42 protein-coding genes and 1 tRNA gene (2 of these 43 cut by a window edge) are annotated in these 57671 nt (G+C 39.2%); 25 read left to right on the top strand and 18 right to left on the bottom strand.

All coding sequences use genetic code 11. From position 1 onward, the window contains the following. From M2448_RS08350 to M2448_RS08320, 7 genes are all read left to right on the top strand, one after another. A protein-coding gene (locus tag M2448_RS08350) for a DUF1801 domain-containing protein (protein ID WP_280645663.1) crosses the window boundary here: on the top strand, positions 1-109 show its 3' end. The gene continues 260 nt to the left of window position 1, outside the view; the window shows 109 of its 369 coding nt (coding positions 261-369); its start codon lies beyond the left edge, outside the window; its stop codon occupies positions 107-109. Positions 110-296: 187 nt separating this feature from the next. Further along, positions 297-2888: a DNA gyrase subunit A gene (gene gyrA, locus M2448_RS08345; RefSeq protein WP_280645664.1), complete on the top strand. Its 2592-nt coding sequence runs from the start codon at positions 297-299 to the stop codon at positions 2886-2888. Between the two features lie 25 nt (positions 2889-2913). Then, on the top strand, positions 2914-4200 hold the full coding sequence (locus tag M2448_RS08340) for a hypothetical protein (RefSeq protein WP_280645665.1): 1287 nt from the start codon (positions 2914-2916) through the stop codon (positions 4198-4200). Positions 4201-4453: 253 nt separating this feature from the next. Then, positions 4454-5548, top strand: coding sequence for a methylmalonyl Co-A mutase-associated GTPase MeaB (meaB, locus tag M2448_RS08335; protein ID WP_280645666.1), 1095 nt, complete (start codon positions 4454-4456; stop codon positions 5546-5548). Positions 5549-5672: 124 nt separating this feature from the next. Next, positions 5673-6635 (top strand): ROK family protein, encoded by a 963-nt coding sequence (locus M2448_RS08330; protein ID WP_280645667.1) that lies wholly within the window; start codon positions 5673-5675, stop codon positions 6633-6635. A gap of 138 nt (positions 6636-6773) precedes the next feature. Beyond that, positions 6774-7940, top strand: a complete 1167-nt coding sequence (locus M2448_RS08325) for an AIR synthase related protein (protein ID WP_280645668.1) — start codon at positions 6774-6776, stop codon at positions 7938-7940. A gap of 125 nt (positions 7941-8065) precedes the next feature. After that, positions 8066-8308 (top strand): hypothetical protein, encoded by a 243-nt coding sequence (locus M2448_RS08320; RefSeq protein WP_280645669.1) that lies wholly within the window; start codon positions 8066-8068, stop codon positions 8306-8308. A 61-nt stretch (positions 8309-8369) separates the two neighbouring features. Here the strand turns inward: M2448_RS08320 and gcvT are convergent, their stop codons facing one another. Together gcvT and pepT are read right to left on the bottom strand one after the other, a co-directional pair. Beyond that, on the bottom strand, positions 8370-9464 hold the full coding sequence (gene gcvT / locus M2448_RS08315) for a glycine cleavage system aminomethyltransferase GcvT (RefSeq protein ID WP_280645670.1): 1095 nt from the start codon (positions 9462-9464) through the stop codon (positions 8370-8372). Positions 9465-9787: 323 nt separating this feature from the next. Continuing rightward, positions 9788-11002, bottom strand: coding sequence for a peptidase T (gene pepT, locus M2448_RS08310; RefSeq protein WP_280645671.1), 1215 nt, complete (start codon positions 11000-11002; stop codon positions 9788-9790). 273 nt (positions 11003-11275) lie between these two features. Between pepT and M2448_RS08305 the strand changes: the two genes are divergently transcribed. The 10 genes from M2448_RS08305 to M2448_RS08260 all read left to right on the top strand — a co-directional run bounded on the left by M2448_RS08305 (position 11276) and on the right by M2448_RS08260 (position 25454). Next, positions 11276-11349 (top strand) — tRNA-Thr (locus M2448_RS08305). Between the two features lie 84 nt (positions 11350-11433). Beyond that, complete coding sequence (locus M2448_RS08300) at positions 11434-11823, top strand: hypothetical protein (RefSeq protein ID WP_280645672.1); 390 nt, start codon at positions 11434-11436, stop codon at positions 11821-11823. 493 nt (positions 11824-12316) lie between these two features. Next, complete coding sequence (locus M2448_RS08295; protein ID WP_280645673.1) at positions 12317-12838, top strand: RNA polymerase sigma-70 factor; 522 nt, start codon at positions 12317-12319, stop codon at positions 12836-12838. Between the two features lie 72 nt (positions 12839-12910). Continuing rightward, positions 12911-13912: a FecR domain-containing protein gene (locus M2448_RS08290; RefSeq protein ID WP_280645674.1), complete on the top strand. Its 1002-nt coding sequence runs from the start codon at positions 12911-12913 to the stop codon at positions 13910-13912. Positions 13913-14079: 167 nt separating this feature from the next. After that, positions 14080-17364 carry a SusC/RagA family TonB-linked outer membrane protein gene (locus M2448_RS08285; protein ID WP_348523102.1) on the top strand — a complete coding sequence of 1095 codons (3285 nt, stop codon included), beginning with the start codon at positions 14080-14082 and terminating at the stop codon, positions 17362-17364. 14 nt (positions 17365-17378) lie between these two features. Then, positions 17379-18962, top strand: coding sequence for a SusD/RagB family nutrient-binding outer membrane lipoprotein (locus M2448_RS08280; protein WP_280645676.1), 1584 nt, complete (start codon positions 17379-17381; stop codon positions 18960-18962). A gap of 24 nt (positions 18963-18986) precedes the next feature. Continuing rightward, positions 18987-20120, top strand: a complete 1134-nt coding sequence (locus M2448_RS08275; protein ID WP_280645677.1) for a glycoside hydrolase family 18 — start codon at positions 18987-18989, stop codon at positions 20118-20120. Positions 20121-20164: 44 nt separating this feature from the next. Further along, complete coding sequence (locus M2448_RS08270) at positions 20165-21307, top strand: DUF1735 and LamG domain-containing protein (RefSeq protein ID WP_280645678.1); 1143 nt, start codon at positions 20165-20167, stop codon at positions 21305-21307. Positions 21308-21714: 407 nt separating this feature from the next. Next, entirely contained in the window at positions 21715-23550 is a 1836-nt protein-coding gene (locus M2448_RS08265; protein WP_280645784.1) for an alpha-L-fucosidase, read from the top strand. Positions 23551-23780: 230 nt separating this feature from the next. Then, positions 23781-25454: a glycoside hydrolase domain-containing protein gene (locus M2448_RS08260; RefSeq protein ID WP_280645679.1), complete on the top strand. Its 1674-nt coding sequence runs from the start codon at positions 23781-23783 to the stop codon at positions 25452-25454. A gap of 257 nt (positions 25455-25711) precedes the next feature. Here the strand turns inward: M2448_RS08260 and M2448_RS08255 are convergent, their stop codons facing one another. Then, the gene (locus M2448_RS08255) at positions 25712-26635 is read right to left on the bottom strand and encodes a helix-turn-helix domain-containing protein (protein ID WP_280645680.1); all 924 of its coding nucleotides are present in this window, start codon (positions 26633-26635) and stop codon (positions 25712-25714) included. Between the two features lie 126 nt (positions 26636-26761). Here M2448_RS08255 and M2448_RS08250 point away from each other — a divergent pair, with 126 nt between their 5' ends. Then, complete coding sequence (locus M2448_RS08250) at positions 26762-27259, top strand: DUF4405 domain-containing protein (RefSeq protein ID WP_280645681.1); 498 nt, start codon at positions 26762-26764, stop codon at positions 27257-27259. A 2-nt stretch (positions 27260-27261) separates the two neighbouring features. Here the strand turns inward: M2448_RS08250 and M2448_RS08245 are convergent, their stop codons facing one another. After that, entirely contained in the window at positions 27262-28464 is a 1203-nt protein-coding gene (locus tag M2448_RS08245) for an FAD-dependent oxidoreductase (RefSeq protein ID WP_280645682.1), read from the bottom strand. Between the two features lie 281 nt (positions 28465-28745). Between M2448_RS08245 and M2448_RS08240 the strand changes: the two genes are divergently transcribed. The 3 genes from M2448_RS08240 (at position 28746) to hemN (ending at position 33592) form a co-directional block, all read left to right on the top strand. Beyond that, positions 28746-30839, top strand: coding sequence for a TonB-dependent receptor (locus M2448_RS08240; RefSeq protein ID WP_280645683.1), 2094 nt, complete (start codon positions 28746-28748; stop codon positions 30837-30839). Between the two features lie 2 nt (positions 30840-30841). Beyond that, positions 30842-32080: an MFS transporter gene (locus M2448_RS08235; RefSeq protein WP_280645684.1), complete on the top strand. Its 1239-nt coding sequence runs from the start codon at positions 30842-30844 to the stop codon at positions 32078-32080. A gap of 144 nt (positions 32081-32224) precedes the next feature. Continuing rightward, positions 32225-33592: an oxygen-independent coproporphyrinogen III oxidase gene (gene hemN, locus M2448_RS08230; RefSeq protein ID WP_280645685.1), complete on the top strand. Its 1368-nt coding sequence runs from the start codon at positions 32225-32227 to the stop codon at positions 33590-33592. A gap of 3 nt (positions 33593-33595) precedes the next feature. Here hemN and M2448_RS08225 read toward each other — a convergent pair whose 3' ends face one another. The 12 genes from M2448_RS08225 to M2448_RS08170 form a co-directional block, all read right to left on the bottom strand. Next, positions 33596-33967 (bottom strand): hypothetical protein, encoded by a 372-nt coding sequence (locus tag M2448_RS08225; RefSeq protein WP_280645686.1) that lies wholly within the window; start codon positions 33965-33967, stop codon positions 33596-33598. Between the two features lie 67 nt (positions 33968-34034). Continuing rightward, positions 34035-35201: a VWA domain-containing protein gene (locus M2448_RS08220; RefSeq protein WP_280645687.1), complete on the bottom strand. Its 1167-nt coding sequence runs from the start codon at positions 35199-35201 to the stop codon at positions 34035-34037. Positions 35202-35205: 4 nt separating this feature from the next. Beyond that, positions 35206-36177: a hypothetical protein gene (locus M2448_RS08215; RefSeq protein ID WP_280645688.1), complete on the bottom strand. Its 972-nt coding sequence runs from the start codon at positions 36175-36177 to the stop codon at positions 35206-35208. A gap of 300 nt (positions 36178-36477) precedes the next feature. Beyond that, the gene (locus M2448_RS08210) at positions 36478-38769 is read right to left on the bottom strand and encodes a DUF5682 family protein (protein ID WP_280645689.1); all 2292 of its coding nucleotides are present in this window, start codon (positions 38767-38769) and stop codon (positions 36478-36480) included. An 8-nt stretch (positions 38770-38777) separates the two neighbouring features. Then, the gene (locus tag M2448_RS08205; RefSeq protein WP_280645690.1) at positions 38778-39296 is read right to left on the bottom strand and encodes a DUF2314 domain-containing protein; all 519 of its coding nucleotides are present in this window, start codon (positions 39294-39296) and stop codon (positions 38778-38780) included. Positions 39297-39300: 4 nt separating this feature from the next. Beyond that, entirely contained in the window at positions 39301-40398 is a 1098-nt protein-coding gene (locus M2448_RS08200) for an AAA family ATPase (RefSeq protein WP_280645691.1), read from the bottom strand. A 17-nt stretch (positions 40399-40415) separates the two neighbouring features. Beyond that, positions 40416-42257, bottom strand: coding sequence for a HEAT repeat domain-containing protein (locus M2448_RS08195; RefSeq protein WP_280645692.1), 1842 nt, complete (start codon positions 42255-42257; stop codon positions 40416-40418). Positions 42258-42305: 48 nt separating this feature from the next. Continuing rightward, the gene (locus tag M2448_RS08190; protein ID WP_280645693.1) at positions 42306-43748 is read right to left on the bottom strand and encodes an SWIM zinc finger family protein; all 1443 of its coding nucleotides are present in this window, start codon (positions 43746-43748) and stop codon (positions 42306-42308) included. A gap of 152 nt (positions 43749-43900) precedes the next feature. Then, positions 43901-44869, bottom strand: a complete 969-nt coding sequence (locus M2448_RS08185) for an alpha/beta hydrolase (RefSeq protein WP_280645694.1) — start codon at positions 44867-44869, stop codon at positions 43901-43903. 9 nt (positions 44870-44878) lie between these two features. Continuing rightward, positions 44879-45487: a YIP1 family protein gene (locus M2448_RS08180; protein ID WP_280645695.1), complete on the bottom strand. Its 609-nt coding sequence runs from the start codon at positions 45485-45487 to the stop codon at positions 44879-44881. Further along, complete coding sequence (locus M2448_RS08175) at positions 45477-45740, bottom strand: DUF2089 family protein (protein WP_280645696.1); 264 nt, start codon at positions 45738-45740, stop codon at positions 45477-45479. Before M2448_RS08175 ends, M2448_RS08180 begins: the two co-directional genes overlap by 11 nt. 228 nt (positions 45741-45968) lie before the next feature. After that, complete coding sequence (locus M2448_RS08170; RefSeq protein ID WP_280645697.1) at positions 45969-47702, bottom strand: phosphoenolpyruvate carboxykinase; 1734 nt, start codon at positions 47700-47702, stop codon at positions 45969-45971. A 229-nt stretch (positions 47703-47931) separates the two neighbouring features. Here M2448_RS08170 and M2448_RS08165 point away from each other — a divergent pair, with 229 nt between their 5' ends. Together M2448_RS08165 and M2448_RS08160 are read left to right on the top strand one after the other, a co-directional pair. Further along, positions 47932-48990 (top strand): class I fructose-bisphosphate aldolase, encoded by a 1059-nt coding sequence (locus M2448_RS08165; protein WP_280645698.1) that lies wholly within the window; start codon positions 47932-47934, stop codon positions 48988-48990. A 541-nt stretch (positions 48991-49531) separates the two neighbouring features. Beyond that, on the top strand, positions 49532-50200 hold the full coding sequence (locus M2448_RS08160; RefSeq protein ID WP_280645699.1) for an HD domain-containing protein: 669 nt from the start codon (positions 49532-49534) through the stop codon (positions 50198-50200). Between the two features lie 2 nt (positions 50201-50202). On the opposite strand, the gene M2448_RS08155 is transcribed toward M2448_RS08160, so the two are convergent. Together M2448_RS08155 and panB are read right to left on the bottom strand one after the other, a co-directional pair. After that, a complete protein-coding gene (locus M2448_RS08155; protein ID WP_280645700.1) occupies positions 50203-52275 on the bottom strand; it encodes a DNA topoisomerase 3 in 2073 nt (690 codons plus the stop codon). A 358-nt stretch (positions 52276-52633) separates the two neighbouring features. Continuing rightward, complete coding sequence (panB, locus tag M2448_RS08150; protein ID WP_280645701.1) at positions 52634-53452, bottom strand: 3-methyl-2-oxobutanoate hydroxymethyltransferase; 819 nt, start codon at positions 53450-53452, stop codon at positions 52634-52636. 166 nt (positions 53453-53618) lie between these two features. Between panB and mfd the strand changes: the two genes are divergently transcribed. Both mfd and M2448_RS08140 read left to right on the top strand, forming a co-directional pair. Continuing rightward, positions 53619-56945 (top strand): transcription-repair coupling factor, encoded by a 3327-nt coding sequence (gene mfd, locus M2448_RS08145; RefSeq protein ID WP_280645702.1) that lies wholly within the window; start codon positions 53619-53621, stop codon positions 56943-56945. A gap of 76 nt (positions 56946-57021) precedes the next feature. Next, on the top strand, positions 57022-57671 hold the 5' portion of the coding sequence (locus tag M2448_RS08140) for a hypothetical protein (protein WP_280645703.1). The gene runs 157 nt beyond the window's last position; the window shows 650 of its 807 coding nt (coding positions 1-650); it begins with the start codon at positions 57022-57024; the stop codon falls past the right edge of the window.

Below are 57671 nucleotides of genomic sequence, written 5' to 3'. Positions count from 1 at the left end.
GAAAATTTTTAGGATTGATCCGATTGCAGATCTTCCACTCGAAATTATCAAGTCAATCCTGAATGATGCAATAAATCTATATAGAAAAGGAATCGTAAAATTGAAATAAGAAGATAATCTATTTTATAGATAATATTTTTCTGTAATCTCTCTTTGTATAGCCTCTTTTTGGCATATTATAATTTTCTTAATCGAAAGAAAATTTGTATCTTAGCATGTTTTTTGGGCGCTGAGAAAAAGCCTGTCAAAGCGGCTTTTGTGCAAATATTTGAGAATAAAAAATTTATCTTAAAATAATGGCAGATACAGAGGATAGAATTATTAAAATCAACATCGAGGATGAGATGAAATCGGCCTACATTGACTATTCAATGTCGGTAATCGTATCACGAGCATTACCCGATGTAAGGGACGGATTCAAACCCGTTCATCGCCGTATCTTATTTGGTATGAGCGAGCTAGGTAACACATCAAACAAACCACACAAAAAGTCAGCCAGAATTGTCGGAGAAGTATTGGGTAAATACCACCCGCACGGAGATTCATCGGTTTATTTTGCAATGGTACGTATGGCTCAGGAATGGAGTATGCGGTACCTGCTTGTAGATGGTCAGGGTAATATGGGTAGTGTCGACGGCGACAGTCCGGCAGCTATGCGTTATACCGAAGCCCGGTTAAGCCGTCTGGCAGAAGAGATGCTGAAAGATATCGACAAGGAAACTGTTGATTTTCAGCTCAACTTTGACGACACATTGAAAGAGCCTACAGTTCTTCCTACACGCATCCCTAACTTACTGATAAACGGAGGTTCGGGTATTGCTGTAGGTATGGCAACCAATATGGCTCCACACAATATGACGGAAGCCATCAATGCTACTATTGCTTATATTGATGATAAAAATATCGATATAGACGGCTTGATGGAATATATAAAAGCTCCGGATTTCCCGTCGGGAGGTTTCATATATGGATATCAGGGAGTAAGGGATGCTTTCGAGACCGGACGCGGACGTGTAATTATGCGTGGACGTGCCGAAATAGAAATAGAAGGCAACCACGAAAAGATAGTTATATCCGAAATTCCATATCTGGTAAATAAAGCAGAACTAATCAAACACATTGCCGACCTTGTAGGAGAGAAAAGGCTTGAAGGTATCAGTAATGTTAATGATGAATCAGACCGTCAGGGAATGCGTATAGTTGTAGATGTGAAGCGTGATGCAAACGCCAATGTCGTACTGAATAAACTATATAAACTGACTGCTTTGCAATCTTCTTTCAGCGTAAATAATATTGCGTTGGTAAAAGGCCGTCCGCGTATGCTGAACCTGAAAGATATGATATCCTTGTTTGTAGAGCATCGTATTGATGTTGTTACCCGCAGGGCTATATTCGATTTGCGCAAAGCCGAGGAACGAGCTCATATACTTGAAGGACTGATCATTGCATCCGACAATATAGACGAAGTTATCGCTATTATCCGTGCATCAAAATCGCCACAAGAAGCGATCGAGAACCTGATAGCAAAATTCTCTCTAACGGAGATTCAGGCTCGTGCTATTGTAGAAATGCGTCTGCGCCAGTTAACAGGACTGGAACAGGATAAACTGCGTAACGAATACGAAGAAGTACAGAAACTGATAGCTTATCTGAAAGAAATTCTGTCGAATGAAGAACTTCGTATGAAAGTAATTAAAGACGAATTGCTCGAAGTAAGAGATAAATACGGAGACGAGCGCAGAACCGAAATAGTTTACGCTTCGGAAGAACTTAATCCGGAAGATTTCTATGCCAACGATGAAATGATTATAACTGTGTCTCATCTTGGCTATATTAAGCGTACACCATTAAGTGAGTTCCGTTCTCAGAACAGGGGTGGAGTAGGGGCTAAAGGCTCTGAAACACGCGATGCAGATTTCATTGAGCATATCTATCCGGCTTCGATGCACAACTATATTCTGTTGTTTACACAGAAAGGTAAATGCTTCTGGCTGCGTGTGTTCGATATTCCGGAAGGAACGAAAAATTCGAAAGGACGTGCAATTCAGAATCTGCTGAATATAGCATCTGACGATAAAGTAACTGCATTTATCCGCGTCAGAGGATTCGGCGATACCGAATATATAAACAGTCACTACCTGATGTTCTGTACCAAAGAAGGAGTTGTGAAGAAAACAAGCCTTGAAGCATATTCTCGTCCACGTCAGAATGGTGTGAATGCCATTACCATACGTGAAGAGGACAGGGTTATTGAGGTACTTATGACTGATGGTGACAGTGAAATACTCATAGCTAACCGTAACGGGCGCGCCATCCGCTTCAACGAAAAAGATGTACGTATAATGGGACGTACGGCAACTGGTGTTCGCGGTATGCGTATAGACGAAGACGGAGAAGATGAAGTAATAGGAATGCTGGCAATGTCTAAAGAGGCACAGAAGACCGAAACTATCATGGTTGTATCTGAACAGGGGTACGGTAAACGCACTAACCTGAATGATAAAGACGAAGAAGGTAACGAAATACTCGATGAAAACGGAAATATTGTACCAGTGTATCGTATTACCAGCAGAGGTGGTAAAGGTGTGAAAACATTGAATGTAACAGATAAAACCGGTAAGCTGGTTTCTATAAATAGTGTTACAGACGACAACGATTTAATGATAATTAACAAATCTGGTATAACAATTCGTCTAAAAGTTTCAGATATTCGCGTTATGGGACGTGCAACCCAAGGGGTAAGACTTATCAATCTTGGTAAACGTAACGACGAAATAGCTTCCGTTTGTAAAGTAGAATCGGAACCAGAAACGGATGAAATAGAAGATATTGACATCTCAGAAGATGACACAAATAATACAACTGATACAACGAACACTATTGAGTAAGATAATTAATTAAAAAAAAGTAAATATGAAAAGGATATTATTATTTACATCACTGTGCGTGTTAGCAAGCTTTTCTTTTGCTCAAAAGAAAGCTGTGAAAGATGCCAAATCAGCAATGAAAAACATTTCTGAAGCTAGAGAATTAATCAAACCAGCATTGACAAACCCCGAAACAGCAAATGATCCGGAAACATGGAAACTGGCTGGTGATATCGAATACAAGGCATTCGATGATGAGCGTACACTGGAGATGCAAAAGGAAATAACCGGAAAAGGTGGGAACGAAGAAGCAATGTATGTGGGTTTATATAATATGTACGATCCATATATCAAAGCTGATGAATTAGGGCAAGTACCAAACGAAAAAGGACAAGTAAAAAATAAAGTAAGAAAAGATATCGTTAAAAATATGAATGATGGACACAGATTCTATATCAATGGAGGAGTGTTCTATAACGATAAAAAAGATTATAAGAGAGCTGCCGATTTCTTCGAAAGATATTGGGATCTTCCTTCATTAGCTATGTTTGAAGACAGTGATGTTAAATTTAACACACAGGATTCCACATACCAAACAATTAAATATTACGCTGTTATCAGTGCTATACAATCAGGAGATCATCCGCGTTCTATTAAGTTGCTGAACAGAATCATTGCTGAGCCTTATATTCCAAACAGCACATACAAAGAAAGCGATGTATATGAGTTATTAGCTAGTGAATATCAACAAACAGGAGATAGCGCTGCTTTTGCTAACGCTTTGCGTGAAGGAGCACAAAGATTCCCTAGCAACAAGTATTTTACACCGAACCTGATTAATGAATTTATCAGAGCCGGTAAAACTACTGAGGCTATTGCGTACCTCGATCAGGCTATAGCCAATGATCCTAGCAATACTTGCGACCTGTTAAGTGTTAAGGCATCTCTATATGCAGAACAAAAAGATTATGTAAAAGCAGAGCCTGCTTATGCTGGTGCTATTGCAGCGAATGCTAATTGCGAAAGAGCATTAGAAGGATTGGGCGTGCTATATGTATTACAAGCTCAGGATATGAAAGAAAAAGCTTCTCAGGTAACTAGCAGAAGAGAACAGGCTGAACTGGACAAAGAAACAGCCGATCTGTACCAGAAAGCGTTACCTTATCTTGAAAAATATCGTGACATATTGAAAGCCAGACCAAATCTTGATCCATACGATCTTAAACCGGCTTTAATGAAACTTCAAAACGTTTATTACAATCTAAGTCTGTTACAGGTTGATAAATCTGCAGAACTGGATGCGATTGATAAAGAATTGAATTCTATCAAATAAGATATAAAGTATAATTAAGGGGCCTGAGGAAATTTTTCTCAGGCCCTTTTTTTTAGAGTGTTAATAAACGCTTTTCTTAAGACTCAGATTTAAGTGGGTAATCTTATAATTTTAATTTATCAAATTGTTATATAATTACTATTATGTTTAATTATTGTTTTTTAATATACATGTATCCTTTATCAACTCTCCTTTTTTTGCTATATTTACATCACGAATTTATTACACAATTAATCCGTAAAAACAAACAAGCATGGAACATATTGAAAACGATGAACAGTTTCAAGGATTGCGAGTAAATAAAGGAACTACAGAACAGCCAACTGTAAATCCATATCTAGATAATTTTAAGAAATATAAAAGGAAGAATTATACGGCCTCAGAATATGTTGAAGGTATATTAAAAGGAAATATAACAATTCTGGGGCAAGCTGTAACACTTATAGAAAGCTCTAAACCAGAACATCAGTCTGTAGCACAGGAAGTTATTGAAAAATGTCTCCCTTATACCGGTAATTCGGTACGTATTGGAATAACAGGAGTTCCAGGAGCCGGAAAAAGTACTTCTATAGATGCTTTTGGGATGCATATACTGAAAGGCAACGACAAACTAGCTGTATTGGCAATAGATCCTTCCAGTGAAGTTACCAAAGGAAGCATACTTGGTGATAAAACCCGCATGGAAAAATTATCTGTAGAAAAAGATGCTTTTATTCGCCCCTCTCCTTCTGCCGGCTCTTTAGGCGGTGTTGCCCGTAAAACCAGGGAAACCATAATTCTCTGTGAAGCAGCAGGTTTCAACCGAATAATAGTAGAAACGGTTGGAGTAGGACAATCTGAAACAGCAGTACATTCAATGGTCGATTTTTTCCTACTTATACAACTGGCTGGAACCGGTGACGAATTGCAAGGAATAAAGCGTGGGATCATGGAAATGGCCGATGGTATTGTCATAAATAAAGCCGATGGTACTAACATTGAAAAAGCACGTCTGGCACAGTCTCATTTTCAAAATGCCCTACATCTGTTTCCTTTACCGGAATCGGGTTGGGCACCGCAGGTACTCACCTATTCGGGATACTATGAGATAGGCATTGATGAAGTACTGAAAATGGTTGATGACTATATTGCCTTCGTTAAACAAAATGGATACTTTGATCGCCGCAGGAACGAACAGTCGAGATATTGGATGTATGAAACAATAAATGAAAAGCTGAAAAGTAACTTCTACAATAACGAACAGGTACAAAAAGAATTAAAGGCTTGCGAAGAACAAGTATTGAATTCCCGTATAAGTTCGTTTGCTGCTGCGGGCAAGGTTCTTGATATGTATTTTAAGCAGATATGAAAATGTAAACAAATTGCTATATTATTATAGCCTCTTGAAATGCCGATTTTATCGCAGAATTAATTATATTTGTACACACTAATCTAAAAATAATTTTCATTGTTGAATTAACAGAAATAAGATCATGGAAAAACCATATGCTATTGGAATTGATATCGGTGGAACTAACTCGGTTTTCGGTGTCGTTGATAAAAGAGGACACATAATAAATCAGGGTTCCATCAAAACTGGCTCTTATAGGGAAATAAATGATTATGTAAATCACCTTTCGGCAGGTGTTCAGGAAATAATAGATCAGGTAGGCGGAACCGGTAATATAAAAGGAATCGGAGTTGGCGCACCTAACGGAAATTTCTTCACCGGCTGTATCGAGTTTGCCCCTAATCTTCCTTGGAAAGGCGTAATTCCTTTAGCTCAGATGCTTACCGATAAATTAAATATTCCGGTAGCCCTTACAAACGATGCTAATGCTGCTGCTATCGGTGAAATGACATACGGTGCCGCACGCGGTATGAAAGATTTTATCGTTATCACACTGGGTACAGGTGTAGGTAGCGGTATTGTTGTTAACGGACAGCTTGTTTACGGTCATGACGGATTTGCTGGAGAACTTGGACACACAACAGCTATTCGTGACGGACGTATGTGCGGTTGTGGCAAAAAAGGCTGTCTCGAAACATACAGTTCGGCAACAGGTGTAGCACGTACAGCCAGAGAATATTTGGAAAATAAGAAAGATCCTAGTTTATTGAGAGAGTTAGATCCTGCCGAAATAACATCGAAAGATGTATATGATGCAGCAATAAAAGGAGATAAACTAGCTAAAGAAATATTCGAATTCACAGGTCAGGTATTAGGAGAGTCGTTTGCAGATTTTGTAGCGTTCTCTAGTCCGGAAGCCATCATCTTGTTTGGTGGATTGATAAAATCGGGTAAATTCATATTCGATCCCGTACGTAAACATATGGAAGAGAGCATGCTTCCTATTTACCGTAACAAGATCAAACTTCTTATGTCGGAGCTTAAGGAGAGCGATGCAGCTGTACTTGGTGCTAGTGCATTAGGCTGGGAAGTGAAAGATTATTAATCAGAAGCCCATATTATAAATAACAGTCTGTAAACAATCATATTTACAGACTGTTTTGTTTTCATGTTAATTTTTATATCATTCCGAATTTATTAACTTTGTACACCTGAATAAAAAACTAAAAACCATCGTCAGAATATGAGTGATCAGCGCTACAACCAAAGAGGCGTGTCAGCATCAAAAGAAGATGTACACAATGCAATAAAAGATATTGATAAAGGTATTTTTCCGAAAGCCTTTTGTAAGATAATACCCGATATACTGGGTGGTGATTCCGAATATTGTAACATCATGCATGCCGACGGAGCCGGAACTAAATCATCTTTGGCTTATATGTATTGGAAAGAAACCGGAGACCTGTCTATATGGAAAGGTATCGCACAGGATGCTCTGATAATGAATATCGACGATCTGCTATGTGTTGGTGCAACTGATAACATTCTGCTTTCGTCTACTATCGGACGAAATAAAATGCTTATTCCGGGCGAAGTCATTTCAGCCATTATAAATGGAACTAACGACCTGTGCAAAGAACTGGCTGATCAGGGGGTAAACATATACCCTACCGGTGGAGAGACGGCCGATGTCGGCGACTTGGTTCGCACCATAATAGTAGACAGTACAGTTGCATGCCGGATGAAACGTTCGGATGTGATTTCTAACGACAATATACAGGGAGGTGATGTTATTGTAGGACTTTCATCTTACGGACAAGCCACTTATGAGAAAGAATATAATGGTGGCATGGGAAGTAATGGACTTACTTCTGCCCGTCACGATGTGTTTGCCAATTATCTGGCTGCCCAATATCCTGAGAGTTACGACTCTTCTATTCCGGCCAATCTGGTATATTCCGGTAATATGAGGCTTACCGATAAAATAGAAGGCTTAGACATAGATGCCGGAAAACTAGTTCTCTCCCCTACCCGCACCTACGCGCCTGTAATAAAGCAGATATTGGAAAAATTGCGTCCTGTGATTCATGGTATGGTTCACTGTTCAGGCGGTGCGCAGACAAAAGTATTACATTTCGTTGACAAAGTGAAGATTACGAAGAATAATCTTTTCCCTGTTCCTCCTCTCTTCAAACTGATACAGGAACAATCGGGTACAGACTGGAAAGAGATGTATAAAGTATTCAATATGGGACATCGTATGGAAATATACCTTGCTCCAGAGCATGCACAGACAGTAATTGACATATCGAAATCATTTGGGATCGATGCCCGCATAGTTGGATTTGTAGAGAAATCAGATAAGACTGAATTAGTTATTGAGAGTGAATTCAGACGGTTTGAGTACTGATTTATTTAGTCTAATTTTTTAGTCAACCGTATTTTTAACATTCATTAAATAGATTATAAGCGAATAGCAACTATATTTGCAAATAACCAAACAATTAATGTTTAACTATAAATAATAGATCAAATATGAAAAAACTTATATTGTCGGCAATTATGTGCGTGGCTCTTATGGCTTCAACTGCTGTAATGGCTCAGGATACTAAAACAGCAAAAGATAAAGAATGTTGCAAAGCGAAAACAGAATGTACAAAAGACGGCGAAAAGAAAGCTTGCTGTAAAGATAAAGCTGCTGACAAGAAAGCCTGTACAAAAGATGGTGACAAGAAAGCATGCTGCAAGGATAAAAAAGCTGCTGCCGACAAAAAATAATTTGTACACCCAAAAATACAAGAAAAGGACTTCACTCGAAGTCCTTTTTTCTTATCTATAACTACAATTTTCTGAAAGGTGGTTTCACTACTTCGGCTTTCAGCTTTTTATCCCGTACTTTTATAAAGATAGGTGTTCCTATAGCTGCATATTCGGGTTTTACATATCCCAGCCCTACTCCGATCTTAGCTGTCGGAGACATAGTTCCGGAGGTAACGACCCCTATTTTTTCATCTTTATCATTTACTATATCGTAGCCATGACGCGGAATACCTTTCTCCTGCATTTGGAAACCACACAATTTACGAGTAACGCCTTCCTTCTTTTGTTTTTCAAGGATAGTACGTGCTGTAAAGTCTTTTCCTTCCGGGAATTTTGTGATCCAGCCTAAGCCTGCTTCTATCGGTGTAGTAGTATCGTCCAGATCGTTTCCATACAGGCAGAATCCCATTTCGAGACGAAGCGTATCGCGTGCTCCCAAGCCAATCGGCTTTATGCCGAATTCTTTACCGGCTTCGAAGATTGCATCCCAGATAGCTACTCCATCCTGTGGATAGAAATAGATTTCAAATCCTCCGGCTCCTGTATATCCTGTATTCGAAATAATTACAGGATCGAGCCCTGCCCCTTCCATACTGCCGATCGCAAACGTATAATACGGAACCATTGTCAGGTCTATTTTTGTCAGCTTTTGCAAGGTTTCCAAAGCTTTAGGGCCTTGTATGGCCAGTTGGGCCATATTGTCGGAAGCATTTTCCAAATCTGCCATTTCTGTATTATGGTCTGTAAACCATTTCCAGTCTTTCTCTATATTGGATGCATTCACTACCAGCATATATTTTTCCGGCTCGTAATGATACACGATTATATCATCAATTATTCCTCCCTCATCATTAATGATGGCTGAATATTGTGCTCTTCCTATTTCGAGTGTAGTTATATCGTTACTCATCATTCGTTGTAGGAAAGCCTCAGCGCGTGGTCCTTTTACCCATATTTCGCCCATGTGTGAAACATCGAATACCCCTACCCCTGTGCAAACAGTCATGTGTTCGTCTATTATACCCGAATATTCGATAGGCATATTGTAGCCTGCAAATTCGTGCATCTTTGCCCCCAGAGCAATGTGAATGTCCGTAAATGGTGTTTTTTTCATAATTGCAATACTAAAAAATTTAAGTATAAGTTATATTATTTTGTGATTATCTATTTTAACTAAAAGCTGACAAAAGTTACAAGTTTGCTAGCCTTTAGTGTACTAGCTTGCTAGTTTAACCTTTTTTTCTAGGGGCTGTCCCTCATATCTGCCCGTTTACTCTCTTTTCGGACGAACACATGGACTCGCCCTTACGAGATTATCCACTACTTTTTAACTAAAACCTGACAAAGTTGACTCTTACAGGGATAGTATTTATTATTTTTCTGTTAATTGAAAAAACAGTCTGATCGCTATCAGTATTATATATAGATAAAATAAATTTATTTATTTGCAGCCAGCTCAGCTATTTTCACAATCACCTGTACTGCTTTTTCCATTGACTGGATAGGAACAAACTCGTAACGTCCATGAAAATTGTGTCCTCCTGCAAAGATGTTAGGGCAAGGCAGCCCCATGAATGAAAGACGTGCGCCATCGGTTCCACCTCTGATAGGTTTCACAATAGGGGTAACGCCGACAGCTGTCATCGCTTCGAATGCCAGATCGACAACGTGCATCACGGGTTCTACTTTTTCACGCATATTATAATACTGATCCTTCATTTCCAACGTTGTTGTACCAGGATATAATTTATTAATATAATCGACAGTATCCTGCATCAGTTTTTTACGTCCTTCGAATAACTCACGATTATGATCGCGGATGATATAACCTACCGAAGCAGTGTCTACAGTACCCGATACATTAGTCAGGTGGAAAAATCCTTCATAATGAGCCGTATGTTCAGGTCTTTCGTTCGCTGGAAGCAGGCTTATCAGTTTATTGGCTATTACCAGAGCATTCACCATCTTGTCTTTGGCATAACCCGGATGCACACTCCTACCCTGTATGTTTATTTTTACTCCGGCAGCATTGAAGTTTTCATATTCCAGTTCACCTATCGGCCCTCCGTCCATTGTGTAAGCCCATTGGCAGCCGAATTTCTCTACATCGAAGTAGTCAGCACCTGCGCCTATTTCTTCATCGGGAGTGAAACCAATACGGATTTTACCATGTTTTATTTCCGGATGATCTTTCAGGTATTGTATTGCAGTAAGTATTTCTGCTATTCCTGCTTTATCGTCGGCTCCAAGCAATGTCTTTCCGTCAGTTACTATAAGGTCTTGTCCCTTATAATCAACCATTTCTGGGAAATCGTTTGGTGACAATGTAAATTCATTGTTCAACGGAATATCTTTACCATCGTAATTCTTAACTATACGTGGGTTTACGTTCTTTCCTGTCAGATCGGGGCTTGTATCCATATGTGCTACAAATCCGATTGCAGGCACTTTTTTATCTGTATTGGCAGAAAGTGTTGCCATTATATATCCTTTGTCGTCTAATGAGACATCTTCCAATCCCATTTCGCGTAATTCTTTTTCTAGTTCTTTGGCTAAAACCATTTGTCCCGGAGTACTTGGTGTTACTCCTGTTTCGGTACTCGATTCGGTATCAAATTTCACATATTTGAGAAAACGATCTACTACTGTCATATTATTTATTCTTTTTGTATTATTTTTATTAAAAACCTTTCGATTTGTAACGCTTTGATAGTTAGCCTTTTCTTTTCTGGAAAGGACTTCCATACAAATGTAGTAAAATGATATCAAAGGAAAAAATCGAACACACATTTTGTGAATAAGAAAAATTTATCTACTTTTGTCGCGGGTAAGTCCTATACGGTCAGCTCCTGATTAATCCCCCAGGGTTTGATCGCAGCAAGGGCAGTCGGTTGTAGCGACGCGATATAGTAAGCTTGCCCACCTGCCTCTTTAGCTCAGTTGGCCAGAGCACGTGATTTGTAATCTCGGGGTCGTTGGTTCGAATCCGACAAGAGGCTCACAAATAAAGAAGTCAAAGGAATAGTATAAAATTTTTTATACTATTCCTTTGTGTTTAATAATAACTCAAACTACACAACATTATGAAAAATGTACTTTTACTACTGTTAATAACAACTCCCTTGTTTTTTATTTCATGTTCGGACGATGATGATGAAAAAAGTGATTATCTGGAAGGTACTACATGGATACGTGAGTTGAAAGCAAATGAATGGCTTATTCAAAATACAATAAAATTTAGTAAGTCAACCTGTTCAATAGATTGTTTTGAGGAAGGGTATGATTCAAAAGGTAACTTTTTATATGAATATTCAACGTCTGATGCTGCTAATTATACATATAAAAAGCCATATGTAACGATAACAGGAAAAAACTCTGGAGGCAAAGATTTTACTTATATTGGAGAGGTTACTAACAATACAATCGTATTCTACTTCGACGAAAATGAACAAACCATATTTGAAAAACAATAATTTCAGATAAATAGTATAAAACAAAAGGACTGAATTTCAATTCAGTCCTTTTGTTATTTTCTACTTTCCACTTTTGGTTTATCCTGCTAAACCTGCGAATAAAAAGAAAAAATATATTTGAAATAATAAAAAATAAGATTGCCAATCAAATTTAAACAGACTCAAAGTATATTTTAGATAAAATGATTCAAATTCTTTGGTGAATTCATCATATAAGTAAAAAATATCTGGTATCTTCACAAACACCTAGAGCCTGTTTAAATTTTATCCGTTCTGGTTTTCAGAACTATTTTGAGATAATAAAACATTTTAGTAAAATTTAAACAGTCTCTTAACGCAATAGTATTATTTTTGATTTAATTCCTTGTTTATAAGTGTTTTATAATCTATAAAGCTATTCTTGTTATGTTAGCTTTTAAGAGATTATCTTATTTCGAACTCACGTAATTATTATATACCTTTGAGGCTTCAACCTGCTAATACTTGATATATTATGCTTAATAAGGAGGATTTTGAACATATATTTAATTTTTATTATCGCTCTTTATGTAAATATCTGTTGTTATTTACAGACGATTATGAAATGATTGAGGATACGATTCAGTCCATATTTGTTAAACTATGGGAAGAAAAAGATACTATTTCTATCAATTATATAAAAACATATCTCTTTGCTTCAGCAAAAAACAGAATACTAAACTCTATACGTGATCAGCAAAAAAGAAAAGATCTCCTTCAAGACTACTTTATAAATGAATTGACAAAAGAACAGGCAGATGAGATTGTTAATATTGATGAATTCATTTCTTTAGTAGAAAAGTCGGTAGACGAACTTCCTCCCAAAACTAAAAGTGTATATTGCCTGAGCCGTTACAATAATATGTCTTATAAAGAAATTGCCAACCAAGAGGATATTTCCGTAAAAACGGTAGAAGCCCATATTTCAAAGGCCTTACAAAGAATTAAGAATCAGTTATCTATATATTACAAAAAGATGCTTAGCGTTTTTTTGTGAAATTTTCAAAAAGAGACTAGGGGTTTCCCCACCTTTGAGTGTCTATTATATAAAGGAAGATAATACCGCATAATGGAGAAAGAAGATATTCATACCCTAATTTCTAAATATTTTGATGGCAAATGCTCTCAAGAAGAGATTGTATCTATCTACGATTGGTGCAACTTGTCCGAAAAAAATAAAAAAGAGTTCATCCAGCTAAAAACAACATGGGTTATATCTGATAAAAAGAGTGAAGAAAATATACTTTCTTCACTTCCACATATCTGGAATAATATAATTTCAGAAATATCCCAAAAGGCACCGAAGATGTACACCCGGCGCTCTCTGGTATATTATACAGCTATTACTGCAGCAGCATCTATCTTATTAATATTCTGCCTGAACTTCTTTACAGATAATAAAATATGGAATAGCCATACAGAGTATACATACTTTTATATGGCTCGTGGAGAAAAGGGGCAGTTATTCCTACCCGATGGTACAAAAGTATGGTTGAATTCTGACTCGAAACTAAGGCTGGGGAGCGATTTCAATGCCAGAAACAGGGCTGTCTTCCTTGAAGGCGAAGCATTCTTCGATGTAGCGAAAAGTGATAAACATTCATTTATTGTACAGACAAACTCAGTAGATGTAAAGGTTCTTGGAACAGCTTTTAAAGTTACAGCTTATACGGGTTCGGACGATGTCGGAGTCTCTTTACAACGGGGTTCTGTAAGTATTTATAAGAGAGGAACAGAAGAAAAGTTGGCTACTTTAGTCCCTAGTCAACATGCATCAATAAAGAGAAAGTCATTCCTTACGGAGATAGATTGGTTTGATGATGAAGCTAATATAGCCTGGACATTCGAAGAACTGATATATGAGCACGCTCCGTTTAAGGAAGTCTTCGCCAAAATGGGGAACTGGTATGGCGTAGATATTTCGGTAGTATTACCCCCATCACAGCCCGATTTGAGATACCGTTTCAAAATAAAGAGTGAATCTTTGACCGAAATTCTGGAATTAATAAATAAAATGACACCAATAGATTATAAAATAAATGGAAAGGAGGTCATAATCAGATATAAATAACAACACACCATAAAAAAAGGTGTAAAGAAATGCCGTTCCTTACACCCTGTAATATTAGCAAACCACCTTCCCTCAGATTTACCACAATTAGTGTGTAATCTGATAGGTCATGCTATTTTACAAAAGTAATTAAATTTCAGCAGTTACAAATTTAAAAAATTAAATTAATGCTAAAGAAAATCACATTGCTTGCTTGTTGTGCTTTTTTAACAATATTTTCTATATCTATAAATGCACAACAGAAATTAAACTTGAATCTTAAAGACACCAGTTTAGAAAAAGTGATAAAAGAAATAGAAAAACAAACAAACTATTCTTTTATGTTTGATAGTTCATTAGACCTTTCCAAGGTAGTTAGCGTCGAATATAAAGATGAATCCATCAATACTATTCTAAATTCTCTATTTGCAGAAAAAGGCATCACTTACGAAATATCAGGAAATCAGATCGTATTGAAGAAAGTAGACCTTACTCAGGATATTCCTAAAAAAACAATTACAGGTACAATATTAGACGTGAATAACGAACCCCTAATCGGAGTTAGTGTAGTCGTAAAAGGAACGACCAATGGTACAATAACTGATATAGATGGTAAATATACCACTAGGGCGAGTGAGAAAGATATACTTGTATTTTCATATATGGGATATGTACAACAGGAGAGAACTGTAGGACGTAATACGACATTTGATCTTACCTTGCAGGAAGACAATGTTATGTTAGATGCGGTAGTTGTTACAGCATTAGGTATAAAACGTGCTGAAAAAGCATTGAGTTATAATGTACAACAAATAACAAACGAAGACCTGACCTCAGTAAAAAATGCAAACTTTATGAACTCCCTTGCCGGAAAAGTTGCCGGAGTACAGATCAACTCTAGTGCGTCAGGTCCGGGTTCGGCTGTTAAAGTAGTCATGCGTGGTTCAAAATCCATTACACTTAGTAATAATGCTTTGTATGTGATCGATGGAGTTCCAATGAATAATTATATGGGAAATACCTCAAATATGGATCAGGGTGCTTATTCGGCACAACCAAATACAGAAAGTGTTGCCGATATTAATCCAGACGATATAGAAAGCATGTCGGTACTTACAGGCCCATCAGCCGCCGCTCTTTATGGATATGAAGGAGCAAATGGAGTTATTCTGATCACCACCAAAAAAGGTCGTTCAGGAAAAGTTTCCGTATCATATAGCAACAGTACGACCTTCTCATCGGCAATGAAAATGCCAGATTTCCAGAATACCTATGGTAATATAGATGGAAACGTTATGAGCTGGGGCGATCCTACCAATTACCGGTTCGATCCGAAGAAATTCTTTAATACAGGAACAAATGTAGCCAATACAGTTTCACTTTCTGCCGGTAACGATCAGAGCCAAAGCTACTTCTCTATTTCGGCTAACAATGCTTCGGGAATATTGCCTAATAACGATTACGACCGTTATAATTTTACATATCGGAATACTACATCATTTCTTAATGATAAGTTTTTATTAGATGCCAGCGTAAACTATATTATACAAAAAAGTAAAAATATGGTTTCGCAAGGCCAGTATTTCAATCCATTACCTGCTCTTTACCTTTTCCCTCGTGGAGAAGATTTCAGCGAAGTGCAGTTATATGAACGTTATAATTCTTCAAGAGAGGTTAATACTCAGTTCTGGCCTTATGGAGACCAAGGGTTATCATTGCAAAATCCATACTGGATAATGAACAGGATGGATAGAACAGTGAGCAGGAAACGTTACATATTATCTGCCAGCCTGAAATATAATATCACCGATTGGCTGAATATAATAGGACGTGCGAATGTAGATAATTCCAATTTTCGTGATACGGACGAACGTCATGCAGGGACATTGGCTACTTTCGCAGGAAAGAAAGGACGTTATCGTTTCGGATTGCGTGACGAAAGACAAACTTATGCCGATGCAATTGCAAGTCTGGATAAAAGAATTGGAGATTTCTCTTTTAATGTGAATGTCGGGGGATCTATAAAAGACCGTCGCATGGAAAGTCATCTGGTGGAAGGTGACCTTGAAAAAGTGACAAACTGGTTTACTTCAGAAAATATGGGACGTGCCACAGGTGTTTTCAAACTCGATGATGATGGTTTCAAACGTCAGACTCAATCTGTTTTTGCAAATGCGGAGATTGGTTATGACAATTTCTTATACCTGACTCTCACCGGTCGTAACGACTGGGATTCGGCTTTGGCCTGGTCTCAATCGAAAGAAAGATCGTTCTTCTATCCTTCTGTCGGGCTTTCGGGGCTTGTCAGTGAAAAAGTTACTCTTCCCAGATGGTTCTCCTATCTGAAAGCACGCGTAGCTTTCACTTCGGTTGGTAATTCTTATGATCCGTATCTGACTCGGGAGTTCTATATTTACGATGAACAAACCGACTCTTATTCTCTATCCAGAATACGACCTAACTATAACCTGAAACCCGAGATTACCAATTCATTCGAAGCTGGGCTTAATATGAAATTTCTGAAAGGAACTCTGTCACTAGATGCAACATATTACTTATCTAATACCAAGAATCAAACACACCAGATTATAGAAGCTGGAGATACATATGATGGGAAACTCATACAGGCAGGAAATGTAAGGAATTCGGGTATAGAACTCGCTTTAGGTTATGATAATAAATGGGGTGATTTTTCATGGGCTTCTAATTATACTTTTACCTATAATAAAAATAAAATCACCCGTCTATTAGATAATTCTGATGAATATACAGGTATTACCAAGTTTGACAAGGCAACATTAGGAAGTACTGGTTCTCCGGTGGTACGAATTACAGAAGGTGGTACTATGGGAGATATTTATATGACAACCGACTTTAAACGCGATAATAACGGTTATATTTATCTCGACCATGCTACTTTATTACCATCGATGGTTAGCCTCAACCCCGATGAATATAAGAAAATAGGCTCCTTATTGCCTAAGTATCATATGGGATGGAGAAACTCATTCTCCTATAAAGGTGTGAGATTGAATATTCTGCTTAGCGGACGTTTCGGCGGAATGGTAGTATCCAATACTCAAGCTGTACTCGACCGTTATGGTGTTTCTAAATCAAGTGCCCAACTTCGTGAAGCTGGAGGTGTAACAATAAACGAACGTAATATATCAGCTCAGAGTTTCCTCAATGTAGTGGGTGAAGGTACCGGTAAAGCGGATTATTATGTTTACAAAGCCGATAATATCCGCTTGCAGGAAGTTAGTATTGAATATACTATTCCAAGACAATGGATTAATAATATTGCGGGTGTTACAGTTGGGTTTGTGGGGAGTAATCTGGCATTAATATATTGCAAGGCGCCGTTCGATCCAGAAGTTGTTGCATCAGCCTCAAGTACTTACTATACCGGGGTGGACTACTTTATGCAACCAAGTTTAAGGAATATGGGATTTAGTCTCAAGGTACAATTCTAAAAAGAACTAAAACTATGAAACAATATAAGATTAAAACAATACTGACTGCTATTATTCTGTCTTTTGCAGTTTTGTTTACACCATCATGCACCGGAGATTTCGACAATCTGAATCTTCATCCGACTAATCCTACAGAAGAAGATCTTACCGAATCCGAAAGATTAGGCTCTTTATTCTCTTCCTTGATTGCGACTATGCACTATGCTCAGGAAAATCGCAACCAGATGGTCGATCAGATGGTAGGAAATCAGTATGGAGGATATATGGCTACTACAAACAACTGGCAGGGAACTAATTATGGAACCTTCAATCCTGCCAACGATTGGGTAGATTATCCGTTCAAAACTATAATGGTAGATTTTAACTCTAACTTTATAAAAGTAAAGAACGTTACAGAATCTAAGGGTTATATCTATGGATGGGCATCTATTCTGAGAGTTGCAACAATGCTTCGTGTCACTGACATGTACGGACCGATCCCTTATTCTAAAATAGGTCTTGTAGACTCGGATGCGATAGAATATGATAATGTTCAGGATGTATATCATAATATGATGGCAGATCTGGATAACAGCATTGCCCTACTCAAAAGCTATCTGGCCGAAAGCCCGTCCGAGAATCCGCTGGGAGAATATGATATTGTGTATAAAGGAGACTTCAGTAAATGGCTGAAGCTGGCAAATTCACTAAAATTAAGGATGGCAGTACGCATTGCGTTAGTAGATACAGAATATGCAAAAAAGGCAATAGCTGAAGCTATTGCAGGTGGTTCGATAGAAATAAATACGGATAATGCTTTCATTCCGACACAGGATAATCCTTATTATAAAGCTTCTGTTTCTTGGGGCGATCTGGCCATTAGCGCTACACTGTCCTCTTTTATGAATGGATACGCAGATCCACGTCGTCCTGCTTATATGACAATCTGCTCTTATGGCTCCACTTATAGAGGGGTACGTATCGGTATCGAAAATCTTATCAAGAGCAGATATTCAAATCCGGCCTACTTTTCGAAACCTGCATTTACGGCAGATTCTCCTTTACTCGTTTATTGTGCTGCCGAAACAGCCTTCCTTAAGGCCGAAGCAGCGCTGAGAGGTTGGATTCCCGGAGGCGATACGCAAGCAAAATCTTTCTACGAAGAAGGAATTCGTTTGTCTATGGAACAACATGGTGTATCTATCGGAGAATATCTCACAGGTACTACCTCGCCCGAGTCGAACAGGGATATATGGACAGGTGTTACCATAAGTGTAGAAAGACCTATAACTGTATCTTGGGATGATGCCGGAACAGCCTCGAATACAAAGTTGGAGAAAATAATTACCCAGAAATGGCTGGCTAATTATCCTCTGGGATTTGAATCTTGGAGTGATCATCGCCGTACAGGATTTCCTCAACTTTTCCCTGCTGTGAAGAATCTTAGTTCCAGCGGATTTATCGGAACTGTTACGAATACATCATCACGGATGGTGAGACGTTTACCATTCCCACAATCCCAATATCAGGGTAATAACGAGAATGTCCAAAAAGCAGTACAAATGCTTGGTGGAGATGATGTTGCTAATACTGACCTTTGGTGGGCAAAAAAACCATAAATTGACACTTAAAAATAAGATATTATGAAAATAAATATTTTAAATAAATCATTTTTACTGGCTTTTGTATGTATCCTGTTTGTTAGATGTAGCGACTGGACCGATATGGAGTCTGTAAACGATACCGATCTGAACTTAACTACAAAAACAGACGAATATTATGCCGCTCTTCGCGAGTGGAAAAACACTCCGGGATTGCCTCAGACATTTGTATGGTTCGATAACTGGAACGGAGTTTCTCCTACAGGAGAAAATAGCCTTAGGGGATTGCCCGATTCGGTGACTATTGCTTCAAACTGGGGCGGACATCCGAAATTCGATCTTAGCCCTGAGCGGAAAGCAGATATGGAATACGTGCAAAGGGTAAAAGGGACAAAAGTAGTAGTAACCCTCTTCTCGGCTAAGGTAGGAGACGATATGCCCGAAGATCCGATATATAATATAGGTAATAGCTCCGATGAAGCTGTTGTAAGACCTGCGATCCGTAAATATGCCGAAGCTATCTACGATGCCGTTGTTGAAGCCGGATATGATGGCTATGACTGGGACTATGAACCAAGTCAGGGAAGCGGAAATTATTTATGGAAGAATAAGACTCAACGAAGAATATTTGTCGAAGAATTGGGTTACTGGTTTGGCACAGGCTCTCAGAGGGTTGACCGTGACGGACGTAAACCTGCCATACCGGGACTCCTTTTCATTATCGATGGAGAAGTTGGCACATGGACACATATGGATAAGGATTGGGAATCTCAGTATGTAGACTATTTTGTACTACAAGCCTATGGCTCGATGACCGAGTCGAACCGTACGACTCGTGTCAGAGGAGTAATTCAGGATATGAGCGAACACATTGCCGCGGGTAGGATCACTGAACAAGAGGTGGTTCGCAGAACTATACTTACCGAGAATTTTGAATCTTATGCTAATTCCGGAGGTGGATTTTTAGGCATGTCGGAATTTATTTATGAACCCAATGGCCTGAATCAACAAATAGGCGGTTGCGGACTTTATCGTTCGGGATTCGATTATATACCTAAAGGAAAAGATGATTATGATGGCTCTCCTGAATATTATTTCTTGCGCCGGGGAATCACTAATTTGTATAGAATCTATTACGAAAGATTGAATCCTACGACACCCGATTCCGAAGAGTAATCATGATTTGTATATTAAGTAATTTTTGATAAAACAATCGCTTTATGAAAAAAAAGATATATATATTAAGCTTTGTTGTCGCATCCTTTGCCGTTTTGTTTGCAGGATGTGATAATGCAGAGTACGAAGTGAAAGATAATAGTGTATATTTGAGTGATGCCGCTGGAGCCACCAAATCTACTACTTTGACAATGGATGATGGAGTAGATATAACCGTTAATGTCCGTTTAGCAAAGAAAATAGATAAAGACGTAGAGGTAGAAATAAAGCTGAATCCATCATTGTTGGATTCGTACAATGAAGCCAACAATAGTGAATATTATCCTTTGACCGATCTTCAGCTTCCAGCCGGAGCTAAAGTCACAATCCCAGCCGGAGAGATAGGAGCTGTTTATACAATCCATGTCGATGATTTCGATACAGGAGGGAAACAATATGCTCTGGGCGTAGAACTGGGAAATGTAGTTGCCGGAGGTATAGAAAAATCTGCTTCTCAGTCGCGGTTTATTTATCTGTTGGCAAAACCATTGAATGTCTCTGTTCCTATATTAAACGGTAGATCTGGCGCAGTAAAGGCTGCTCCTGAAACTAATTGGGGAATAACTACAGCCCAGTGGAGCCTAGAATGCTGGGCACGTATGTCTGCATACAGTATAAACAACCAAGCTATCTTCTATACAGGAAGTGACGACCACGAGATCTATATCCGTTTCGGTGACGCGAATAGTCCTTACAATTACTTGCAGATTAAAACGTTGGGGGGACAAATTCAAACACCATCCGATCTTGAAGCCAATAAATGGTATCATTGGGCATTTGTATATGATGGAACTACTCTCACGATTTATCAAGACGGAGAAGAACGAATGAAATTTGATCCGCCTGCACCGGCAGGAGGTTCTGTACGTTTCGATTACCTACAGATGATATCCAGTGGTTCATATTTCAGAGACCAATGTGCCATGAGTCAGGTGCGCCTTTGGAAAACGGCAATATCCCAAACACAGATTAAAAATAATATGTACTATTCTGTGAATCCGGCCAATCCTGATCTGATAAGTTACTGGCCTATGGATGAAGGAGACGGAAACTCATTTGCCGATATTACAGGAAATGGACATGACGCAACTGCTGATACAGGTGTTGTAAAAGGTTGGGAACATGGTATCCGTTTCGATCAACAATAGGAATTAATATGATTTATTAAGAGTCTGTTTAAATTTCATAGCAAATCTTTTTTACAGCTATTTTAGATGGGTTTTGTATTTTTACTTGCCGATTTAGCCAACTAAATCAAAAGAAAATAGTAAAAGGTCGCTAAAAACTAATTGAATGAAACTGTAATAATAATTTTTGCCAGAACTTAAACAGACTCTTATTATTTGACTAAGTGCACTCAATTCGGGTTAGCCTTATTAATGAAGTTATAATCTGTATATCAACAACTTCAAGAGTATATAAAAGTCAGTTTGCATAAAATCTAAAAAGAATGATAAATACCATTTATTATAACATCAAACAATATCTTAGTAAGATTTTTACTACAAGTAGCCTCTTGTTACAATTTAGCTTTATTTGTATAGGCATTTTAGTAATGTCCTTACTGTCATGCTCTTCTAAAAAAGAGGTAGAATATTACGAAAAAAATGTAAAATTCACACAAAATCTAGATATTGAGAAAAAGATAGATATGGCCTCAAGATTAGTTCCAACTCCTCAACAGCTTGATTGGCAGAGAATGGAACTTGCTGCCTTTCTTCATTTTGGCATCAACACATTTACCGATAGGGAGTGGGGAACTGGTACGGAAGATCCTAAGATATTTGATCCGAAAAGTTTTGATGCCGATCAATGTGTGAAAACATTGAAAGACAACGGTTTTAAAATGATTCTGTTAACAGCTAAACATCACGATGGCTTTTGCTTATGGCCAACAAAGACAACATCCCATTCAGTAGCAAGTGCTCAATGGAAAAATGGGAAAGGAGATGTCGTTAGGGAGTTGAAAGATGCTTGTGACAAATACAACATACGCTTCGGGGTATATCTTTCTCCTTGGGATAGACATGCTAAATGTTATGGAACTTTAGAATATAATTCGTTTTTTATTGAACAATTAACTGAGTTGTTGACAAATTATGGTGAAATATATGAAGTCTGGTTTGATGGGGCTAACGGTGAAGGACCTAATGGGAAAAAACAGCAATACGATTGGGAACTAATTTTATCCACAATAAGAAAATTACAGCCCAAAGCTGTAACTGCAATTATGGGTGATGATGTCCGGTGGGTCGGAAATGAAAGTGGTATTGGACGCGAAACAGAGTGGAATGCTACTGTATTAACTCCAGCATGCTATCAAAGAGCAACTATCCAAAATAAAAATTTAGGAGTGAAAGATGAATCAGAAGATTTAGGAAGTAGAAAACTCCTAGAACATGCAACAGAATTATTCTGGTATCCTTCTGAGGTAGATGTTTCCATACGGCCCGGATGGTTTTACCATAAAGAAGAAGATCATAAAGTAAAATCTTTAAAAGAATTAATTGATATTTATTTTAAATCCGTTGGCTACAGTTCATTACTATTACTAAATATCCCTCCTGACACATCGGGATTGATAAATAAACATGACCAAGACCGCCTAAAAGAATTCTCTGAATATATAGAGGAAACTTTTAGAAATAATAAAATAAATAAGGGGGAACAACAATTAACACTGAAAGAAGGAAGCTATATTGAATATTTGCTAAAAGATAATTCCCCTATAAATACCATTCTGATACAAGAAGATATATCCAAGGGACAACGTATTGAGGAGTTTTTTGTAGAAGCATATATAAATAAAAAGTGGGTAAAAGTTGCAAATGGCACTACTATTGGATATAAAAGGCTTTTACGTGTTCCTGAGTTTACTTCGTCTAAAATGAGACTAACCGTAACGAAAGCAAGAAACACAGTAAATATATCTAATTTTGGAGCCTTTTATGCCCCACCCATAACAACAGAAGCAAATACAAAAGTTTTTAATGAAATAGATTCAAAAGACTGGCAAATAATCAATCCTGTAAATGTATCAAAATCAATATATGATGGACAATCTGTTATAGATTGGAAGAGCATAGATCTGTCACCTCTGGTTATTAGTCTTAGCAAGCCTACGGAAATTTCGGGTTTTACCTATACTCCTGTTGCTGGAGATAATAAGTCAGGCACTATTTTCAGATATAATTTTTATATAAGTAATGATGGTATAGAATGGCAGAAAATAATAGGTGAAGAAGAGTTTAGCAATATTGAAAATAACCCTAATACTCAATATGTTAGATTTAAAGAAAAATACAAAATTAATTTTGTGAAATTAGAAATTATCAGCACCATTGACAATAAAGAATATTACTCTATTGGGAAGTTTGGACTTCTATTATGATTATCGCATATAGTTTGTGACAGTATCCTTTTCAATGGACATATTATGTTTATGGATAAATTAATTACAGATTAAAAACTACCCCCTTTCGTGATTACAGTTTGATTTAATTTTAAAATAATAAGAATGAGTTATTTATGAGGAGTTTATTTTTACCAATACTATTATGCCTATTATTAGCTAATTGTACAAAGCAAAGGCCTGCTAAGACCTGTGATACATTTCAGGAAATGAAGGACCCCACAAATAATATCCTTTCAGACTGGAGCAAGATGCAAAGCGAAAATTTAATGGCATCATTCGTCAGTATCGACAACAAATACCCGAAGTCTGTAATACCCAATATAAAACAAAATATAGTTAATCAGAAGGTTACAGGCTGGAAGGGAGAACGGCTTTCGGCGCAATTATTGTTATGGTCAGCACATGATGTAGAACAGGTAGAATTGGAGTTTAATGATTTTAAGTCCGATAAAGGAAATCTTTCGGCACAAATTGCATTGGCTCGTTTTGTCCGTTATGTTATGACAGACGAATTTGCGGAGGGCTGTGGCCATCGTAAACCCGAAAACCATGAAGCTTCTTTAGCGCCTGATATGCTCGATAGCCTGGACTGTTTTAATATAAATGCTAAAACGGTAAGGCCTGTATGGATTACTGTTGAAATTCCACGTACAGCGCAGCCGGGAAACTATAAAGGGAATATTTGTTTATATGCGCGAGGTCAGAAAACTCAAAACTTTGAGTTGGAGATAGAAGTATTGGACAAAATACTTCCTCCTTCTTCTGAGTGGCAATTCCATCTCGACCAATGGCAACATCCAGGTGCAGTAGCGCGTGTACACAATCTGATACCATGGAGCGATGAACATTTCGAAAAAATGAAGCCTGTGATGGGAATGCTGGCCAATGCCGGACAGAAAGTAATTACTGCTACCTTAAATAAGGATCCGTGGAATCATCAATGTTTTGATGCCTATGATGACATGATTGTATGGACTAAAAACACTGATGGTACATGGTCTTACGACTATTCTGTATTCGACCGCTGGGTACAATTTATGATAGATACAGGTATAAAGAAAATGATCAACTGCTACTCTATGGCTCCATGGAATGATGAGCTGCACTATAAAGATGCTCAAACCCAAACGACTTTAACCCTAAGTGCTAAACCGGGATCAAAAGAATTTGAACAAATATGGGGAACATTCTTACCAGACTTTGTGAAACATCTAAGGGAAAAAGGCTGGCTCGAAATAACAAACATTGCGATGGATGAACGTAGCCCTGAAGCAATGAAAGCAACACTAAATGTATTGAAAAAATATGCTCCCGAATTAGGAATAGCTCTGGCAGACAATCATAAAAGTTATAAAAAATATCCTTTTATCAAAGATATGTGTGTAGGTGCTGAGAGTTCAGTAGATCTGCAAGATATCGACCAACGAAGAAAAAATGGGCTAATCACAACTTTCTATTTATGTTGTGCCCATCCGTTTCCCAATCAATTTACCTTCTCTGATAGTGCCGAATCAGCATATATAGGTTGGTTTACTGCAGCCAATAATTTTGACGGATTTCTACGCTGGGCTTTCAACTCGTGGGTAGAGAATCCTGAAATTGATTCCCGTTTCCGTACATGGCCTGCCGGAGATACATATATTGTATATCCCGAAGCCAGAAGTTCTATCCGATATGAAAGGCTGGTAGAGGGTATTCAAGATTATGAAAAAATACAGATTATAAAAAAACAACTTCTTAAAGGTAATACTGATTCAGATAGAATTAAATTAGACAGGATAAATACAGCTATAGCTAAATTGGGTACTGTCGAAAGAACCGAAACGTGGAATGATGATTTGAATACAGCTAAAATTTTATTGAATAAATTGTCTGAATAAAATATTTACGTGAGTTTAACATAAGGTATAGTACGCAATTGTTTGTTTATTATCTTTATAATCAATTGCTTGTGTTCTTTTCGGTAAAAGAAATAAGATTTAACTACAAAGAACACAAAGTGTTACACCAAGTAACTGTTTAAATAAGAATGCCAATCAAATTTAAACAGTTACTTAGTTCTCGAATAGAACTTATAACTAGTTGTTATCCAATAAACCACAAGGTAATAATAAACTGTATTTATCCCCTCAAGGTTTTACAGTGAGCCAAAAGAATTAGTCAGATACTGTTTCCTGTATTGGAATGGAGTGATTCCAGTCTGACTTCTAAAAAACTTACCAAAAGCCGACGGATCGCAAAAATTCAGCGTATCTGTTATTTGTTGCATACTCTGTTCAGAATATTTCAGCAAAATTTTGGCTTCGATAATCAGTGCTTCTGCAATCCAGTCTCTTGTGCTCTTGCCTGTAAGTTGTCTTAGTACAGAAGCCAGATATTGACTCGTAACAGATAGCTTATCGGCATAAAACATAACCTGATGCTCCTGTTTTCCGTTTTCCTGCAATAGCTGAAAAAAATTGTACATAAGATATTCCTGCCGCGATATCTCTTTACTTTCCAAGCCGTAATCATGTTCTATTAGTATATTTTCTACTTCGAGCATACATTCTATCAGATGTATTTTTATAATCTCTTCGCGGTGATGGTGTCCCTGCTGTATAATCTTTTGTTTTATCCGCTCGTAACATTCGGACACGACTGATACTTCTTTTTCAGATAATAGAAGTCCCGGATTTCTCCTGATATTTAAGAAACTGGCATGATATATACGGCGTCTGTTTTCCTCTACGCTGCTAAAATATTGCTGATCGACTATTAGGATATGTGCCTTAAAGTCATCGCTCACCTCTATTTTTTGCACTATATGTTCTGGTAATATTATAATGAATGCGTCTTTATTCATCGAATGTGCTGTGTAATCGAGTTCTGCTAGTAAAGTTCCTTCCTTTACTATAATAAAGATCATAACGGAAGTCCTGACCGGAAACATTTCAGGAATAAGGGATATATCACCTTTTTGTATCCCTCCTACAACTATATTGTTATCAAAGTTACAGAGAGCAAGTTTATAATTTGTTATTCCCAGATCGGAAAGACCTATTTGTTTTGTATATATCATTATTTTACCATAAAATATTCTCAAATTTAGTAAAATATTCGATATATACTATTTTTGTATTGTTTTATCCTCTGATACTATCTGATTATGAATTAAGTTTGTGTCAAATAAAAAAGAATAGTAATTATGGCAAAATCGTCCTCATTGACAAAAGGAAAGTCAATATTTATTATAGACGCACTGCTTATTCCTGTATTTATATTGCTTACTTATACCGGATTGAAACTGCATGTAGCAGACCATGTTGATAATCATGAAGTATGGGCATTCTGGGCACACTGGCATATTGTAGTGGGAATTGTCACCCTTGTATTAGGTTACTTACATGTAAAAGCTCACTGGGTTTGGTACAAAGGGTTGATAAAGAATGGAGCAGGCAAGAAAAGTAAAGTAACAATAGTTATTTCCATTTTGTTTGTCATATTGGTCGTAACCGGTATTATATTGGTTTTCTTTATTGAAGGAGGTAATTCCTCAGTCGGATTGTGGCATTACAGGCTGAGTCTTCTGATGGTAGCATTGCTGATAGCACATACTGTAAAGCGGTTTCCGATAATGATGAAGGGATTGAAGAACAAACGGAAAACAGAAAAATCTAAAAAACAACAAGAAGTAGTCGCCTGACATCAATAATTTTTCTTCCAACGCTCAAATTCATCTTTAGAGCGATTTACACAATCTTCTATTGATAAACCGTAATAATAATTACCCAATATATAAATATTACTATCCTGTCGTTTTTCTTCCACCTGATTGTTCAGATGTAAGTGTTGTATGCCTGTCGAAGCCAATTCATGGTTTGTCGCTACGGTTTCCATAATATCCTGAGCCGATATCCCCAAAACCTTACAGATAAGATCAAGCTTCTCCTGCTCGCTTTTCTTCCCTTTTTCGAAATGGAAAGTAAAACTTCTCAGCGTATCGTCTTCCACCATATCGCGTGAAACAGCAGACATAAATTCATCGGATAGCGAAATAACTCCTGCTACCTCTTTCAATGCCAGTTTATCTTTCGGAATGGTAATATTTACCGACTCAGATCTGAATACAGGAATAGTTGCTAATAGCTCGCTCAACAGGGGTTCTGTATTTTTCAATAGCTCGGCAGTTATTTGCGGATTTGTTGCCAATGCTACATTCTTTGCCTTATAAACTACACCTCCCGTTGTTTTTATAACGAAAATATCATTTTGCTTTTCTATCAATTCCACTTTCGAGCCTGTTTTTACCTCCAGTCCGTCTTTGTTTATAATATCTGTTATTAGAGTGTTTAGCCCGTTCTTGTATGAATATTTACGCGGGAACTCTTCAAATCTTCCTTTTCTGCGCTTAAGAAACATTTCAGCCGGATAGTTGTCGGCCGGTTGGCAAATAACGGCTCTAAAAGCATGCCGGAACAGCTTATCATAGTTTGTTTTGCCAAATATCGGACGAAAGTATTCGCGTACTGTTTTACCGGTCTTATCAGCCAGAAACATTTTTGGTATACTAAATATAAATGGAAACAGGGATATACCTGCAAATAGACTTTTTATCTTATTGTCATACAGTACATAACTTTGTTTTTTCAGAGGTAATACAGAATCATCAGCACCGATCTCTTTTACAATAGACAGAAGATGAGTATATGAATTGTAACAGGTATGCGAACCAAGTTCCCGCCAATACATAGGATTACTTTCTGTAGTAGCTGTCTGTATCTGTCCTCCTACCCTTTCGTTCTGTTCCAATAGCAGTGTTTTAGCACCTACAGTATGCAGATAGTGAGCAAATGAGATACCGCTTATCCCCGCTCCTGCTATTACACAGTCATATATAGTTTCAGTCATGTTTCAATCATAATTTTGTAAAAAACAAAGATACAATGAATAGTTGAATCTGAGTTCTGTGCTTGATTCTTTATCAGTCTTTCCCTATTTTTGTATATCTGCTAACTATCATATATTATTTGAAAGTGTAACAATTATGATACTTTCGGCAGATTCTTATTTATAATTTTGAACAGGAAAGTAAATAATCACTACATCTAGTGATTGACTCTTTATCTGTCTTTCTTTACTTTTGCATATCAACTAAATTGACCGAAAACTATCATATTTCCTGAAAGAGAATGAATTATAGGCTAACTCATTTGCTAATCTTATTTCTATCAACCATATCAGTCAGTGTATCAGCCGATGATGTACCTACTATTGATAGTGACTCTGTGATTCTGAGATATACGGCAAATGAAGTGGTGATAGAATCGTTTAAGCAAAATGACAAACTACTTGTAGAGCCGATAGCCGCTACCCTACTCTCTGCTAAGGAGCTGAAAGAATACAACATATTGAACATAAAAGAGGTTACGGCACTTGTGCCTAATCTTTATATGCCCGATTATGGCTCTAAAATGACTTCTCCGGTATTCATCAGAGGGATAGGTGCATCAAAGAACGCACCATCAGTCGGATTGTATGTCGATGGTGTACCCTATTTCGATCGCTCTACATTTGATTTTAATATTAATGATATAGAACGCATTGAAGTCCTGAGAGGACCACAAGGCACTATCTACGGACGAAATACGATGGGTGGTATAATAAACGTTTTTACCCGCTCGCCTTTTAAATATACAGGGACTCACTTGAATCTGTCTGCCGGTAACCATAATAATTACAGTACGGGTGTATCACATTACGGCAATGTGAACAATAAATTCGGCTATGCTGTATCGGGGAATTATATGCACTCTGGCGGCTATTTTGAGAATAAATATACAGAGAAAAAAGCTGATCCGATAGATGCCATATCGGCGCGTGCAAGGCTCAGCTGGCGTATACAGCCACGTTTGACGGCACATCTTGTGATGGCGTACGAATATTCCGATCAGGATGGCTATCCATATCGTATATATGATAAAGAGACCGGAGCAATAGAAGATGTGAATTACAATATTCCGAGCTTTTACCGCCGCAACATGTCTACTAATGGGCTTAATATAGAATATGTGACTGATAGTTATAAACTTGGCTCGCAGACTTCGTTTCAATTCTTTGATGGCAAACAAGGGCTTGATCAGGATTTTTCGCCAAAAGATAACCTGTATGTAGACTTCTATCATCGTCAACAGATGTATTCGCAAGAATTCAATATTCGTTCGATAAAAGAAGATAGCCGCTATCAATGGCAGTTCGGGCTTTTCGGATTTTATCAGAACTACTTTCAGACCAATGACGTAGACAACCGTACTACCGGAGAACATAAGCATACTTTACAGGATGTGCATAATCCGTCGGGAGGCTTTGCGGCTTATCATCAGTCTGTGATCAATGATATTTTCATTCCTAATTTGTCCCTTCTGTTAGGTGTACGTTACGATTGGGAAAAAACTAAGTCTACATTCGAGCGTATCACTCCTACCACAGTAGATGATCCGATGAAAGATAAATTGTCTTTTTCGCAGGTAACACCGAAAGGCTCTATACAATACAAATTCAGCAATGATGGTCTGGCTTACTTCTCGGTGAGCAGGGGATATAAAACAGGTGGATTCAACAATACTGCCGATAAAGAGGTGAAAGAAGACCGTACTTTCGATCCAGAACACAGCTGGAGCTATGAGGTAGGTGCCCGATCTGGTTTTTTCAATAATCTGTTGTTTCTCGATCTTACCCTTTTCTATATCGACTGGAAAGACCAGCAGATAACACAACCTAAAACACTGAGTAGCGGTTTTATCCTACGTAATGCAGGAAAGACGGTCAGCAAGGGATTAGAGTTTTCGGCACAGGTGAATCCATTGCGGAATTTTAATTTTCAGTTATCATACGGTTATACCCATGCCAAATACAAGGATTATAAGAAAGGAGATATCGTTTACGACAAAAACTATCTGCCTATGATACCGCAGAATACCCTGTCATTGGCTGCTAATTATACAATCGACGTAAGACAGAACTGGCTCGACAATATTGTTTTGAATGGCCAGTACACTGGAGTAGGAAAACTCTACTGGGATGACGAGAACGATATTATGCAGAGCTATTACGGGCTGTTCAATGGACAGGTGTCGTTTGTGAGAAAACAGGTATCGGTAGACCTGTGGATGAAGAATATAGGAAACAAAGATTATATCACATATTATTTTTCCACATCTACAGGGCGGTTTGTCCAAAAAGGGAAGCCGTTTACATGTGGCATCAATGTGAACCTTAAATTTTGAGCATGAAAGTAGACATACATAAAGGAGGGAAACTATTTACATTCTTTTGCCTGTACATTGCACAGTCGATTCCGATGAGCTTTTTCTCAACGGTAATTCCCGTAATAATGCGACAACAGAATTTCTCCCTTGAGACTATCGGGATGCTGCAACTGCTCAAACTACCATGGATACTCAAATTCCTGTGGTCGCCGGTTGTAGACCGTTCTACGTACAAGCTTATTGACTTCAAACGCTGGATATTCTCGTCCGAACTGATATATGCCGTTATTATATTTGCTGTATCTTTCCTTAATTTTCAGACTACCCCTTATCTGATCATAGGGCTTGTGATACTATCTTTTATCGCATCGGCCACACAGGATATAGCGACAGATGCACTGGCTGTGATTTCGTTCAGTAATAAAGACAAAAGCCTCGTAAACAGTATGCAGTCGATGGGTAGCTTTGCCGGAGCTATGGTAGGTGGCGGACTATTACTACTACTTTATCATAAATTCGGGTGGGGCAATCTGTTACCATTCCTTGCCATATTTGTACTTATCGCCGTTATTCCGCTGATATTCTTCCGTACAGGTCAAAAAGGCAGTATCATAAAAGAGAAACAAGCCGAAAAGGCTACCTCAAACGACATACTCGGCTTTTTTAAACAAAAAGGAATCTGGAAACAAATAGTATTCCTCTTCCTGTACTATGCCGGACTGATAGGTATATTGGCAATGCTGAAACCTATGTTGGTAGATAACGGATACAATATGAAAGAAATAGGTATCATGTCAGGAATTATAGGTACATCGATCGGCTGTCTGGCATCTTTCGGCGGTGGTTTTGTCGTTCGCAAGATAGGACGCCATGCTGCCCGCATCCTGTTTGCCGTTTGTACACTTGCCACAGCTATCTACTTTTGTCTGCTGGTAACCGTTCTCCCTATCAATATAGCGACTCTTCATTTCGGTATTTGCATATTGTGGGGCAGTTATGGCATGTCGGTTATTGTAGTTTACACTACGGCTATGGACTGTGTACGTAAGGGATATGAAGGAACAGACTTTACTATACAGACGGTTATCACTCACTTGAGTGGTATTATTATGGGAGTAAGTTCGGGTAAGATAGCAGCCATGATCACATACAAAGGGCTATTTGTCGTTGAAGCCTGCATTGCTGCTATATCGTTGATATTTATATTGTTGGCATTTAAACTAAGGAGCCCCTCCAACCTCCCCGAAGGTGAGGCTTGAGGCAAAGCCGCGAAAGAAAGCGTAATTGATACATTGTACGGTATTAGCTAAAATCGACAGAATCAAAATGAAATATTTATAAGCATTAATTAAAATATCCTCTTTATAAGTCCCCCTTGGGGGATTTAGGGGGCTTGAAGAAAAATGAAACAAGAATTACTGAATAAGTACAGCATACCTGTACCGCGCTATACGAGTTATCCTCCGGCTAACTTCTTTAACGAATCGTTTACAGCCGATTCGTATGCCAGTGCTGTAATTGCATCGAATGGTAAAAATTCGGGTCATATCTCCATTTATATACATATACCATTCTGTTATCAGCTATGTTACTATTGTGGCTGTAATTCGCAGACATATAAGGAAGAAGCTGTAACGAACAGTTATATAGATGCTCTAAAGAAGGAGATTAGAATGACCCTGCCGTTGCTAGATCATCGCCGAAAAATATCGCAGATACATTATGGTGGAGGCACGCCTACTTCTCAGCCAGTTTCGGTACTGAAAGAACTGAATCAGATGTTCTTATCTGAATTTGACTGTATTGAAGACCCCGAAATCGCTATAGAATGCCATCCGGGTTATATGGACGAGGCTTATTGGAATGAGCTGACTGATGCCGGCTTCAACAGAATAAGTATAGGTATTCAGGATTTCGACAAAGATGTATTAAAAGCCGTAAACAGACGTGCTGCATGTATGCCGATAGATGATGTGGTGCAGATAATTCGTAGTAAAGGATTGTCGTTGAATATGGACTTTATATACGGTCTGCCATTACAGACACCGGAAACATTTACGCATACCATAGAAAAGGCTATATCTCTGAAACCCGACAGAGTTGTTACATTTTCTTATGCTCATGTGCCTTGGGTAAACGAATTGCAGAAGAATCTGGAAAAAACAGGTTTACCATCGCTAGAAAACAAAAGTGCAATGTACGGAACGGCTAAACGGATGATGACGGAAGCCGGATATAAGACTATTGGCCTTGATCATTTCGTACTGCCCGATGATGAATTATACACTGCCCTTTTGTCAGGAAAGCTACATCGCAACTTTCAGGGATATTGCACCCGCCGTACTACCGGACAGGTATATGCTTTCGGACTGACGGGGATTAGTCAGCTCTCGACAGCTTACAGCCAGAATACAAAAGATCTGGATACATACATTGCTCAGGTGAACAAAGGCGTGTTTCCTATTGCAAAAGGTTATGTGCTAAGTGACGAGGAACAAGTAACGCGTGCTGTGATTTCAGCACTAATGTGCAACTATACAGTCAACTGGCATGCCATTGCTGCTGATATGCGGATTCCAGTGGACAAGGTGATGGCTGCACTAAACTATAACACAACTGCGCTGAACGAGTTTGCTGAGGACGGAATCATCGAATTTGACAACGATCATATAACTATTCTGCCTGCTGCCACACCATTTGTGCGCAATGTGGCGGCCTCATTCGATAAATTACTGGGTACTAAGGAAAACCGGTATTCAAAATCTATCTGATTTTTAGCTATATTGCATCACCTCGTTTATTACAAATATAACGAGGCTGAATATAAGTGACGAAAAAAAACAGATAGCCAGTATTTTGAGGCTTTTCTTCAATATAGAGATTATTCCTCCAATAAGCAGGACGGAAAATATGGTACCGAATATAAAATTGACAACAGCCCGCCCACTGGAATTCATGTGGTTGTATTCGGTCTGCTCTATGCCTATTCCCTGCACATAAGTGTCTACAGCTACCGTGCCGGAATAAATAGATTGGGTAAAGTGTGCGTATGCCATATATCCGCAGATAGCGATAGTTAGTACAGCTATCACCCAAAATCCGGTATTGCTTTTTTCTGTATATTGTTTGTTATACTCGTAGTCCATAGTTGATTTTATAATTTAAGAATCAAAAAAATCATTACTTATATATAATTCTTAATTCATAATTAATTTACACTTTGTCTTTTTGTCCAAACTGCTGTAAGTCTTGTCCTTTCAGTGCTGCTGCAACCAGATCGGGCAAACGATCGGGGGTACAGGCAAAGCAGGCAATACCCAGTTTGCTGATTTCCTTCCCCAAATTTACATCATAATCCGGTTTCCCACTATCGGAAAGTGCTAAAAGTGTAATAACTTTAACACCTTCCTCGTGCATTTCGGACAAACGGCGTAATAAGCCCTTACGAACACCACCTTCGTAGAGGTCAGAAATGAGGATAAACATTGTTTTACGGGGATTCTCTATCAAGTCCTGACAATAAGCTACAGATTTATTTATATCCGTACCTCCACCCAATTGTACACCGAAAAGCATATCTACAGGGTCTTGGCGGCATAGTTCGGTAAGGTCGGTTATCTCTGTATCGAAGGCAACCACATGCGTGTCTAAGGCAGGCATACTGGCGAATATAGAACCCATCACCGAAGAGTAGATGATAGAATCGGCCATAGAACCGCTTTGGTCTATATCGAGTATCACTGTCCAGTTTTTTTGCTTTTGAGTACGTTCAAAGAAATAGAATTTTTCAGGGATTAGACGCTTTGTCTTGGTATCGTAATTTTTGAGATTACGATTGATAGTCCGCTTCCAGTCCGTAGAAGCGAAATTCGCTATCGGTGAGTGTGCTTTCTTATTCAATGCGCCTGTAACAGCACGGCGGAGGTCTTGCTCCATCCGCTTCATTATTTCATCCACCACGCTTCTTACCAGTTCGCGGGCTGTATCTTTAGATTTCTCTGGTATCTGCCCTTTCAGTGCCATCAGTGTGCCTACCATCGAAATGTCAGGCTTTACATTTTTCAGTGTCTCCGGCTCGAATAGTAATTTTGTCAAACCTTTGCGTTCTATGGCATCTGATTGAATTACGCTAACCACATCCTGCGGAAAGAAAGTTCGTACGTCAGTAAGCCATTTAGCTAGATTGGGCATCGAACGGCCTTTGCCTCCTTGTTTACCCGATCCCCCACCCTGCGACGAATCTCCGTCATATATAGCAGCCAGTGCGGCATCCATTATCGATTCCTGTTCACTTAGCCCCACATTACTCAAGGCGCGTGTATCTTCGCCAAGAATGAGGCGCCAACGGGTCATATTTTGTTTTTTTTCTATTTGCTCCATTTAATTAAAGTTGTGCTAAACTTTCCACAATATTATATTGTTCTTTCAAAAAGTTAACCCTGTCTCTTTCATTACATTTTGTAATCAATGTAGATTGCTGTTTCTTTGTTTGTATCCAACGTTTTACCTCTTCAACTGTTGTTTTGTCGGTAGATGCAACTCCATTGAGTAAAAATGCTTTTATTATAGTTAACTGATAATGAGGAGTGGAAATGTAAATATAATTAGTATCTACATTTACGTTCGAAATATAGATATTCACCTCTTTTCCGGTTTCGTTAAATTTTCCGGTGTTCGTTAATTCATCTATTTCATCCAGAATATCTACAACATCCTGTTTTATAAGCAGGACGTCTTCTTTAGTAATCCGTCCGACCTGATAAAAATACTTGATATCGGTAACCAGATAATGAAAAAGTAAACGATCGAAGATATAATCGGCGTGTAATAGCCTTGCCCATTTTACATATTCTTTGCGGGCTTTTTTTAGCTTATTTGAGATAACTATATCATTATAACGAATCCCTCCCTGCTTTTTTTGCGAGCTATACTTCCATTTGAACAGATAAAACTTGGATATATGTTCACGATTAACGTACAGTGGTTGGGGTAATATATTGGTAATTTCACCAGCCTCGGGATTCGGAACATTTGTGAATGTTTTCAGTATAGCTGTCATCTCTTCGAGTAACGAAAAATCCGATTCGGCAGGATTAATATATTCTATTAGTTTCAATTTAAATGAATGAGACTCTTCCTGGCTGATCATTTCCATATTATCCAAAGAAATGCCTAAATATCTGGAAATGGTCATTGCCTCCGAAAAAGTAAATGGAATCTCTCCTTTCATTCTCTTATGCACAGCACCCTTTTCTATATGTAGTATATCTGCAAGAAGATCTACTACAACTGTTTTTTGTGAAATCTTGCGTGTTATTTCTTCCAGAAAGCTATTATAAATCAGTTCGTTTTTCATGATGATTATCTTTTTATCTACTGATTGGATAAGTTGTAACTCTGATTTACATTTATACTTGTTCTATATCACTCATGTGTATCATAAAGATATAAAAATAAAATATGAGTAGAACTCTATTCGTTATTTCTTTTTGTAGACACTACGCAAAAAAACAAAAAGACAGTCCTCAGGCAATCAAAAACGTTGCTAATTTTTCATACGATTCGGGAACTGTACTTCCAAAAGCCTGAAAAAGTAAGTTTAATGCTACGAAGGCGAAGAATATACCTGCTATAATTTTTTACTGTTTCATGTTCCTTAAAACTCAAAATCGAAATCATTCAATTCATCCAGCTTTTCCGTCTCTGTCTCCGTAAGTTCAGCCTGTAATATTTCGGCTGTATTTTCTGCTCCTGTACCCCAGATGTCACCTAACAATTCGGCAATACTGTTCTTCTGATTCGGCTCGAAATCACCAAAAGCCCGCCGCAGAAATACCACTGAACGGAAAAACTCGTCATCGTCAAGTTGTTCCACATACTTATCCAGTTCGCGCCAAAGCGGTACGCGTGACAGTAAAGCATAACGGTTACGCCCCGACAGCCCCTCAAACCATCCCGCACCTAAATCGGCAGGCACACCCGGCGACAGGCGTCGCGATACTTCTTTTGCACAATCGTCTTCTGTAGCCAGATTATGTTCCAATAGGATAGAGAATGCCACGCCCGAAAGCTTGGTGTTCAGATCGTCGCGCCAAGCCAGTTTGTGTAGCTCTTTTTGCCATGTTTCCACATCGACCGTATCGTATTGCTGCTGCGATATCAATTCCATTATATTTATTGCCTGCACAATACTTGTTGCGGCCTTGTCGTCGCACGAAGAAGATTCGATAAGCAGTAGCGACGAGCGCAAAAACAACTGTTGCAATATAGGAATCAGTGGTGCCAGATTGAACTGGCGCAGGTCGCCATATTGTATAAGTACCGACAACTCGTGTGCTGCATTCGCCGTTTCCTTAAAGTTATTGGAATCGACCAACAGGCGTTGCAATGTACTTAGTGCGTTATCGAATATACTAGTGAGATGACATTCACAGGCTAACCGTATGATTTTAGCGGCCAGAGATACATCGGTACATTCATTGAGCTGTTCTTTGAGTTCGTAAGCGGCGGCTATTTCTACTGTTTCGCCTTTCAGATTGGCTTCCACAATCTCTATTTCCACTTCCGGAGTCCAATGCAACACCCACTTCTCTGCCCATGTAGCACTATCCTGTGATACACGAACCTGTTCGGCAAAGTGTATACCAAGCACCTTGAGCCTGTGAAGGAATGTAGAACGGTTCAGATCGATAAAAGCTGCTTCCTGTGTCTTTACTTTCAGGTTTTCGCGCAAATCGAGTGTAAGATCTTGTGCTACTGCTGATTTATAATTTGTGAGTTTCAGGCGTTTCAATTCCTGATTCATATCTTCCTGTACGGGTGTCTGGCTCACCCCTTCGGGCAGACTACCGATAGCTGTACCGATGTCGATCATATTAATAGCTTCGGCTACAGGAGACAATTCTCCTCCTCCGAAACATGTTATCACCGCATCGTGCAGGTCTTTGAGTACAGGCATAGAGCCCGAGCGCATAGATGTGAGTGCATTTGCCAGCCTTACGGCTTCTATCACACTTGCCGAAGAAGCATTGTTCCCCCTGTCGCGCAATACCTTTGCCACTTTAGACAGATATACGGCAGGCAGATCGCTGAGCTTATCTTTTTGTATAGCTTTCCACATTAGCTCAAAATAGTAGGGTGCATTGTTGCCTGCCCCGTAGCCTGTACGGCTGCTTAGTCTCAGATACGAATATGGCATCAGTGTTAGCTGAGATGTAGCACGCGGTATCTTATTCAGTTCGCTGTCCGACATAGACGGCAATTCGAGATTAATACCCGCCATGTGGTATGCTCCGACAATGATAACAATTTCTTCCGGCTTGAAGCCTTCGGCGATAGCTTTTTGTATCTCCCTGCGCATGTGCGCTTCACGTATCAGATTGTACGAAAAATCGTAAGGTACGGCTTCGTATTCCTTGTCTACAACCATATCCCTTATCTGGGACGATTGAAAACCAAGTCCCTCGCGGAATGTTCCGGCATTCAGATTATGCTCGAAATTGCGCTCCCAGTAACTTTCATAGTTATCTTCATTATACTGTCGGGCTACTCTATCGTACAATCCGTTGTGGAACATATAGAATTCTCCGGCGGCTTCGTTTGCTTCCTTGCCCCTCTCCTGCCGCAACTTGAGCATAATATCGGCAGGCAGGTCGATAAAGCGCACATCGAGCTTTTTCTTCACTCCCCAACAGATAGCCTGATATTCGGGAGAATAGGCTGCAAACGGATAGAGTACCGTCTCGATGGGTAGTTCGGTTGTATATGCCAGTAAGGCGATAGGTGGTTTAACATCTTTCTGCGCTATATGGCTTATTATAGCTGTAGCGTCCGAAGGGCCTTCTATCAGGATACACTTGGGGTTCTTTTCTTCAAGATATTGTATCAGATGATAGGATGCTCCCGGCGAAAGATGGCGTACACCGAATATATTTAGTTTATCAGTCATTCTCTCTATTATTCAAACTTAAGTCCTGATTCAGCATCGAATGCAGCTCTTTCTTCGGGCGACATTCTGTTACGTATTACTTTAAAGGTATAACCACCATGAGTTAAACCAGTCTGAGCATCTATATACAACCAATCGCTGACTTGCTGTGGATCTACAATTACCGTATCTCCGTATTTATATCCTATATTTTTATCTAAAGGTTCATTGTCCAGAATTCCGGTAAACGTATCATCGTTTAATTGCAGATTGCCAACCCACATATGTTCTTTTCCTGATACCTCAGAAGGAAATCCAATCTTTATTGAGAAAAAATGAGAATTCCCGTTTTCCTTGTTGTCCTTAAATGTTTTCTTAAATTGATCGAATGAAGAAACAGCTTTTGACATTGCTTCATTCATTTCTTTATCTTCTTCGCTTATCCGGGATACAGTTTCGTCACCGACTTGCCTTGTCACAGGTTTTTGTGAGTTATTGCAAGCTATAGAGACTATACCTATTGCCAGAATTACAAATATTTTTCTCATTCTATCATCCGTTTATATCACTGCACGTATTGTATAATCCGCGCCACGAAGCCCCGCGTTTTTTCATCACGTTTTCGAGGTATTCCTTCCATACTAGTTTGTCCTTATCTTCGTCTTTTACAACAGCACCTTGCAATCCGGCAGCCATATCTTCGTCGGTGATGGTTCCGTTGCCAAAACTGGCAGCTAGTGCCATACTGTTGGTGATAAGAGAAATGGCTTCGGCTGTAGAAATCACCCCACTTGGCGATTTCAGTTTTTGCTTTTCGTCGAGCGTCATGCCCTGACGAAGTTCGCGGAAGATGGTAACAATCTTTTCTACAGCTTCGTTTGTCGGCAAGTTGGCTTTCAGTCGATAGTTGCTCGATATTTCGGCAACACGTTTCGTTACGATGGAAACTTCGGTTTCAAGATTTGCAGGAGCAGGCAGTACAATAATATTGAAACGGCGTTTCAGAGCCGACGACATATCATTTACTCCCCTGTCGCGTGTATTTGCAGTTGCTATAATAGAGAATCCGCGTTGGGCAGGCAGTTCTTTTCCGAGTTCGGGTATGGCAATCGTTTTTTCGGACATAATGGAGATCAAAGCATCCTGTACTTCGGATGCACAACGCGATATTTCCTCGAAGCGAGCTACCGATCCTGTTTCCATTGCGCGGTAGATAGGGCTTTTTATTAAAGCTTCGTTTGACGGTCCATTAGCTAACAGCATGGCATAATTCCACGAATAACGGATATGCTCTTCGCTTGTTCCTGCCGTACCTTGTATTACTTTTGCCGAATCGCCGCAGATAGCAGCCGTAAGGTTTTCGGACAGCCACGATTTTGCTGTTCCCGGTTCACCGATCAGCAAAAGAGAACGGTCGGTCAGCAGGGTTGCAATAGCTATTTCTACAAGACGGTCGTGCCCTATGTATTTAGGTCTTATGTCCACGCCATTAGCTTTTCCGCCGATAACGAATTTCAATACAGCTTTGGGCGATAGTTGCCATCCGGCCGGCTTTTCTTCTTTTTTATCTTCTTCTTTCAGTGCTTCTAGTTCGTGTGCGTATAGTAGTTCGGCGGGTAGCCGCAATACGTCTTCTTTTTTTTCTGCCATTGTATGTTGGTTATGAGTTATGAATTTAGGGTTGATGTTTCTATTTCATCAGCTATATCGTTATATACTTCAAGCTTATTCTTTTCGTATAATTGGCGGAATTTAGCTGCATATTCTTTCGGAAATTGTGCCCAGAAACCAATATTCTTCAATCTGTTGAGCGCATAGTAATATGTATTTTTAGGGAATCGCTCGATAGTAGAATATATGGTTTCAAAACAGCCTTTCACCTTTCGCGAAACGAGCAATTTGAAGATTGTGATCTGATCGCCCGGCATGGTAGTTTTAGTCAGAGAAATAAGATGTTCATCAAATTTCTTACTTTGCGGCTCCATTGCATTTATCAGTTGTAGAGCCTGATCATATTCATAGTTCCATTTTGCCTTACGGTTTTCAAACAGAGGATATAACAATCCTGTCCAACGCGGATCAATCTTGTCAGTAAAGACTTCTACATCTTTATCGTTATAATAGTAATAGTTGCTGCCATTGGTATATACATCGTAGAGGCTACCTATGCTAACCGATTTCCGTAATTGCGTACCGAATGTATCGAATACTTTCTCTTTGGAATAGCCATACTCTACTGCCGTATAAAAATAGTTATTCCACAACGGCCATCGCCAGTGAACATTAGGGATAGAGTCGATATGCTGCTCATAAAATGCTATTACTTTAGCTTTATCGAATGTATTGAGACAACCAATAGCAGCATGTGTAACACGGAATGCCGTATTCTCCAGCAAATTCTTTTTAGCTGATACCAGATCGTTGTATTCTTTGCTTTTCAGCACTTTTGCCAGAAAGTCAAAGACCTCCGGAGTACCTTTGTTTTCAAACACTTCGAGATCGACACTTAATTTCTCCAGTTTATCGACCAGCACTTTATCTTTTTCATCTTTATTGAGGGCTATGAACTCTTCGAACGACTTGCTAACCTGATCAAAAACTTCCTGAAAAAAAAATGGAAGCTTCGAAGAAGCTAGTGCTGTCACTATCGGCGCCTGATTGCCTTTGGTTTTATTATTGATATAAATGTCTTTCAGCTTTTCGAGACTGGTTCGTGTTCCGTATTTTGCTAATGCTTTGTAAGCAGCTTCACGAACAAGTTTGTTCTTATCGTCGGCCAGTTTTATAATCAGTTCTTCGTTCTTCGGATCATCTGCCATAATAATAACAGCTTCGGCTTGTAGAGCAGGCAGAGATTCTGCCATGATCTTATCTATCATCCCCTGTAGTTTGGGATAACCGAACTGGTACAGAAGGCGCAAGCGTCTTGTTTGCTCAGTCTTGTCTTCATATCTGAAGTTTTGCAGCAAGAAAGGGATAATGGGTTTACCGACTTTCGGTATGATTGTTTTTTCCACATAGTCGCACAGTTCGGTATATTTATCGCCTAAGGCAACATCAAGGTACTGATAGGTACGCGAATCGTTGAATACATTGCGTTCGAGTGCATCTTTCAGTATTTCCAACCGTCCTGAATTGCTGGTAGTGAGCGCTTGCATTACAGGCTTCAGCTGCAAGTAAGAATATTCCGTATTTACTTCTTCGATAGGGATATTGGGGATATGTTCGCTTTCTTGCACATCGGTTTCTACTGAGTCGCCTTGTGTATACAGAACGGAATATAGCAAAGTAGATACCGACATCAGCTTATCTGCTGACTGTTGTGAATCGGTAATCAATAGGTCTTCGATATCTGTTGCCAGTTTTTTGAATACAGGAGCTTTCTCGCCTAATTTAGTCAGTACAGGTATGTGTTTCTGTAGTCGCGGGTCTCCTTTTGCAAATTTACTTCCGGCAATGAATAAGCGGTTGATTTCCTGTTGGAGGTCGTATAATGGTTGTAGTCTCATATTTTTATTGTTTCAAAATTTCAATATATCAAGATTTCAAAATTGAGATTAGTAAAGTAGTCGGATTATTTTCTCAGGGGTGATAAGTGACATAGGCTGAGCTGACAATAATCCTGTCTGCACATCGTTGTTCATCATCACAGCCAGAGCAAAACCCTGTGGATTTGCAGGCAGTATAGCCTTTAGGTTGGTAGCCGAAGATATATTCTGTTCCTGGATATCTTTCAGTGTCAACTTATTGCCTAAGCTATCTTCTATCACAAGGTTATCGCCATTCAGATAGGCTTTGTGCAGTGTAAGCAATACAACCGGATTTTTATCCATCAACGGGTTCTTTATAGTATTCTTCACCGACTTTATGGTATCGGCATAGTTGCCCGATGCAAGCGCCAGAATAGATGTGAGGTCTTTTACCTCTATTATTCGTTCTTTTACAGCTTCGGGTTCCCAGCGGACGCGCGGGTTCTGGTCGCCGGGATAGATAAACATTTCTTTGAGTTGGAGTACATCGAAGCTGCTATTATCCTCTTTGATATACTTGGCAGCACGATATGGTCTGTAGTTCTTGGTCTTGTATAGTTTTCCCGATTTGAGATTGAGCCAGATACCTTCGTCTACATATTCCTTGAGTGCCGGATTGTCGTAGCTGTTGAAAGATAATTGCACGAGTTCGCCGTTTTCTTCATATAGTCCGTACTGCATCAGTTCTATAAGTTTCCAAACATAGCCTATTTGTTCTTCTATAGCCGAATCGATTTCCGGATCGGCTTCGGGATCTTCTTTCCGCAGATTGAGGTAGGCTGTACTTTTCTTCAACAGGGCGGAAATATAGTTAATTTGGTCGATAACGCGTGTATATTCTTCGTTTTCTCCTTCGCCCAGTTCGAGCAACAGGTCGTTGAATGCCCTCTGGATACCATTAATATAGTAATTACCCAGTTCTTTCACCTGTGCCTGTAGTGTGCGGCTGATCTTTGCATCTACAGACGACAGTCCGGTCTGCACTATATCTTTTAGTATTTTGCCTGCTATTTCGATTCCGGCGAGCTGTGTGTCTGCTTTTTTTATAAAGGCGGCCTTGTTTACTTTCTTCGGTTTTTCGGCTTTCTCTTTTATTGTCTCTTTTTCCTGTGCTTTCTTTTCCTGTTTTTTCTCTATTTTCTCACGCTTAGATGTTATATCTTCGGGCACATCGGCTACAGCAAATGCCCCGCTATTGGCTTCATAAGCGTATAGTAGACCTATGGCATGTTTGCATGGAAATTGACGGCTTGGACAATTACATCTGAATACGGGGTTATTCTCTTCGATATAATCAGCCGAACAAAAGTAGGGATTCTTTCCGCTTCCGGCACATTCGCCCCAGATAAGGTTTTTCTCAGCTGAAATTTTAAGATTGGCAAATTTGTTCTTTTTTACAAGATCGCGTCCGTTTTTGGCGGCATCGGCATTGGGTGCAAGCTCCTCGATCTTCTTTTGTGTTATTTCCATTATTTAATCTTATAGTATTTGTTTACATTCGTGCGAAGACAAATACAAATTTATAAGATTATTTGAGTTATGAATAATCTGAAAAGAAAATAAAGTAAAGGTGTTAATAAATAAAATGAAAAGCGGCTTATTTAGAGCCGCTCCCGTTAGTATTATTGTTTGATAAAATAGGATATAATTGTTATCAGGCTTTTATTGATCGGTATATCGGGATTGGTGTAAGTGCTCACTTGTTGCTGCATATCGGTGCTTTCACAGTCTTTGAGTACATGGTTCATATTTTTAATAATCACTTTCTGCGATCCCTTATTAGCTGCAGCCAGCAAGTCGGCATGTTCGACAGGAACTTGTATATCGGTTGTCCCTTGTACGATAAGCACAGGGATGGTTAGTTTACCTACCTCGACCTGTGGATTGTATTTGAACCATGAAATCATGTAGGGCTGTACACTAGGACGAAAGAGGGAATTGAATGCTACAGGCACATCTGCTATAGTTTCGCCTTTTTTGAGTTTATCAATATACGAAAACATAGTCTCCTTTATGGCAGGCTGGGTTGCCAACTGCTTATCGAGCTGTTCCCTCAGTATTTCGTCAGCGGGTTTTCCCGATCCGGCTAATGATATATATCGGGAAACTTTAGGATTGTTTACAGAGGCTATCATGCCTATCAATGAGCCTTCGCTATGTCCGGCGATAATGATTTCGGAAAATCGTTTATCTTCAGATAATAAGTCGATCCAACCGCGCACATCATTAATATAGTCTTCGAAACGTAGGTCGGATTCTTGTTTCATTGCATCTTTGCTTTCGCCGATACCAAGTTTATCAAAGCAAAGGGAGGCTATGTTATGATAATACAAACCATCTGAAAGCATTTTCAGCGAGTTGTTTTTCATTTGCGGGTTATTGCCGTCCCTGTCGGTTGGGCCTGAGCCTGCAATGATGAGAACAACGGGAGTTTGTTTACTATCAACAATATAAGGCACTTTCAATGTTCCATGTATGTCTCCTGATGATGTTTTTAAGGAGATGGGGGTTTCTGCAATAATTAATTGAGCAGAGAGCGATGTCGATACCAATAAAAGCAGACAAACTATTGTAATAATTATATTTTTCATAAGACTTATTTATTTTATTAGTGGTACAATCTGATAAAGGACTATTTTGGATATTATTTCACAAATTAGCAATGCCACAGCGAATGATATCCATGCCTTTGCCCCTTTCAGGTTTGCCGATACGGAATAAGCATTATACTTGAGTATGATAGACCAGATGGAGAATATCATAAATACAACAGCACTGATCATTACAGGTATAATATTTGCCTGTAGTACAGTTATAATATCCGTATTCAGACTTTCTATACATACATGAAATGAGGGAATAAAGCCTAACAATGCCGCTATTATAAGGGGAGCTTGCGACAATGCCATCGTTCCGGCAATATCGATAAGGCGTGTTTCCGATTTGGATGCGACACGAGCTGTAATATAGAATACAGCTGTAAGTATAATTAAGGTAGATAACTGATAGAATGCATGGATAATATAAGGTGTCGGAGAACTCAGGCAATTGAGATGTATATCTATAATTCCGTCAAAATGAGTATAACTCAGATAACCTAATATAGATATCAATGCCATAACGGCAATGCCCGCCAATAATGCTTTTACTCCGGCAATGTAAGTAAATGGTCTGAATAGCCATATTACGATAGTCGATTTATTTTTCATAGCTGTTAAGTTTTTTGATTATATCATCCAGCAAATTTCTCACAGTAGGATAACTCAGTCCCAACAGCTTAGCCATATCTTTGAGGCTTCCGCTATTTTTTACAAACTTGAGGACAAAGTCTTGTTCTTCGACCGACAGGCGCGTCAATACAGGCAATTCGTAAAGGCCATGTACTTCGGTGCCGCAATTTTCACATTTCAGGCTTTTTACTTTTAGTTGCGATTGGCAACTCGGACAATTACAGGGTAACATAATTCATATATTTTTTACAAATATATATGATAATATTAATAATATCAACATATGAATAAATATTATTTAGTTTTTATTGAAATTAATTTCATGTAATTGAATTTTTGCTAAATATATTTATTGATTATTGTTTAAATCATCTCACGTAAAGCGAAAAACATCAGATCGCTAACTAAAAAAGCTCCCTGTATAACAGAGAGCTTTTCACATATGAGATCTAATTGAATTTTATTCGTTGATCAGGGTAAACAGTTCTTCGGCAGCCTCACGAGGTCCGTCTTTTGTTTTACCATCAATAGCCAGCGATGTGTGCATTTCACCTATCTGTACTCCGGCAGTTTTCATGTCTTTGAAGTATGAGCGAACAAGCTTCTCTGTAGCTTCACGTTCCTGTACAGGACCGAACGGATTAGCAAAATAAGACTTAACAAGGCCTTTTTCGGTAGTTGTGCCTTTCGCTTTACGCGCACCGTCTTCGAATATGGTAATTGCCTTATCCAGATCATTATAGATAAGTATCTTCTTGTCGGCTTCATTGTAATTGTTGGCATACAGGAAGTAGTCTATCGGATAACCTTTCGAGATGATTTTATATGTTGAAATAGGTATTGTAACACGCGCATTCACCCTGTCCATATTGGTATATACACCTTTGTCGAGCTGTTCGAAGGCATAAGCCGGATCGAGGTCGTCAACACGCACAAAAGCGCCGATTTCGGTTCCATAGGCTTTGATCGTGCCATCATCTTCTTTTTTAAGGTAGCCCATGTCGTCAAAAATCACACGCATGTGGCGTATATAATTTTCATTCAACGTACGGAACGCTTCAAGGCTCTCAGACTTTCCTGCCCCACTATCACCAACTATGATAATATTGGATTCTTTGCCATTGCGTAAAACGATGTTCACCATAGCACCATGTATAGGCAGGCGTTGTTGTTCTATCTGTTTCACATTGTGCAACGTAAGGAGCATCTTCTTCATATAGCCGAAATAGTCTATATCATCGCAATAGTTGGCATAGCCTACCAGTATATCGTTCTTCTTGTCTTTGTAGTAGAAGGTACGTTTTTCTTCGAAGCCGTCAGGATAGCCGAATACATAGATCATATCAGGCTTTTTGCCGATGTACTCTGTCTCGGTAGCCAGTTCGAACAGGTTAGCCAGTCCTATACCGTGTACCATAAAGTCTTTGTGGAAATATACAAATGTGAGCATATTTCCTACTTTGGCAGGGAATACAAACCAGTCGTCTTCATTCAGCACTACATTCAGCAATGGATTCTGCTGGTGCTCCTGAAAGATACCGTCACGTGTATTACGCTTTGTATATGAGATGTATGGTGGTTGGAAAACAACTGTACTGATAAATGGTATAGAAGCCAATCCTTTATATTCTATCGGACAATTCCAGCTTACATCATTCAGTGTGAGTCCGGCATTGGCTCCGGCTGTAGACTGACGATAGACACGAGTTTCGTATCCGTTTACAGTGGCCTGAATGCGGCGTCCGGTAGACAGTATCAGTTCGTTGAACATATCGTTTGCCTGAATGAAACGCACATTCTGAAGTCCGTCCCCTACTCTGTTGTTTCTTACGATAGTGTAGCGTTCGAGTCTTTTCCAGTAAGCAAGGAGCAGCTCAGTGACTTCTATAAAGAGGTCTTTATCTTCGAAGAATCTAGAGTATTTGTTATCTACAGCAATGACTTCCTCTATATTGAATACTGTCAGCAGTTTAAATACTTCTATCATTGAGTCTACCACTTCGTCTTCACTGCCGAAATGCTCTGTATAGTAGTCGTATAGTACAACTTCGTCTTTCTTTAAAACTATTTTGATGAATGATTCAACTACACGCCTGAAACCAAAACTGTTCAGAAGTTTTTGTTTCGTATCACAATATTTGAGCGTGAAGTTGATCATGGCTCTTCCTCTGGAAAGCGTAAATTCATGTAACATAATGTTCTATATATGGTTAAATTAATACAAAAAAGTGAATTCTTTTTGACAGATCAAGCAAAGATAGCAAAATATTTTAACTTTTGAATTATTTTGACACGTTATAAATAACGAGAATATGTTAAATAATCTTTCGCTTTTTGCAAAATAACATTCGGTGTTTAAACTAAAGCTACTCTGTTTTGTTCTATTATTACAACTGGATTATCATAAAATAATATATAAAATTATGGCAAATTCAAAAATCACTGCCCTTTTGGGAGATCAGGCTGAATATCTGCTTGGACACGTTAGTAAAACTATTGACAAATCGTTGATTCATGCTCCACAACCCAATATAATAGACAATGTATGGATAGATAGCGACCGTAATATTCCTACACTGAACAATTTTCAACGCTTATTAGGACATGGGCGTCTGGCCAACACCGGATATTTATCTATATTACCTGTCGATCAGGATATCGAACATTCAGCCGGAGCCTCTTTTTCCCCCAACCCCATATATTTCGACTCAGAGAATATCGTTAAACTGGCACTTGAGTCGGGGTGTAGTGCTGTAGCCTCTACTTATGGAGTACTAGGTTCCGTAGCGCGGAAGTATGCTCATAAAATACCATTTGTGGTAAAGATCAACCATAATGAGCTTCTATCCTACCCTACAAGCTACGATCAGGTATTATTTGGTACAATCAAAGAAGCCTGGAACATGGGAGCCGCTGCCGTAGGGGCAACTATTTACTTCGGATCTGAACAAAGTCGCCGCCAGATTGTTGATATTGCCAAAGCATTCGAGTATGCACACGAGCTGGGAATGGTAACCATACTATGGTGTTACCTGCGAAACAGTGACTTCAAAAAGGATGGTGTAGACTATCACAGTTCGGCAGATATGACTAGTCAGGCAAACCATATAGGTGTAACCATTAAAGCAGATATTGTTAAACAAAAGCTGCCAACAAACAACGGTGGATTTAAAGCCATCAATTTCAGCAAATGGGACGAGCGTATGTACACCGAACTGGCCTCCGATCACCCGATCGACCTGTGCCGTTATCAGGTAGCAAACGGTTATATGGGACGTGTAGGACTAATCAATTCAGGCGGTGAATCACATGGAGCTTCTGACCTCAAAGATGCCGTATATACAGCCGTTGTGAACAAACGTGCCGGAGGTATGGGGCTGATATGCGGACGCAAAGCTTTCCAGCGCCCGATGAAAGAAGGCGTAGAACTGATAAATGCTATTCAGGATGTATATTTAGACAACGAAATAACGTTAGCGTGAGCTAAGTCTAGTGTTTTTTATTATAGTTGCTGAAGAAGTCCCTCGTACCCTGTGTGCGGGGCTTCTTTTTGTCTATAGATCACTTTTCATTGTCTTCAATACGATATGCAATCCGGCAACTGACCAGAAGGCATACTAAATAGATTGCATATATTATGGATATAATATAAAAAAACATAGTAATTGATGTTTGGGATGGTACATGCTTATTTCTATAGTATTAGACGCATAAATTACATAATTTATTTGATATTATCTGATTTTTTATCTTAATTTTCAGTTTATTATGTTAACCTGAACTTGTGTAGAAATAAGTGTGCAGAACTATTTTAACTAAAACCTTACAACTCCGACAGAAATTCGAATCTTTATTAAACTTAAAACTTTTAAATCTGCTATATCTCAAAGATCGCTTTTCCCTATAGATAAACTTTTTTGCTTCTCGTAACATTATTGGATTTGTCTCCTGATTAGCTTACTTCTCTACTTTCAGATATCATTAAAAAATTCTACTTTTGCATACTTAATTAGAATTATAGCAATGAGTAACAAAATATCATTCACAGATATAAAGAACTCTAAAGAGATTCGCACTTACATCAAACAAGCCGATGCTTCACTAAAAGCTCTTGGGTTTACCGAGCATAGTTTTGCCCATGCAACCAAATGCGCCGAAGTTGCGGGCAAACTTCTGGAAAATCTGGATTATTCCAAGCATGAAGTAGAATTGTCAAAGATTGCTGCTTACATGCACGATATAGGCAATGTAATAAATCGTGTCGATCATGCCCAGAGTGGTGCTGTAATGGCCTTCCGTATCCTCGACAAAATGGGAATGGAACCTAAAGACACTGCTGCTATAATAACGGCTATAGGCAACCATGACGAAAAAACGGCTTTCCCCGTAAATGCCATTGCTGCCGCAGTGATAATTGCTGATAAGACAGATGTACGCCGTAGCCGGGTACGTAGTAAAGATACGATTTATACAGACATTCACGACAGGGTGAACTATGCTGTAGAAAAGGCCGAATTGAAGCTAAATAAAGAAGATAAGACGCTGACCCTACATCTTACTATCGATACAGAAATAAGTGCAGTGATGGACTATTTCGAGATATTTATGGATCGTATGCTGTTGTGCCGTAAATCGGCAGGCTTCTTTGGGCTTACATTTAAGCTGAATATGAATGGGAACGCCTTATTGTAGGCCTACTTATATAAGGCTTTTCTCAATTCTTCATCTGTAAAGTTTTCATTGCCATTTTCGAAAGGTAGTCTGAATTTACATCCTGCTTTCCATTCCGAACAGCCATAGGCTGTTTTTCCTTTTAGGATAGTCCCTTTGCCACATATAGGACAGAGAAGCGGCTTTTTTTCCTTCTCTTTTTTGGGCTTTGGCATCTTCTTCTCTCCGGCAGACTTCTTTTCCTTGGGAGCTTTCTTTTTAGGTTTTTCGGCTTCTTCTTTTACTGCTTCTACAATTGTAATGCTACCTCCCCATTCGTTCTTCACATTGGTTACAACTTCGGTAAGCATCTGTTTCAGTTCGTCGATAAACTGTCGTGTATCGTATTCGCCTTTCTCTATCTGGCGTAGCTTCCTTTCCCAAATACCTGTTAACTCTGCCGATTTTAGCAGCTCTTCTTTTATAGTACCTATCAGCTCTACCCCTGTCTGTGTGGCATACAGATTTTTACGTTCTTTGCGGATATAGTTTCTTTTAAAGAGAGTCTCTATAATGGCCGCACGCGTAGACGGGCGCCCTATTCCGTTCTCTTTCAGCGCATCGCGCAGTTCTTCATCATCCACAAGCTTTCCTGCCGTCTCCATCGCCCGTAAAAGCGTGGCTTCAGTATAATATTTAGGCGGCTGCGTCCATTTTTCGGTCAGAGATGGAATATGAGGCCCTGTTTCTCCCTTGACGAATGCAGGCAGGATATTATCATCGTCTTTATCTGTTTCATCTTCTTCCTGATTAGCTCCTGTATTCGCAGGTTTCTCGAAAACAACACGCCAACCCGGATCGAGTATCTGCTTACCGGTCACTTTAAATTCAACTTTGGCAGCCTCGCCCAAAACGGTTGTAGTTGCAATCTTGCAATTGGGATAAAATGCTGCAATAAAGCGCCTTGTAATCAAATCATAAACTTTTTGTTCATCTGCCGACATGTTATTGGCACGTACGCCCGTAGGAATTATAGCATGGTGATCGGTCACTTTACTATTGTCAAATACCTTTTTTGACTTAGGTACTTTAGGCAATGCCAGTACAGGCTGCGTAAGCGTTTCATATCCGGCCAGCCCCCGCAGTATAGCGGGTACTTTCGGGTACATATCATCGCTCAGGTAAGTAGTATCTACACGCGGATAGGTAGTCAGCTTCTTTTCGTAGAGCGATTGTATGGTTTTTAGAGTATCTTCTGCCGAAAAAGCGAATTTCTTATTGCATTCTACCTGTAATGCTGTAAGGTCGAATAGTCGCGGAGGAGCTTCTTCACCATTCTTTGTGGTTACGTCGGTAACTTCAAACAGTGATTGTTTTATCTCTTCCAAAAACTTCTCACCTTCGTCCTTTGTTGTAAAACGACCTTTCGTAGCCGAGAATGTCGTTTCACGATACAGGGTTTTCAGTTCCCAATACGGTTCGGGCTTGAAGTTCTCTATTTCGAGCTGACGGTTTACAATAAGTGCTAATGTAGGGGTTTGCACACGACCGATAGACAATACCGATCTGTTTTGTCCATACTTTACGGTGTATAGGCGTGTAGCATTCATCCCTAGTAGCCAGTCGCCAATAGCGCGGGATAATCCGGCTTCATATAGCTTATCGAATGCAGACTGATCCTTTAAGTTACTAAACCCTTCGCGCATCGATTCCTCTGTAAGAGACGATATCCACAGGCGTTTTACAGGAGCCTTACACTGAGCCTTCTGCATTACCCAGCGTTGTATAAGTTCTCCCTCCTGCCCTGCGTCACCGCAGTTGATAACTTCGTCTGCTTCTGCAATCAGTTTCTCGATAACGGCAAACTGCTTTTTTACTCCTTCATTGTCTATCAGCTTAATGCCGAAGCGAGGCGGAATCATTGGCAATACAGCCAGCGACCACGACTTCCATTGAGGTGTATATTCGTGTGGCTCTTTAAGGGAGCAAAAGTGCCCAAAAGTCCATGTCACCTGATAGCCGTTGCCCTCAAAATAACCGTCACGCCGGGAGCTTGCTCCCAGTATATTGGCTATTTCGCGTGCTACGCTTGGTTTCTCGGCTATACAGACTTTCATTATTTTATTTTTTAACTAAAACCTGACAAAAGTTACAAGTTTACCAGTCTTTAGTGTACTAGCTTGCTAGTTCAAATCCCTCTTTTTTCTAGTACACTAGTAGACTAAAAGCTAGTAAACTGAAATTTTAACTAAAACCTTACAAAACTTACAGTTTTCGCTATAGTTTTGGTTTATGTTGAATACTGTTTTTTCTTTTATTTTCTTATATAGATAAAAAAGTTTTAAGTAATGGATAATAAATATTGTCGTATTTTTTTAGGTAATAGGGGCGAAATATCTTTCGCCCGATATAGTTGCGGGCGAAAGATATTTCGCCCCTACAGCATTGAACACGACAATAAATATTATGTGTTACTTAATAGCTTTCATCCGCATTAGGGAAATCTACCGACTTCACATCTTTTATATAGTGCTGAACAGCTTCGGTCATTACTGTATGCAGATCGGCATAACGGCGCAGGAATTTAGGCGAAAAGCTCTTGTTTATTCCAAGCATATCGTGTACTACCAATACCTGACCATCGGCATGAGGGCCTGCCCCGATACCAATAATAGGGATAGACAGTTGGTCTGTTATTTTTTTTGTCAGTTCTGCCGGAATTTTTTCCAACACAATACTGAAGCAACCTATCTCTTGTAATAGTAAAGCATCGCTTATCAGTTTTTCGGCCTCTTTATCGTCCTTTGCTCTTACTGCATAAGTTCCGTACTTGTTTATAGACTGTGGCATAAGCCCCAGATGTCCCATCACAGGAATACCTGCATCTATAATCTTCTTTATATCGGCAGCTATTTCGGCGCCACCTTCTATTTTTAGTGCATCGGCTCCTGTTTCTTTCATCATACGGATCGCATATTGCAGCGATTTGAGCGGATCGCCCGAAACGGTACCGAATGGCATATCTACAACTACCAGTGCACGTTTTACCCCATGCATTACCGATTGTCCGTGATAGATCATCTGATCGAGTGTCATTGGCAGTGTGGTAATGTTTCCCACCATTACATTCGAAGCCGAATCGCCTACAAGTATAACGTCCAGTCCTGCCTGATCGAGGATAGACGCCATAGAATAATCATAAGCTGTAAGCATGGATATTTTTTCACCGCGTTGTTTCATTTCTATCAGGCGGTGTGTTGTAACCTTACGGTTGTCTTCTGTGTATGTTGACATAATTTTATGTTTTTAGATTAATAAACCGGACAAAGGTAAAAATAATATATCAAATGTAGCAAACAGAATTTATCCTGCTTATTTACAGGAATATTTTAAAAGCTTATTTCTGTTTTCTGTCATTATTTTGTATTTTCGCATTCCGAATACAATAAAACTCATCACATTGGAACTTTCAGTATTACAAGAGGTGTTTGAGACTCATAAAAATGTCTCGGCTGTTGTGTCTATTCTCGCAAAGCACAAAAACATCTATGCAAAAGGATTGCAGGGATCATCTGCATCCATGTTTGCCGCAGCTTTGTTTCATAAGACCGACAAATGCTTTCTTTATGTCCTCAACGATCAGGAGAGCGCCGGCTACTTTTATCACGACCTCACTCAGATACTGGGCGCTGATGATGTATTATTTTTCCCATCGGCATACAAACGGGCAATCAAATACGGACAGATAGATCCGGCAAATGAAATATTGCGTACCGAAGTGCTCGGGAAGCTGCAAACCGACAATAAACATCTTATTATCGTTACCTATCCCGAAGCATTAGCCGAAAAAGTGGTATCAAAAACTATTCTGGAAAAGAACACAATACATATAAAGGCAGATGAAGAAATAGACAGGGGATTTGTTTCGGACATGCTCGATTCGTTCGGATTCGAATATGTAGATTATGTGTATGAGCCGGGACAGTATGCCATCAGAGGTAGTATTCTCGATGTTTTCTCATTTTCCTACGAATTTCCGTATCGTATAGACTTTTTCGGAGACGAAGTGAGTACTATCCGTACATTCGATATAGAAACCCAGTTGTCGAAAGAGAAATTTCAACAGATACAGATAATACCCGATATGCAAAAGTCGGATCTGGACAGAGAGTCTTTTCTGAAACTTATTCCGAAAGATTCCGTTGTCGGTTTTAGCGATTTTACATGGGCAGGGCAAAAGATAGAAGCAGTATATACAGACACAGCCATTCTGGACAATCCCGAATATGAAAAAGATGTGCAGGCAAAACTTACGACATACGAAGAGTACACCTCGCTTATCAGCACATTTAAGCATGTCCATTTCGGAGCCAGAATGCAAGGAGTAACGGATGCTACTATCGAATTTAACACTGATCGTCAGCATTCTTTCCATAAGAACTTTGATCTGATAAGTGAAACTTTTCATAAATATATAGATCAGGGTTTTAATATATATATACTCAGTGACAGCGAGAAGCAGCATAAACGCCTGAAATCGATATTTGAAGACCGGGAAGATAATATCGACTTTATTCCGGTAGAAAAAACATTATCGGAAGGCTTTATAGATGAAACACTGAAAATATGCTGTTTTACAGACCATCAGTTGTTTGACCGTTACCACAAATACAATCTGAAATCGGACAGGGTGCGCTCGGGTAAATTTGCCTTGTCGCTCAAGGAGCTGCAACAGTTTCAAATAGGTGATTATATTGTACATATCGATCATGGTGTGGGGCAATTCGGCGGGCTTGTGCGTTCCGATATGAATGGTAAGATGCAGGAGTTGATCAAACTTATATACCTCAACAACGACTCTATATTCGTGTCGCTGCATGCTCTGCACAAAATTTCTAAATACAGGGGCAAGGAAGGTGAACCGCCGCGCATCAACAAACTGGGTACGGGGGCGTGGAACAAGATCAAAGAAAAGACCAAAAGTAAGGTAAAAGACATAGCCCGCGACCTGATACAGCTTTATGCCAAACGTCGACAGGAAGAAGGCTTTAAATTTTCGCCCGATTCGTTCCTGCAAAACGAACTGGAGGCTTCTTTTATTTATGAAGATACTCCCGATCAGGTAAAAGCTACCGCAGATGTAAAACTGGATATGGAGAATGTTAAGCCTATGGACAGGCTGATTTGTGGCGATGTTGGTTTCGGCAAAACGGAGGTAGCCATACGTGCTGCATTCAAAGCAGTAACCGATAACAAACAGGTAGCTGTACTTGTACCTACTACCGTACTTGCATATCAGCATTATCAGACATTCAAAGACCGCCTGAAAGACTTTCCATGCAAGGTAGAATACATTAGTCGTGCCCGTAGCAACGGCACTATAAAAGAGACGCTGGATGAAGTAAAAGAGGGTAAGGTCGATATCCTTATCGGGACACATCGCATAGTGAGTAAAGATGTAAAATTCAAGGATCTGGGTTTACTTATTATCGACGAAGAACAAAAATTTGGCGTGGCTGTCAAAGAAAAGTTGAAACAGATGAAATCGAATGTCGATACTCTTACAATGACGGCAACCCCTATCCCGCGTACACTACAATTCTCTCTGATGGGTGCGCGCGACCTGTCATCTATCACTACCCCGCCGCCAAACCGTTATCCGATACAGACCGAAGTACATACATTCGATCCGTACATTATACGCGAGGCTATCAATTTTGAGATGAGCCGCAACGGTCAGGTCTTTTTTATCAATAACCGTATAAAGAATATCTACGAACTCGAAGATATTATCCGCCGCGAAGTACCCGATGCCCGCATTGCCGTAGGACATGGACAGATGGATCCGGCTAAACTGGAAGCTATCATCATCGACTTTGTCAACCACGAATATGATGTGTTACTGGCAACTTCTATTATAGAATCGGGTATAGATATACCGAATGCCAATACAATCATTGTAAACAATGCCCAGAATTTCGGGCTGAGCGATTTGCATCAGCTTCGCGGACGTGTAGGGCGCAGCAACAAGAAAGCTTTTGCATATTTGCTCGCTCCTCCGTTGCATACACTTACTCCCGAAGCCAGAAGACGCCTACAGGCTATAGAGAATTTTTCTGAACTGGGACATGGCTTCCACATTGCTATGCAGGATCTCGATATACGCGGAGCAGGTAACCTGCTGGGAGCCGAACAAAGTGGTTTTATAGCCGATCTGGGATATGAAGTATATCAGAAGATACTCACAGAAGCTGTAAACGAGTTGAAAAATGAAGAGTTCTCCGACATTTACCACGAAACCGAAGGAGAAGAAAAGATAGCCGGAGACGATTTTGTCGACGATGTACAGATCGAAAGCGACTTGGAACTGCTATTCCCTGCGACATATATACCCAACGATTCGGAACGTATTACCATTTATCGCGAACTCGATAATATGGAACATGAACGTGATGTACTCAAATTCATGGAACGGCTCGAAGACCGCTTCGGGAAAATTCCACCGGAAGGCCGCGAACTTATTATGGTGGTACGCTTGCGGGCATTAGCTAAAACACTGGGTATAGAAAAGGTGGTACTCAAAGGCGGACGCATGAGTTTGTTCCTTGTGTCTAACCCTGAGTCACCGTATTACCAGTCGAAAGCATTCGATAAACTACTCGATTATATACAGAAGTACCCGCGCAGTTGCGAATTGAAAGAACGAAACGGCAAGCGTTCGGTAAGTATCCAACATATTCCAAATGTAGAAACCGCATGTATGGCATTAATGGAGATTATGGGGTGAAAAGTTGATCATCTGATTTATATTATTAACTTTAACTTTTCAGCATGAAATAATATAAACTAAAATGAAAAACACTATGAAACTTTTTTATTTACTTATTTTTTCGCTTATTTCTATTACTGCTGTAGCCCAGGATATCCAGTATTCGGAGGAAGAACTAAAACAAAAGCTTGACTCTGTCCTTCTCGAAGCCGATTTATTGTACAGATATGAAAAATCAGCATGGATTTCTACAGATTTAGCTTTAGCCGATCCTAATATAAAAAAGAAATTCGGGGCATACCTCACATATAATGAAAGTGAAGTAATAAAGACTGTAATTCTTGATAAAAAGCGAGAAAATAGCATAGCCCAATATTCGTTTTATAATGACTTTAGCAGACCAATGGGAATTTCATCGGAAACAAAAGTATTGGATGCCGGAGAAAAACAAATATTAGCTGTCAGGGAAAAAATAATAGAACAATTGGACGATCCTAAATATGAAATTGGTGTACCACAGGGATATAGCCTGAATCTGATATTGATTCCTGCAAACGGAAAGTATAAATTATATATTATAACCGGAACGTCTCAGTCAAATGTTATCCCTTTTGGTAACGATTATCTATTTGTTGCAGACAGTGAGGGAAATATAGAGGATTGGAAAAAATTCCATTCACGATTAATTCCTGCCCAAACAAAATTACCGGACGGAAAACAAGTTATATCTGTAATACATAGTCA

The organism is Dysgonomonas sp. PF1-14 (assembly GCF_029892965.1).
Taxonomy (GTDB): Bacteria; Bacteroidota; Bacteroidia; order Bacteroidales; family Dysgonomonadaceae; genus Dysgonomonas.
Note: the sequence above shows the minus strand (reverse complement) of the source record. Positions and strands in the feature narration are given on the sequence as shown.

Coding starts and splice junctions, on each gene's coding strand:
- gyrA (WP_280645664.1), top strand. CDS start 297: ATGGCAGATACAGAGGATAGAATTATTAAAATCAACATCGAGGATGAG.
- M2448_RS08340 (WP_280645665.1), top strand. CDS start 2,914: ATGAAAAGGATATTATTATTTACATCACTGTGCGTGTTAGCAAGCTTT.
- meaB (WP_280645666.1), top strand. CDS start 4,454: ATGGAACATATTGAAAACGATGAACAGTTTCAAGGATTGCGAGTAAAT.
- M2448_RS08330 (WP_280645667.1), top strand. CDS start 5,673: ATGGAAAAACCATATGCTATTGGAATTGATATCGGTGGAACTAACTCG.
- M2448_RS08325 (WP_280645668.1), top strand. CDS start 6,774: ATGAGTGATCAGCGCTACAACCAAAGAGGCGTGTCAGCATCAAAAGAA.
- M2448_RS08320 (WP_280645669.1), top strand. CDS start 8,066: ATGAAAAAACTTATATTGTCGGCAATTATGTGCGTGGCTCTTATGGCT.
- gcvT (WP_280645670.1), bottom strand. CDS start 9,464: ATGAAAAAAACACCATTTACGGACATTCACATTGCTCTGGGGGCAAAG.
- pepT (WP_280645671.1), bottom strand. CDS start 11,002: ATGACAGTAGTAGATCGTTTTCTCAAATATGTGAAATTTGATACCGAA.
- M2448_RS08300 (WP_280645672.1), top strand. CDS start 11,434: ATGAAAAATGTACTTTTACTACTGTTAATAACAACTCCCTTGTTTTTT.
- M2448_RS08295 (WP_280645673.1), top strand. CDS start 12,317: ATGCTTAATAAGGAGGATTTTGAACATATATTTAATTTTTATTATCGC.
- M2448_RS08290 (WP_280645674.1), top strand. CDS start 12,911: ATGGAGAAAGAAGATATTCATACCCTAATTTCTAAATATTTTGATGGC.
- M2448_RS08285 (WP_348523102.1), top strand. CDS start 14,080: ATGCTAAAGAAAATCACATTGCTTGCTTGTTGTGCTTTTTTAACAATA.
- M2448_RS08280 (WP_280645676.1), top strand. CDS start 17,379: ATGAAACAATATAAGATTAAAACAATACTGACTGCTATTATTCTGTCT.
- M2448_RS08275 (WP_280645677.1), top strand. CDS start 18,987: ATGAAAATAAATATTTTAAATAAATCATTTTTACTGGCTTTTGTATGT.
- M2448_RS08270 (WP_280645678.1), top strand. CDS start 20,165: ATGAAAAAAAAGATATATATATTAAGCTTTGTTGTCGCATCCTTTGCC.
- M2448_RS08265 (WP_280645784.1), top strand. CDS start 21,715: ATGTCCTTACTGTCATGCTCTTCTAAAAAAGAGGTAGAATATTACGAA.
- M2448_RS08260 (WP_280645679.1), top strand. CDS start 23,781: ATGAAGGACCCCACAAATAATATCCTTTCAGACTGGAGCAAGATGCAA.
- M2448_RS08255 (WP_280645680.1), bottom strand. CDS start 26,635: ATGATATATACAAAACAAATAGGTCTTTCCGATCTGGGAATAACAAAT.
- M2448_RS08250 (WP_280645681.1), top strand. CDS start 26,762: ATGGCAAAATCGTCCTCATTGACAAAAGGAAAGTCAATATTTATTATA.
- M2448_RS08245 (WP_280645682.1), bottom strand. CDS start 28,464: ATGACTGAAACTATATATGACTGTGTAATAGCAGGAGCGGGGATAAGC.
- M2448_RS08240 (WP_280645683.1), top strand. CDS start 28,746: ATGAATTATAGGCTAACTCATTTGCTAATCTTATTTCTATCAACCATA.
- M2448_RS08235 (WP_280645684.1), top strand. CDS start 30,842: ATGAAAGTAGACATACATAAAGGAGGGAAACTATTTACATTCTTTTGC.
- hemN (WP_280645685.1), top strand. CDS start 32,225: ATGAAACAAGAATTACTGAATAAGTACAGCATACCTGTACCGCGCTAT.
- M2448_RS08225 (WP_280645686.1), bottom strand. CDS start 33,967: ATGGACTACGAGTATAACAAACAATATACAGAAAAAAGCAATACCGGA.
- M2448_RS08220 (WP_280645687.1), bottom strand. CDS start 35,201: ATGGAGCAAATAGAAAAAAAACAAAATATGACCCGTTGGCGCCTCATT.
- M2448_RS08215 (WP_280645688.1), bottom strand. CDS start 36,177: ATGAAAAACGAACTGATTTATAATAGCTTTCTGGAAGAAATAACACGC.
- M2448_RS08210 (WP_280645689.1), bottom strand. CDS start 38,769: ATGACTGATAAACTAAATATATTCGGTGTACGCCATCTTTCGCCGGGA.
- M2448_RS08205 (WP_280645690.1), bottom strand. CDS start 39,296: ATGAGAAAAATATTTGTAATTCTGGCAATAGGTATAGTCTCTATAGCT.
- M2448_RS08200 (WP_280645691.1), bottom strand. CDS start 40,398: ATGGCAGAAAAAAAAGAAGACGTATTGCGGCTACCCGCCGAACTACTA.
- M2448_RS08195 (WP_280645692.1), bottom strand. CDS start 42,257: ATGAGACTACAACCATTATACGACCTCCAACAGGAAATCAACCGCTTA.
- M2448_RS08190 (WP_280645693.1), bottom strand. CDS start 43,748: ATGGAAATAACACAAAAGAAGATCGAGGAGCTTGCACCCAATGCCGAT.
- M2448_RS08185 (WP_280645694.1), bottom strand. CDS start 44,869: ATGAAAAATATAATTATTACAATAGTTTGTCTGCTTTTATTGGTATCG.
- M2448_RS08180 (WP_280645695.1), bottom strand. CDS start 45,487: ATGAAAAATAAATCGACTATCGTAATATGGCTATTCAGACCATTTACT.
- M2448_RS08175 (WP_280645696.1), bottom strand. CDS start 45,740: ATGTTACCCTGTAATTGTCCGAGTTGCCAATCGCAACTAAAAGTAAAA.
- M2448_RS08170 (WP_280645697.1), bottom strand. CDS start 47,702: ATGTTACATGAATTTACGCTTTCCAGAGGAAGAGCCATGATCAACTTC.
- M2448_RS08165 (WP_280645698.1), top strand. CDS start 47,932: ATGGCAAATTCAAAAATCACTGCCCTTTTGGGAGATCAGGCTGAATAT.
- M2448_RS08160 (WP_280645699.1), top strand. CDS start 49,532: ATGAGTAACAAAATATCATTCACAGATATAAAGAACTCTAAAGAGATT.
- M2448_RS08155 (WP_280645700.1), bottom strand. CDS start 52,275: ATGAAAGTCTGTATAGCCGAGAAACCAAGCGTAGCACGCGAAATAGCC.
- panB (WP_280645701.1), bottom strand. CDS start 53,452: ATGTCAACATACACAGAAGACAACCGTAAGGTTACAACACACCGCCTG.